We start from the raw sequence: 57671 nt of genomic DNA, 5'->3' as shown, positions 1-57671 counted from the left end.
GTGCTAGCATCGGCATTGACGGCGCTGACGCGGTACCGTCCAGACTTTGAGTACTCCATAAAGCTGACATCCCAGTCGGCGTCCAAAGCAAGTTCATGCTCTTGTGTGGCCAAGTTATAGCGCCACATTTGGCGAAACTCGCCTTTGGCATTCGTAGTGTAATACAGTGATTGCCCATCAACACTGAAACTCCAGGCGCTATACTTGGCTGGTTGCTCGTGAGCGCTGAGAAGCTTAGGGCCTTCATCAGATGCAGTATCCAGTAGATAAAAATCACTATCACGATTATCGTGGTGCTTAGTTAGCGCGATATATCGGCCATCTGGGCTAATGGCACTGACATCAAGCCCCGTTTCGTTGGTATACACACGCTGAGACTCGTAACTATCGCTATCGAATTTGTATAAGTCCATAAACTTGGCGTCACGCTGGTTGCTCAGCACATAAAAATGTTGCCCGTCTTGGCTAAAGCCTGCAAATGCCGCGCGGGTCTCTTCGCCGGGCGTTAAGTCGGTGATCTCGCCTTGCTGATCGCGAACAAACACGTGCGTGCGCTCATTACCACCGCTATCTCGGCTAAACAGAATTCGGTCGTCCTTGGGAAAAAATGCCAGTGCATAGGTGCTGTCTTTGGCATCGGTCAGCTGTGTGCGGGCGCCGGTTTTAATGTTAACTTCATAGAGGTTAAACACCCCATTCTCATCACTGCTCAGTAGCAGCTTATCACCACTATGGTTGATGCTATTGCCTCTTAAACTCACGGTATCGTAGAAGGTCTCGGCGCTGTAAGTTTGGAACTGGCTTTGCGTTTGTACACTTTGTAGCTCGTTAGAAGAGCTCTGCTGGCATCCGACTAGAGAGAGCGCGATGGCACTTGCTAGGGCACTGGCAATAAAATGCTTCGCTATCATAAATAGATATCCTGTTAGTTTTTTAGGTATTGTTATTAGCGCTTTTAGTGTTCGGGTTCCCGCTGGGAAAAGCAAGGCTAGGCAGGGTCTTTTTTAGGTGCAAATTGTTAGCAAATTTTGCAACAGCCATAAAAAAGCCAGCATATGCTGGCTTGGTGTCGTGGAAAAGTGCAATTGTGCACAAATTATTAAGCAGCAGACGCCTTTTTGTTTGGTCGTCTGCGCGCGGCTTTACCCGCGAGTAAGTCGGCGGGATCAAAGTCATCAACGTTGATCACATCCAAACGTTGCTGCTCGACATCGCGCAATTGATGGGCTTCTTGTTCACTGAGCACGCCTTCATCAAGGCCCATTTGTGCAACCTTATCAAGCTGAGTGAAGGGCAGCTTTTTACCCGTCGCGCGGCATACCTTATCGAACAACGGCTCCACAGCAAGAATGTTGCGTAGTGTTTGCTCTTGTTTACCGAGTAGGCTGTGTGGGCCATCGGTTAAGAAGATATGCTGTGACAAGCGCTCACGAGTCTCGTTAGGCGTTTGCAGTAGCTGGGCAATAACATGCTCTTGCTTATCGGTTGGCTTGCGCACTGGGCGGCCCCAAGGGAACAAAATAACCTTAAGCACACCGCGCAAAAACACTGAGGGCATGTTATTGATTAAATCAGCCAGCGCACGCTGACAGCGATACAAGTATTCCTGACAGGCCCATTTAACTAATGGCAAATCTTCTTTGCGGCGGCCTTCGTCGTTGTAGCGTTTCAAAGTCGCTGATACTAAGTACAGGTAACTTAGCATGTCACCAAGGCGTGCAGAGATGCGCTCTTTGCGTTTTAGTGAGCCACCAAACACCGCCATACAAATATCAGACATCAGCGCCAAAGAGGCACTGAAACGCGCCGCATCGCGATAAAACTCTGTGGTTTCATCTTTATAAGGCACGCTGGTAAAACGCGCTCCGGTTAATGCTAGCCACTTCGTACGTACCAAGTTAGAAATGGTGTAGCCGATATGGCCCATTAGGGCATTGTCGAATACATCCAAAGCTTCATTGCTGTCTTCGATACTGCAGGCATTCAGCTCGGTTAACACAAACGGGTGACAGCGAATCGCGCCTTGACCGTAAATAATCATGTTCCGAGTGAGGATATTGGCACCTTCTACGGTGATCGCAATAGGAGCACCTTGATAACCTCGGCCAAGGTAGTTATTTGGCCCTAGGCAAATGCCTTTACCGCCATGAACATCCATAGCATGCATGGTGGACTCACGCATTTGCTCGGTCAGGTGATATTTCAAAATGGCTGAAATGACAGATGGCTTTTCACCTAAATCAACCGCGCCGGTAGACATACTGACCGCTGCATCACTGGCATAGGCGTAACCACCCAGTTTCGCCATGGCTTCTTCAACACCTTCCATTTTGCCAATGGGTAGGCGGAATTGGCGGCGAATACGGCTGTAAGCGCCAGTAGCAACAGCAAGCGATTTAATGCCGCCCGTTGAATTTGACGGTAGGGTAATAGCACGACCAACCGACAAACACTCAACCAGCATACGCCAGCCTTGACCAGCCATTTTTGGACCACCAATGATGTAGTCTAATGGCACGAAAACGTCTTCGCCTTGGGTTGGGCCATTTTGGAACGGCACATTCAAAGGGAAGTGGCGACGGCCAATTTTTACGCCTTCCATATCGGTTGGAATAAGCGCACAGGTAATGCCGAGCTCTTTTTCATCGCCCAGCAAGCCGTCTGGATCACGTAGCTTAAAAGCAAGACCAAGCACTGTCGCGACCGGTGCAAGTGTGATGTAGCGCTTGTTCCAAGTTAAGCGAATACCAGTCACTTCTTCGCCGTTAAATTCACCCTTACAGACCACACCAAAATCAGGAATGGCACTGGCGTCAGAACCCGCTTCGGGAGAGGTCAGTGCGAAGCATGGGATCTCATCACCTTTAGCCAAACGAGGGAGGTAATGGTCTTTTTGCTCTTTGGTTCCATAGTGCTGAAGTAGCTCGCCCGGGCCTAATGAGTTAGGTACACCGACAATTGACGATAACAAGGTCGACTTACTGGTGAGCTTTTGCAGCACACATGATTGGGCGTAAGCTGAGAACTCTAAACCACCAAATTCTTTTTTGATGATCATGGCGAAGAACTTATTGTCCTTCAGATATTGCCAAACCTCTTCCGGTAAATCGGTAAGCTCGTGGGTTGCTTCCCAATCGCTAAACATACCGCACACTTCTTCCACGGGTCCATCAAGGAAAGCCTGCTCTTCAGCGCTCAGCTTTGGAATGGGGTACTGGTGTAGTTTATTCCAGTTAGGACGACCACAAAAAAGATCCGCTTCCCACCATGTAGTACCAGCATCAATGGCTGACTTTTCGGTATCTGACATCGTCGGGGTGACTTTTTTGAAAGCCGCAAAAAGAGGTTTTACGAGGTATTGCTGTCGAACTGTCGTTACAGACAGAGGCACGGCAATAACTAAAAAGATAAGCCAGCTAATGATACCAAAACCACCGGCAATGGTGCCGACAATCATTGTTGCAACGGCAAGACCGAGGCAGGTATTAAAACTGGCGCGATGGTAACTGGCGTAAGACAGCACCACAATAAGCGCAAGTATAAAAAAAAGAAGTGTCATAATCTGATTCCTTGTTAGAGGTCTGACCACTAGCAGCTAGATTAGCGTTACTCAATTAGGGTTGCAAGCCCTCTTGGACTAATTATAGGGTGCTTGCACCTTTTATCACTGACAAATTTTAGTCGATGATAACAAAGGTGATAGGCTCTACTCGTTTTATGCTCAATCTAGTACGTACAAACGGTAATAATGGCGTAAGTCTGATCATTTTAAAATGGGCTGTGCACCTTGCCTTCTCGTTATTTATTCAATAATCAAGTGGTAAGAGTGCAGCCAGATAAGCAGGGGAAAATTTGAATTTGGCTCTGGCTTTTAACCCCTTGGCGTTTTTGTGAAATAATAGCAGTATAGAAAGCTGGCGAATAACCCCTTACTACTAGTTGCGCAGCTTGAATACCAAAACATGCTTGTTCTTAAGCTAGTTTATCTTTGATTTTATTGGGAAGTGTTAAATGTGTGAGTTGCTTGGCATGTCTGCCAACGTACCAACAGATATTTGTTTTAGTTTTACCGGCTTGTTAGAGCGTGGTGGAAATACGGGCCCGCACAAAGATGGTTGGGGGATCACGTTTTATGAGGGTAAAGGGTGTCGCTCATTTAAAGACCCATTGCCGAGTAGCGAGTCAGAAATAGCCAAACTGGTGCGTGCGTATCCCATAAAAAGTAAGTCGGTGATCAGTCATATTCGTCAAGCGAATCGTGGACGAACTTGCTTGGAAAACACCCATCCGTTTACTCGCGAGTTGTGGGGTAAGGAGATAACCTACGCGCACAATGGTCAGCTCTCAGACTACAGTGATTTAAAGCCCTCTTACTATCGTCCTGTTGGTAATACCGACAGTGAGCTGGCGTTTTGCTGGTTGCTCGACAAAATTCGTGAAAAGTACCCCACAAAACCCAGCAATATGGCGAGTGTTTTTCGTTACGCAGCCAAACTGGCGCACCAACTAAGAGAAAAAGGCGTATTTAATATGCTGCTAACCGATGGTGTGTTTGTACTGGCGTATTGTACTAACAATTTGCACTGGATCACTCGCCGCGCACCTTTTGGTAAAGCCACGCTAATTGATGCTGATATGGTGGTTAACTTTCAACAGGAAACCACACCTGATGACATAGTGACGGTCATCGCAACGCGGCCATTAACCAATGATGAGCGTTGGCAAAAAATGCAACCTGGTGAGTTCGTCTTGTTTAAGTTGGGCGAGAAAATTTAACAACGTACTTGTTTAAATAATGTGAACAAATAAAAAGCCATCTATACTCGGTGCACGCGTTGCCCTAACTTTTGGGCCTAAAAGAACAAAACCAGCGAGTAGAGTAGGATGGCTTTACCTTATATTCATTACCCTTCAAACCCCATCGCCAAACCGCCGTGTGGCATGAAAGATGCGCGCATGTTCGGCTTTTTCTTAGCAGGCTGTGAGCAAAAAATGCAGCACTTTGTTGATACCACGTTGAATTCAATCGACTCCTCACCTTACTTTTTTAAAGTACTGGGCTCATCGCCGTTACTAAGCTTTACTGATATCACCCGCATTGCTTCGTTGCAGGCGCCCTTTAGTGAATATGGCTGGATGCAAGAGACTGATATCATCATCTGGTTGCCTGTCGTCAAACAAGCAAAGGGTGATGACCGCGCTTTGCATCTATATTGGTTTCCTGCCTTTATTTGTGTAAATAACATTAATGCTTTGATTAATGGCCGCGAGATTTGGGGTTATAACAAATATTTATGTCGCTACAGCATGCCCGAGAATAAGCAGGCAAACAGTGACTTTTCGCTGCAACTAGAAACCTTTCAACCTTACCACCCAAACACGCAAATGGCCTGGCATGAGCTATTACGGGTTCGTAGAGTGGATGATAATGACAATTGGCTAAGCGAAGCGTATGAGACGACTAAAGAAATAGCCGAGTTATTGTCGCAAGGAGCGCAAGGGGCGCACCTGAGCAAAGAGCTCATCAAACAGTTGTTAGGCGGGGTTACACACCCTTATTTAGACCAAATTTTGTTTAAACAATGCCCGGATGGAATGGCCCAAAACAGTCTTTACAGCGCCGTGCTGCACTCGCCCTCAACCATCAATGCGATTCATGAGGTGGGGTTATTAGAAGGGGAGTATGAGGTTGATATTCGCCATCTTGATGCGTTTCCAATGCAGCAACTCTTTGGTATCGCTACAGGTAAACAATGGGCGCGGCTGCCTTATTACGTCAGTATGGACTTTGAGCAGGCTGGGGCAAGGGTAATTGTGGAGCAAGGCTATGTCTGAGCAGCAAAAAATCGCGATTCTTGGTGGTGGAGTCAGTGCTATGACCGCCGCTGTGTATTTAACGGAGAAAGCCAATTGGCAACAACAGTTTGATATAACGGTGTACCAACAAGGCTGGCGTTTGGGTGGCAAAGGTGCCAGTGGTCGCAACGCGCGTATGGGCCAACGTATTGAAGAGCATGGCTTGCATGTTTGGTTTGGCGCCTATGTAAATTCGTTCCGCACTATAGAGCGAGTTTATCAAGCACTGGATAGACCTGCGACTCACCCTATGGCAACGTGGCAACAGGCATTTAAACCCCACGACGTTATCGCCTTACAAGAGTATATTAACGGCCAATGGCAGCCTTGGGCCATTGAATTTCCACGAATCGAGGGGAACCCTAGTACAGGCACTTTAGATTTACACTTTTGGCAAATTGCTCGGCTTTTGGTCGCCTGGCTGGAGAAGTTTGTCGACGATATAGAGCATGAGCTGGCACATAAACCTGTACTCACCACTCGGAAGCAGCGTGATCAGCACCTTTTAGCCAGCATTATGGAGCAAGTACAAAGTACCTTCAGCAGTATCACTTTGGAGGTAAGTCAGTTTTACACCGAGCTACGCCAAGATGCGCAGCAGGTTGTTTCTAACCCTAGGTTATTATTAGAGCAGCTTAGTGCATTACTCAATTTGCGTGTTAACGACGAAAGTTTTAGCCACAAGTCGGACCGTTTGGGAACTTGGTATATTGTTCGTAAGCTTAAGCGCTGGCTGCGTGAGGAAGTTCGTGAGTTACTCGATGACAATGCGAAGCTGCGTCAAGCTTATATTTGTGCCGATTTAGCGATTGCCATGCTAGTTGGTTTAATTCGCGACAAAATTCATGAACGTGGCTTTGCCAGCATTAATGACCGTGATTTACGCCAGTGGCTTAGCGATAATGGTGCAGACCCACACTTTAGCGTTGATAGTGCTCCAGTAAGAGGGTTTTACGACTTAGTGTTTGGTTACCAAGGTGGCGATTTTAGCAAACCGAATGTGGAGGCGGGGGTCGCAGCCTTGGCTATCCTAAGAATTCTATTGTGTTACCGTGGCGGCGTAATGTGGAAGATGCAAGCGGGAATGGGCGATGTTATTTTTGCGCCCATCTACGAGCTATTAAAGCAGCGCGGTGTGAAATTTGCCTTTTTTCATCAGGTGCAACAATTGTATCCCGACAGTAGCGGGCGCTTTGTGCAAAAAATTGAGTTGTGCAAGCAAGTTGATCTTAAGCACCCAGATTATCATCCCTTGGTGGATATCCACGGCTTACCTTGCTGGCCAAGCGAGCCGTTATATACCCAAATCAACGCAGAACAAGCGCAACTATTAAAGACCCACAACATAAACCTTGAGTCACATTGGAGTGACTGGGAGGCGGTGTATGAGCGTCATTTTTCTGTACCGCTTGAGCGTATTACCCTTGAGCGCGCAGTGGATTTTGATCAGGTGATATGTGGTGTATCAGTGGCAAGCATGGAGCATATAGCGCCAGCGCTTTTAGCAACAGACACTCGGTTAGCGACGAGTGTTAAGGAGCTTGGCACCGTGGCTACCCAAGCAATGCAGCTGTGGCTAAATAAAGACGACCGGCAGCTAGGTTGGCAAGCATCGACAAAACCGCCTATCCTCAGCGCATTTTCCAAGCCCTTCGACACCTGGGCCGCGATGGCACACCTATTACCTTGGGAACAGTGGCCAGAGGATAATCAACCAGCTAATGTCGCGTACTTTTGCAGCGCGTATACGTGCGCTGATTTCCCCCCCGCGAGCGACACGGGCTTTGTGCAGCAGCAATTGCAAAACGTGAAAAACAATTGCCTCGACAAACTCAAGCACAGCATGCATTGGTTGTGGCCAGAAGCTGGCGATAGTGAAAGCTTCCAATGGCATACTTTGTATGCTCCTGCGAGCGCACAGGGTGAGCAACGTTTTGATTATCAATATTGGCGTGTAAACCTCGACCCCAGCGAGCGCTATGTGTTGTCGTTAACAGGCACGAGTCAGTACCGTTTGCATACGCAAGAAACCGACTTTAGCAACCTCTACATTACCGGGGATTGGATTAGCACCGGCGTTAATGCCGGTTGTGTGGAGGCGGCGGTGATGGCTGGCATGCAAACAGCACGGGCGCTATCCGGTGTGCCAACCCATATTAGTGGTGAGCGCGGCTTTTTACCTTGGTAACACGCTACTGTTATGACGAGGTTTCTTCTATACTAAGATCAATAATTAAATTAATGCGTTATAAAAAAATGACTTGGCAACTTAAGCGGACTCTGCTGTGTATACCTTTTGCTTGTACGACGGTCGCACAGGCTCAACAAACTTCAGCTGATGAGCAGATGGAAGTGATCGAAGTGTACGCGCAAAAACGGGCTCAGCAAGCCAGTGAAGTCGGTGTATCGATTACCTATATCGGCGAGCAACAGCTCACGGATGCGGCTATCAAAGATACCACCGAGTTAGGACGGTTCTCGGCAAATGTGAAAATATCGCAAAATGCCGCTGAAGGCACACCGCCGGCCATTAATATTCGTGGTGTCGGGCTGATTGATTACAATACTGCTAATACTTCTCCGGTCGGTTTGTATGTTGATGGGGTAAACAGCGGCTCTGCCAGCCATCAAATTGCTAACCTATACGATATACAGCAAGTGGAGGTTCTGAAAGGGCCACAAGGTACGCTTTTCGGCCGTAACACCACCGGGGGGGCTATTTTAGTGCGCACTGCACGCCCGGAGTTCGATAACTACGGCTACGTCAAAGGCGCTATCGGCAGTGATGATTGGCGTCAAGCGCAGCTGGTGGGGAATATGCAGGTGTCCGAACAGCAAGCTTTGCGAGTTGCGTTAAATCATCAGAAATATGATTACACCAGTTACAACCTTGCCCAAGCTTACCCCGAAGCCGGCCTTGAGCAAAATGACGCCCGGGTTAGTTATTTAGGGCAGTGGCAACAGCTCAATTGGTTTACTAAAGTTGAGTACAGTCGCTGGCAGGGGCTAACACAGCCTGTCGGAAACATTGGAATTTTATCTCCCAGCGATGGCTCACCTTGTACATTGGCCCAAATTAACCAAGGTGGGTGTGTCGACGCATTTGGTTTTAATGATGGCAGCGATGACTTTTGGGCGGTGAAGGTAAACAACAACAATGCTCATGAAACCACCCGTTGGGGACTGACTAATGAGTTAGGTTGGCAAGTGAACACTCACTGGCAAGCGCTCTGGTTATTGGGAGTGAGCGACCTTGAGCGCGACCATGGTTTTAATTGCGATGGCTCGCTCGCGCGGTTATGCGAAGGAAACCTCGGGTTGCAGACACGCAGCTTGAGCAACGAATTAAGACTGCAAGGGCAATATCAGCAGCATCATATCACCTTGGGTGCATATCAGTTATCCGAGCAAATAGAGCAGTTAAATAACAATGATTTGCTGCGTGATCTTCGCGGCATCTTAGACCCGAGCCTGACGGCTAATTTTTTATACGATAACGAGATAGACACTCGCTCTTGGGCACTGTTTGCTCATGCCCAATGGCAGTTATCGCCGCGTTGGGCATTGATTACTGGGATACGCTACAGCGATGAAACTGTCGAGTATGATTCAGTTTCCACACTCAATGTGCCGATTGCCGCAGACCCTCAAGGCGGTATCACCATTGATTATTACCAAGTCAGTGGACAGCAAGATGATGACGGCGTTTCTACGGAGCTGGCGCTACACTATAATGATAGCCGTGATAACCTTTATTATTATCGTTATTCAGACGGCCACAAGAGCGGGGGCTACAATGGCGGTTTCTTATCTACGCCAGAGCAGGCGCAACAGGCTAACTATGGACCAGAGCAACTTAGTGCCCATGAGGTAGGGTTTAAAACGCCAGTAATGCGCTCAGGATTTGGTTTTGATGTGGCTATTTTTTACTATCAGTACGACGACCAACAAGTCTTCATGAATCAAGCTTCAGCTAACCCACAGCAGCCGCCTTTGCAACTGTTAGAAAATGTCGCTAGTTCGCGTATTAGCGGAGCAGAGCTGGCAATGTACTATCGCCCTAAAGGGCCCTGGCGTGCACACTTGGCACTTGGTTATATTCCTAATGCAGAGTTTGAGCAATATACAGATCCCCTAGGCAACACCTTGACGGACCATAGGTTGCCATTTACCTCTAAGTGGAATATCAATGGTGCACTCGCTTACTCGTGGGCATGGACCAACGTCGATATGAGGGCGGGGGTGTCATTTGATTACCAATCCGATTATTATTTTGATCAAAACGAAAACCCTATTGCGTCTCAAGGCGATTATACGCTCTGGGATGCGCATATTGTGGCCGATTACCAGCAATGGCAAGCAAGGTTATGGGCAAAAAATCTGTTTGATACACACTACAGCCATTTAAAGTTCGATCTCAGCGAGTTTCTAGGAATGTATGAAGACTTCAAGGGCGAGGGCCGGCGTGTAGGTTTGGATGTAACCTTCCATTTTTAAGATAGATCCTTGAGGTTGTTGTGACGAGGCACTTAATACAGGTATTGATGGGGTTACTGTTGCTGATAAGTGCCCAGACACATTCGGCGAGTTTGCAGCACGTGGTGGTAACACAGAGTTCCGTGGATTTTGACGCGCCACCCCATTATTATCGCATCAGCGAAACAGCTCAATTACCGACATCAAAAAAACAGTTACTTAGCTGGCTCGAACAGCAGCCTAAAGTAGAGCGTCCGCAGTTATTTGGTGGGCGTTACGTTAGCGTCTACAAGGTTACCAATCAGTCTTCGCAGCAGCAGTGGGTGTATGCCCCCTATAATAGCGTGGTATCTGTCATTAATACGCAGGTATTTACGCAATCAGGAAGCACGCTTTATCAAAGCGGTGAGCGCGGTCAGTATGAGTTTGCTTTTCACTATGGGAAAACACTCACCCTGCCGGTAGATGAGTCGGTAATTATCGTGACCGAGTTTCATAGCGCTGCATTTTATACCCCACCCAAGATAAAGCTATCTACGCCGGGTGACTATCAGCAGCAAGCGATTTGGGAAAACCTCATCATGATGCTGTGTTTCAGTGTGGGTATTGTGCTGGGGCTCTATAACTTATTGATTTATCTAGGTTCGAAAGACAAAACCCATCTTTACTATGCATTTTTTACTGCCGCCTGGGTGTTTGCATGGAGTCACTTCTTTCATATTCCGAGCCAGCTTTTTACCATCGACTTGACCGCTCTGCACTGGTTTGGCTTTATTCTAACACCTTTGGCTAATACCCTATTTTACATCCACCTGCTCAAGCTTAATGAGACCCATCCACGGTTTGCCCGAGGTGCGTTAATCTTCTCATGGGTTTCGTTAATTGGTTTGCCAATAAGTGTGCTCTCCCCTGGAGCTGGGTTTATTTGGGCCACATTTGCGACCGCGATAGCGCTGTGTTTAGGGCTTTACATTGGTATTAGACGAATAATGCAAGGCTACAAACCAGCCCGTTATTTTGTCTTGGCTTACATGTGTATGGCGCTACCAAATATGGTGGGCAACTTAACTAACCTTGGGCTATTGCCTTCGGTCAATATTAATTTGTATCACCTTGGTTTAATCGGTACCGCGTTGGATGCGTTGTTACTCGCTTTTGCCGTGGCCGACAAGTTTAGACTGATTAATGATGCCAATGTTGAATTAACGAAAAACCTTGAAGCAAAAGTGCAAGAGCGTACGGGTGAGTTGCAGGCGTTAACGGTTGAGCTACGGGATGCCAGCGAAGCAAAAACTCGCTTTTTGGCGAACATGAGCCATGAGATCCGTACTCCTATGACATCTATCATTGGTTACGCTGAAGGGCTGTTATTAGGGGATGTAAAAGCGAATGAGCAAAGCCAAGCGACTCATGTGATCGCACAAAACGCCCGCCATGTGCTTGGTTTACTCAATGATATTCTCGACATGTCGAAAATAGAAGCAAACCGTCTTGAGGTCGAAAGCGCGAAAACGCACTTATTTAGCGCCATAGGCCAAGTGGAGTCTATTCTTGGTAAGCAAATTCGCGATAAAGGTTTGGGATTTTCGTTGCATTACCACTTTCCATTGCCGGACTATATCTACACTGACGCCACTCGGTTGCGACAAATATTGTTAAATTTAACCGCCAACGCCTTAAAATTTACCAGTGTTGGCAGCATTAATATTGATGTTGCAGCAAAGGATGAGCGCCTTATTATCACCGTAAAAGACACCGGTATTGGCATGAGCGAGCAAGAACAGTTTCAGCTATTTGAAGCCTTCTATCAGGCGGACTCTTCCACTTCACGTAAATACGGTGGCACTGGGTTGGGCCTAAATATATCAAAGAGCTTGGCGCGCAAACTCGGTGGCGACATTGACGTGCAGAGTATTCAGGGGCAGGGCACCGCTTTTACTGTCGATTTGGCGCTTAAAACAACCGAGCAAACGCAATGGTTAGAGAGCTACAGCAAAGCGCTCAATGCGGATGAGCATAGTGAGGACTGTATCGCTCAAAGTGAGCTGCATGGCCATGTACTGTTGGCAGAGGATAACCGTGATAATGCCAAATTGCTGCAGCGTATATTGGAGCGCATGGGATTGCAGGTGACTTGGGTCGAAAACGGGCAGTTAGCTGTCACTCAGGCGTTGGAAAGAGACTTCGACCTAGTGTTGATGGATATCCAAATGCCCATTATGGATGGCGAGCAAGCACTGTCGTTTTTGCAAGCGACGGGATGTACTACGCCGGTGATTGCACTCACGGCGAATACCATGAGCCATGAAATTGAGCGATATTTAAAGCTTGGATTTGCGGATCACCTTGGTAAACCCATCGACAGAGTGCAGTTTGCTAAAAAGATTGCCCACTATCTCGCACTGCCGGAGCAATTTGTTGATATTGATTTGCCTGAATCGGATATGCAGGCTCTTCGCGATGACTATGTATCAGGGTTGGCTGAGCAGCGGGTGCAGCTAGAAAACCAATCCAGATATGGGGACTTGATCGGGCTTGGTAAGTCTGTTCATGCCCTCAAAGGAAGCGCTGCAATGTTTGGTTTCGAGCAGCTTCAAGCGTTAGCGGAGCAAGCGGATAAGATATTAAAAGGTGAACACCCGGAACAGGCTATGGGGTTAATTGATGGCCTCATCGCAGAGCTGGCTAAGCTTGAGCACGATGCGCTTAAGCGCGACCCGAACTTATGTTAATGGGTCGCTTTTTCAAGGTAAAGCAAGCGAGGACAGGTGACGCGGTTTAGATTAGACGACTCAGTCTGATTGTAATCGCCTTTGCATATCTTGGCGCACAATATCCAGTGCCGCGAGCGCGGTACTTGGTTCAATGTCGTTTTGTTCCAACAGCATGATTAGGTCTACGGCTAATTTTACTTCTTCTGGTGCGTTATCGAGATTGTTCTCGGGTTTGGGCATGACTTCCTCGCTTTGCGATTAGGCTTAAGGCTACTTTTACGGCGGCCTCAACCTTCTCCTGCATTTGCTCAGCCTCAGCTGTGGATAGGTAAAATGCCATGTCAACATCAAAGCGAATATAGCGGGGTGGAAGTTGATTGAGCACCGTACAACATAAGTCTGCTAGTGTATCGCTGTCATACATATGCTGCAATTGTTGGTGATCGATTTCCTCTAATACCAACTTTTCGTAATAATTGTGGACGTCGTCATGTAGTTTCATAACTCACTGTTTTCCCGTAACTATACCATCTTAATTAGCATAGCTCAGGTTACCTAACTGTCCAATATAAAGCACTGATGAAATTGCTCTACAAGTTGCCAATGCACTTTGACAAGCTGCTCTACATTGCGTTGATATCCGCCGCCAAGCATAGTGCAAATTGGGATTTGATGGTGTTTAGCATGAGTAAGCACTTGAGCATCACGAGCGCCGACACCGGCTAAGCTTAGGCTCAGGGTTCCTAACTCGTCATCGTTGTGTACATCGGCCCCAGCATTATAGAAAATAATATCCGGGCGATGCAGACGCTGCGTTAACTTTAGCGCTTGTGTGAGTGTCTCCAAGAAAACACGGTCGTCGCAATGCAAAGGCAGAGCAAAGTCGTAGTCTGAGCTTTGCTTGATGCGTGGAAAGTTACGCTCACCATGCAATGACAAGGTTGTAATGGCGTCGTCCCTCTCAGCGATAGCGGCGCTGCCATCACCTTGGTGAACATCTAAATCAATAATAAGGGCGTTATCAATGAGCCCCGCTTGATACAAATATCGGGCTGCGGTGATAGCATCATTAAAAATACAAAAGCCACTGCCATAGTTGCTAAAGGCATGGTGGTAACCGCCAGCTAAATTCATCGCGGCCCCGTCTTTAAGCGCCGCTTGGGCTGCGCCCAAAGTGTTGCCAACTGATTGTAGGGTGCGCTCTACCAATGCGTCGCTATGGCAAAAGCCGATGCGTTTTTGCGCTTTATCCGCCAATGTGCCCGTTATGAACTGATGAACATAGTCAGCATCATGAGCAAGCTCTAACGTGCTCACCGAGATAGGTTCGGCGCAACTAATAGTAAAACCTGATTTGAGTTCTGGGTGTGCGCACAGCATGTCGAAGAGTTGTTGATATTTACTGATTGGAAAACGATGGTGAGCAGGTAGGTCGAGCTGAGAGTAGATAGGGTGATAAAATAATTTCATCGTATCGCTTGTTTCTCTGCTAATTGTATTTTTTCTTCACAGGCGCTAATGGCCTTACGACAGCGTCCTAAGCGTGCATGCAGCGCTAAGATTTCCTGATTTAACTTAGCAACGGTGGCGGCATCAGCGCCTTGCATCTGTTGTTTGCGGTCGTCAATCATTTGCCCCAAGCGACGTTCAAATTCGTGATTTTTAGCCAGCTCTTGATAAAGCTCATTGGTTGGCTGAATAATTTTTTTCACCGCTTTTTGGTACTTTTTTGCTCTCGCCGTAGGTGTATTTTCTTTCGCCCATACAGACGTTGCCTTAAGCACTTTGACGATGGCTTCTATTTGCTCGGTAATGTGCGTGAGAGCGAAACCATATTGATGACGACCTTGATGCTCAAGGCTTCTCGTTAGTCTTTCAAGTTGCGTTTGCACTTCATCAACGTAATCAACGAGCAGCATACTTTTGCTATTAAACACACTGCGATCGAACAATGCATGTTTGGATTGCATAAAACGATTTTTAGCAAACCAATTGGCTTTATCAAACTGTTCAGCATCGCTGCGCAGACGCTTCAGTTGTTGCTGTAATCGCGCTAATGCATGGCCAGAGCTCATTACAGATAAGCCTCGTAGACGAGTTTCAGTGCTAACACAATAACAACGGTGTTAAATACCGGGCGGATCATTTTTGAACCGAAGCGAATAGCTGAATGAGCCCCCAGCCAGGCCCCTAACATCAAGAATAACCCCATGGTGACGCCGAGTAAGAAGTTAACATGACCGAGGGCTACAAAGGTGATCAGCGAAATAAAGTTACTGACAAAATTCATCGAGCGGGCTAAACCGCAATTGATCAACAGGCTCATTTTATAAAGGAGGCTATTTGACGCGGTCCAGAATGTGCCCGTGCCTGGGCCAGCCATGCCATCGAAAAAGCCTAAGGCCAAGCCTTGTAGCCACTGTTTTATACGCATAGCGCCAGAGAGCAGCGGTAAATCGTTACTTTGCTGTGGACTGAGCTTGCCAAATAACGAGTAGATAGCGACGGCGATGATCACCACAGGAATGAGTTTGTTGAGAAACTCGGTGCTCATACTATCGACCAATAGAGTGCCAAGGGTAGCGCCGATAGCGGTGGCTAGAATCGACGCAGCCCAGAACTTAGGGTCGAACAAACGTTTACGGTAATAGGTGACACTGGCTGTCAGTGAGCCAAAACTGGCCGCTAACTTGTTAGTCCCCAGCGTTAAATGCGGGGGTAATCCGGCCGTAAGTAGGGCAGGTACGGTTAACATGCCGCCGCCGCCGGCGATAGCATCTATAAAGCCTGCAGCAAGGGCTACGGCGCATAAAATGGCCCAAGTCGATGGGTCGAGAGCTAGTTCAAACATCTAATAATCTATTTTTCGTTTAAAGGGCGGCAAGGTATCGAGCATGGCTTTACCATAACGCTTGGTGATTAAGCGACGGTCGAAAATGGTAATCACACCACTGTCTCTTTCTTTGCGCAGCAGTCTACCACAGCTTTGTACTAATTTCTTGGCGGCGTCCGGTACGGTAATGGATAAAAACGGGTTGCCTCCTTTTTGCTCCACAAACTCTGCTTGCGCTTCTTCAATCGGTGAGGTAGGCACCGCAAACGGGATTTTTGTGATCACTAGATTAGTAAGGTAATCGCCTGGCAAATCCAGCCCTTCAGACAAACTTTGGGTGCCAAACAGCACACTGCCTTGGGCATCATCAATACGGCGCTTATGGCGTCGGATCAGTGTATCCCGAGAGAGCTCGCCTTGCATTAAAATGTCCCACCCCTGTTTACGCAAACGCTCGGCGACATGGTGCATTTGCCAATAGGAAGCAAACAACACCAGATTGGCTTTGGATTTATCTAGGGTATTGGGCAGTGCTTTGGCAAGGTAATCGCTAAACGCTTTGTCGGTTGGTTCACACTCGGTTTTGGGAATATGCAGCTGTGCTTGATTGGGGTAATCAAACGGTGAGGGCACCTTGATAAACTTAACTCCTTGCTCTGAGCGTAGCCCGCTTTCATGGGCAAAATGTTCAAAGGAGCCCAAGGCGCTGAGCGTGGCCGAGCACAATACTGCTCCTGCACACTCGCGCCATAATTTATCTTTGAGGTAAAACCCCACTTCAATAGGGCAGTCACTCAGGAGGTAGTCATGGTGGTTTTTATACTCCATGCGCTTTATCCACCTGGCATGAGGAACGCTTTCGCTTTCTTTAGCATAACTTTGCCACAGCTTTTGTAGCGTTTCTAAGCGGGCTATATATTGCCCACTTTCAGCTAAAATAGGGTCAGCAATAAACGGCTTCACATCGCCATCATTTACGTCGCTACTGAGCGCTTCGTGCATCTTGTTGAGGGTGCGTAGCGCCGTTTTACTGGCTTCACTGATATCTTTGGCTTGCATTGTGAGCTGTTGCGGCAGCACTCCGTGTGAGAAACGATAGGTGTCGTCTTCGGTGTATTGAAAGTCTGCACTATCAAGCATACTCAGCACGGCTTTCATGCCTCTGGCCACATCATCAAGGGCATCATTGAGTTTAAACTGGCTGCCTGATGCGCTGGCGCTAAAAATGGTTTGCGCCATTTTGCCGCTGAATTTGAGTAGTTTCTCGAGCCAATCCTGAGTCCCTTTTAAGGTGGCTGCTGCAGATGAAAAGTCGCGAGTGATATGCGGTAAGTGGTGCGCTTCATCAATCACATAAATACAGTTTTCTGGCTCCGGCAAAATCACGCCACCGCCGAGCTCCAAATCGGCTAACAATAGACTGTGGTTGGCCACTAACACATCCATTTGCGCTATTTTTTGTCGCGCAAGATGGAAAGGGCAGGTTTGGTGTGCTTTCATCTGCCGTTGGCAGGCATGCTTATCACAGGCAATAAGGTGCCATACGCGATCTGGGATCACGTCGGCCCATGAGTCTCGGTCACCTTGCCACTGTTTGTTTTGGTAAGCATCATGCAGTTGATGCAGGCATTTTTGCTCCATGTCACTCAAAGGAGAGCTTAAGGTGGGCATCAACGCCAGTTGCTCTTGCTCGCCATTGACGGCGTTATGGAGCTTATGGGCGCAGATATAGCGTCCCCGGCCTTTGACCAAATCATAACTAAAAGTAAGACCGCTGTGCTGGGCAAAAAAGGGTAACTCTTTATAGAGCAGCTGCTCTTGCAAGGCCACTGTAGCGGTTGCAATTACCAGCTTTTTATTACGTTTGAGTGCCAGTGGTAAGGCACCTAAGCAATATGCCAAAGATTTGCCGGTTCCGGTACCGGCTTCGACCACGCAAATGCGTTGCTTTTTGTCATATTCACCAGCGAGTGTTTTTGCTATCTCTGCGACCAAGTAGTTTTGGCTGGCACGAGGGCGATAATCATCCATGCTTGAAGCTATCCGCTGATGAGCGTTTCGGATTGTTTTTTTCAGCGGATCGGATAGCATGGTGTATCAACTTATGTATATATTTACAGTGCGACCATTTTAGAGTGTGGCTGCATATGACTCAAGTGACAATTCACTTATGTCGCGATGCTGGGGCAAGACATAGAAAACAACGCGCTGTATTTACTCACTTCTATAGGTATTCGGTTGGCTCCAATAGCAGGGTTTATCCTTTCCGCGCAAACACGGCAACTGAGCGATGGTATCAGTCATGTCTTTTGGCTGGCCACAGACAACGGCCCAGTTAAAGCACAATCTGTCGCTGAGTCTGCGGTATTTTTCGTTGCTCAATCGCAGCAGCAGCGAGTGATAAAATTACTCCAAGCCGCCAACTTGCCTTGTGATATCCGCGCAGTAACGCTGCACTCTTTTGCCGGTAAACCCATGGCAGGGTGTTATTTCACGCACTTGAATCAGTTTTATGCGGCGCGAGAACAGCTTAAAGAGCAGGGAATTACGTTATACGAAGATGATATCCGCGCCCACGAGCGCTTCTTAATGGAGCGATTTATTCGCGGCGGCGTTTGGGTAGAAGGTATCTCCAACAGTAATGGCACCTTAGCCAAAGCGCGGTTTAAAAGCCACCCTCACTACCGGCCTACTTTACGGGTTTTATCGCTGGATATTGAATGCAGTGGCGATGGGGTGCTTTACAGTGTTGGCTTGGTAAGTGAACGATTTCAAAAGGTGCTGATGGTCGGGCGTGGCACGGAAGAGCGCTCGTGGCTTGAGTATGTCGAGGACGAGGCCACTTTGCTTGTGCGGTTACAGGAGCTCATACACTATATTGACCCTGATGTGATCGTTGGTTGGAATGTAGTCGACTTCGACTTTCAGCTGCTGTGCTATCGCGCTCAACAATTGGGTATTCGTCTTAATTTAGGACGCAATAACGAGGCGGTTGTGTGGCGCGGAGGAAAAGTCGCTAAGCTTATAGTTCCCGGGCGCGCTGTACTTGATGGCATTGATATGCTTAAAAACGCCACATATTACTACCCCAGCTTTGCCCTTGATAATGTTGCCCAGGAAATCCTTGGCGAGCGAAAGCTTATCGACAATAAAGATAAACTTTCCGAGATTTCCCGGCTTTTCAACGAAGATAAACTGCAACTTGCTGAATATAACTTGAAAGACTGTGAGCTTGTATTAGCCATCTTTGCTCGTCTTGAATTGATCGACTTTGCTATTGTGCGGACCCAGCTTACAGGGTTGCCATTAGAACGGCTAGGAGGGTCGGTGGCGGCGTTCACCAACCTTTATTTGCCATTGTTACATCGCAGTGGTTATGTGGCTCCTAATTTAGGCGATCATGGATTGACCTTCGACAGTCCAGGCGGTTATGTGATGGACTCGGTGCCCGGTCTTTATCAAAATGTTGCAGTTCTTGACTTTAAAAGCCTTTATCCGAGTATTATTCGTACCTTTTGTATCGATCCCATGGGCTTAATAGAAGGGCTCAATGCTCCTGAAGACGCAATTGCTGGGTATCATGAGGCATTTTTTTCTCGCAGCAAGCATCATCTTCCTGATTTGGTTGCCAGCCTCGCACAGGCCCGTCAAGAGGCCAAAAAGCACCGTGACCCTCATCTTCAGCAGGCCATCAAGATTATCATGAACAGCCTATACGGTGTGCTTGGCTCAAAAGGTTGTCGCTTTTACGACCCTAGACTAGCCAGTTCGATTACCCTGCGCGGGCACGATATTATGCAAACAACGCGACAGTGGCTGATTGAATATGGCGTTGATGTGATCTACGGCGATACCGACTCTACCTTTATCGCACTACCCGAAGAGCTTAGTGACGAACAAAGTCATGCGTTAGCTAAAGAGTTAGTGACAAAAATTAACGACCGTTGGCGACAAACACTTGAACAAAGCTATGGAATACCTAGTTATTTGGAGCTTGAATACGAAAGCCTATATCGACCTTTTTTTATGCCCAAGGCAAGGCATAAAGACGTGGGAACGAAGAAACGTTACACCGGTTTATTGGTCCAGAAGCACCGCGAGCTCGTTTTTAAAGGTATGGAGTCGGTGCGTAGCGATTGGACGCCACTGGCGAGAAAGTTTCAAGGTGAACTGTTTCAAGGGTTATTCACTGGTGCAAATCTGCAACATATCATTGATAGTTATGTTAACACTTTACAGAAAGAGGATAACGCTCAGCTCTTAACTTATGCCAAACGCTTAGGCAAAAACCCTGATGAATACACCAAAGCAACTCCCCCTCATGTGAAAGCTGCACGAAACAGTACTCAAAGTTACGCTAAAGGTGATTGGGTTGAGTACGTTATAACAGTTGATGGTCCTCGCTGCACCCCTAGCAGTAGGCCACTGGACTTAGCACATTACCTTGAGAAACAGCTAAAACCCATCATCGATGATATTGCTGATGTGTGCGACGCATCGCTTCACTGCCCCCTAGATAGCCAGTTTACATTAATTTAATCCAAAAAACCCCTTTGTTTACAAATGCGTCCCCACTGTCCCGTTTTTTGATCTAAGTGTTGGGGTTTTATATTTATTAAGTGTAATTTGTTATAGATATAGTTGTTTTGTTAATTTGGTGTTGACCGATAATTCCATAATTGTTTATTATCACAATCAAAGTGCATTACTTAGTGCATTTAATTACAAGCGGTTAACAGCCGCGATAAAAACAATCACGTCTACAAGTGATCCAGGGAGAATCTAATGTTAAATAGCAAAATCGCAAAATCAGTGCGCTTAGCACTTGCTTTTGGTGCTGCTTCAACAGCAGGCATTTCGGCAAATGCCATCGCTGCTGAAGAGGGTGCTGATGATGTTGAGCGTATCGAAGTAACCGGTTCGCGTATCAAGCGTACTGATCTTGAAACAGCTACTCCAGTACAAGTAACCTCTGCGGAAGATATCGCTATGTCGGGCTTCACCCGCGTCGAAGATATCATGAACAACCTACCGCAAATCGAGGCATCACAAACTGCGTTCCAATCAAACGGTGCAACCGGTACAGCAACACTTGACCTTCGTGGTATGGGTGCTCAGCGTACGCTAGTACTTATCAACGGTCGTCGAGCACAGGCTGGTGGTATTTACACGCAATCGGCTGATATTAACCAAATTCCAGCTGCGCTAATTAAACGCGTTGAAGTAATGACCGGTGGTGGTTCAACAACTTATGGTGCCGATGCGGTAGCCGGTGTTGTTAACTTCGTAATGAATGATGATTTCGAAGGCTTCCAAGTTGATATTGGTGGCTCTGCGTACCAACATGACAATGACAATGAGTACATCCAAGGGTTGATGGATGAGAAGGGCTTCGAATACCCAAGCGGTAGCGACGGTTTTGATGGCGCGGCGTTTGATTTCAGTGCAACACTTGGCGGCACCTTTGATGGTGGTAAAGGTCATGCAGTTGGCTATGTAACCTACACTAAGCAAAATGAGTTGCGTCAAGGGGCGCGTGACTACTCTTCATGTGCATTAGACGCTGCAGGTACTTCGTGTGGTGGTTCTGGTAACGCGGTTATTCCTAACTTCTACGTATCACTTCCAACCGAAACCGGTGGTGTAGACTTCGGCGAAGATATGTACGAGTACTGGACACTGACGCCAGACAGTGGCTTCACCGACTCAGTAGGCAATGTGTATAACTATGCACCTATTAACCACTTTATGCGCCCAGATGAGCGCCATACATTTGGTTTATTTGCTAATTATGAAATTAATGAACACTTCAACCCCTATGTTGAAACTATGTTCATGCGTGACCGCACTACAGCGCAAATCGCAGAATCAGGCACCTTCTTCGATACCAGTTATGTAATGGATTTCGATAGCCCACTTATCTCTGATGCTCAACGTGAAGCCCTAGCAGATCGTTTCGGCATTGGCTCTGGTGATCAGTTCGCAACCTACATTGGTAAGCGTAACGTTGAAGGCGGTCCTCGTTCAGATAAGCTTGAGCACAACTCATTCCGTATGGTATTGGGTACGCGCGGTGAGCTGAGCGACCTTTGGACGTATGATGTGACTGCTCAATACGGCTCAACGTCATCATCGTCAGCATATATTAACGACTTCTTTGGTCCACGTATCACTACAGCGCTTTCAGCGAATGGTGAAAGCTGTGCAGACAGCGATGGTTGTATTCCATACGAAGTATTCACCTACGAGGGTGTAACTTCAGAAGCGGCAGGAGCCCTTACAGGTACGGCTATCTTGAACGGTGTTACAGAGCAAATCATCCTAGGTGGTTTCGTCTCAGGTGAATTCGATTACACGCTACCGAGCTCAGATTACCCAATTGCAGCGGTATTTGGTGCAGAGTATCGTGAAGAAAACTTTGAACGTACAGCCGATGAAGTATACGCGCAAGGCCTTCTTTTAGGTCAAGGTGGCACAACTAAGAGCTTGGAAGGTAGTTACGATGTAACTGAATTCTACACAGAGGTAAGCCTACCGATTGTAGAGGGTAAAACAGGCTTCGAAAACTTCACCCTTGATTTAGCCTACCGTTGGTCAGATTACAGCACCTCAGGTTCAGAGCCTACTTATAAAGCAGCCATTAACTGGGATGTAACGTCTGATTGGAAAATCCGTGCAAGCTATAACCGTGCAGTACGTGCTGCAAACAACGGTGAGCTCTTCGCACAGCAAAGCTCTGGTTTATGGCCAGGTGTAGATCCATGTGCCGGTGCAAACCCTGAACTTACTGCAGCGCAGTGTGCGAACACAGGCGTATCTGCTTCTCAATATGGTAGCGTAGGTAAGAGCCCTGCGGATCAGTATAATGGTTTCTTCGGTGGTAACCCTGACTTGACACCTGAAATCGCGGATACCATTACCCTAGGTCTAGTGGCTGAGCCAATTGAAGGGCTTAACTTCTCACTCGATTACTGGGATATTGAACTTGAAGACGCGATTGGCAATATCGACCCTGAAGTCATTGTTCGTCAGTGTGGTATTACTGGAGACCCAGCAGTATGTGATAACGTTCAACGTACACCAGGAAGCGGCAGCCTATGGGTAGGTAGCGGTCAAGTGGTAGCGACAGATATCAACTTGGGTCAATTGCATTGGGAAGGTATAGACCTTTCTGCAAACTATGACTTTGAGGTTGCAGGCGGTACGCTTTCAACTAACTTAATTGGTTCATATTTCATCACCAAAGAGTACGATAACCTCCCAGGTATTACTGAGGCGTATGACTGTGTAGGTACACTTGATAATGGGTGTTTTGCACAGCCTGAGTGGCGTCACGTGTTCACTATGAACTATGACACTGGCAGCTTCTGGCGTGCTACGTTGAAATGGCGTTACTACGGCGAAGTTAGTGACTACAGTGGTGATGATACGCTTGTTCAAGATGGCATCAGCTCACAAAGTTACTTAGACCTTAAAGGTAGCTTCACTATCAATGATTACACTAGCGTATTAGTGGGTGTTAACAACATCATGGATAAAGAGCCACCATTGGTAGGCGGTTCGCTTTCTACCAACGGTAACGCGATTGCTGGTTTCTACGACACATTAGGTCGTTATTTCCACGCAAACGTAACATTCAAGTTCTAAACTTGTTTAATCCCTGAAAAAGCGAGCCTCGGCTCGCTTTTTTTGTTGCTAAATTTTAATATTAATAATCCTATCTTATGGTTTTTGGAGGTCGCTTGACTAGCTTGCAACATGCCGCAGCGCTATTAAAAGAAGACAATAAAGAGCAAGCCATTACTCTGCTTCAAGAGTTAGCTAAAAAAACCGACACTAAAGAGCCTGCGCTTCGCCAATTACTGCGCTTAGCCTTAGCAGAGCAGCGCTGGGAGGAAGCCAAAAACTATGTTGTGTGTTTACAGCAACTAAACCCGAGTAGTCGCGAGTATCGTCAAGTTATTACTGATATCGGTGAGCATTTAGAAGACTTTACTTTTATTTGCGCTGGATATGAGCGTTATTTGCAGTGTCATGACACCGACGACACAGCACATTTCAATTGTGGGTATTACGCCCGCAAAGCAACACGCCCAGAAATAGCGATAACGCACTTTGAGCGCGCCTTAGAGCTCGGCATTGAAGACCCTCATGAGGTGCACCTCAATTTGGCATTGGTGTACTCCGAGCTGTTACTTGATCCAGAGACCGCGAAGCAGTGGCTAGGTAAAGCTCTGGAGCTAAAACCAGATTATGTTGATGCTCTCTTTAACCTCGCTGCGATTAAAGAATTTGCCGGAGACAAATGCGCTGCAAAGCAATTGTTTGAGCAGGTACTGACCATTGACGCGCAGCACCCATTGGCACTGTCGCGCCTTGCTGACCTTGATCAGTTCAATACTGAGTCGGCGCACAATTATGTGACTCGATGCCAAGATGTGATGACTAAAATGCCCGCGCAACTAAGGTGTGATTTACACTATAGTTGTGGCAAAGCGCTCGATGATGCGAAGCTATATAAACAGGCGTGGAGGCATTACTCTCACGCTAACTCTCTCAATAAGCAATCTCTTGCACCATTCAATGTTGCTTCACTTGAGCGCATTGAACAAAATATTTTCGCCCGCGCCGAACATATATCTCAGCTAGCCGCGCAAGACTCGCCATCAGTACAGCCAATCATCATTTGTGGTATGTTCCGCTCGGGTTCGACTTTATTAGAACAAATATTAGGCGCTAGCAGCTATATTCAGGCTGGTGGTGAGTTGGAGTTTGTACATCGCCAGCTTTTTGAGCTCACCAACAAACCAATTCAATTGCTAAATAAAGCAGGGACACCGGGTTTCGCTCATGCGTATGATGACTTGTTAGTGAGTGTGGCGAAAGGGCACGATTGGGTTACTGATAAGCGGCCTGAAAATTACCTCTATATAGATATATTAAAGCAGCTCTACCCCGGCTTAAAAGTGATATGGACGCAACGTGATATAAGAGATAACGCGCTTTCGGCTTATTTTCAGCGCTTGGGGCCGAGCCTTAACTATGCAACTGACCTTGATAACATTCGCCATATGTATGAACATCAACAGCGCCTCAAAGCGCACTGGCATCATCAGTACGGCAATGACATTATGACTGTCGAGTATGAACAACTAGTAGCGCAGCCGGAGCAAGTGCTCACGACATTGTTTTCTCAGCTGGGTATCCAGTATGACGGTGAGGCAGAGCGCTTTCATAATCAGCGCTCACATGTCAGAACTGCAAGCGTATGGCAAGTTAGAAAGCCTTTGTATAGCTCATCCGTCGGCCGTTTTGAGCATTATAAAGAGGCGATTTTAGCGCAGCGCGCATTCCCCTATTTCAGTGAACTGCTGTGAGCCGGTTCAAGCGGTTGGCATAATGTCTGTGGGCAAGGTGATACGCGGTTGTTCACTGGTGATAGGGTAGGTGCCATGCCACAGGTAGCTTGGGAAAATAATAATTTGCCCCGGCTGAGGGCAAATGAGTTTATCTATCTGCTCTCGCTCACCTAAATTCAAACAGGTTTCTCCAAGGCGCAGCCACCCACTTCGTGTGGGATCATCCTTATGCATTGACTGCGGTACTTGAATATAAGCCGGGGCTGAAATCCACCCTGAGGGATGGATATGGTTGCGATGATAACCGCCTTTTCCAAGCTGTACCGACCAACTGCCATTGACTTTAAACTGGCCATAGTTGCGTCTATAAAGGGGGTGTGAAAGATCGGTTGGTAGAGATGCTAAATATTCGGTAATGGCTAGGTGCAATGCCCATTTGTATTCTTTTATGAGCACATGATTAGAAAACAGCAAGTTACCTGAAGTTTGTGTGCCTAATTCAACGCTTTGATCTAATGGTTGCTTGGTCACTTTACGGTGCTTGGCTGTTAAAAGTGCTGAGAGTTCAGATAAGAAGTCCGATAATTGAGAAAAGCGAGCAGGCGTAGGTAATGATTTAACCTTAACCGTGTGCTCGTAGTCGCACAGCCACTGCCATCGCTCATCGCCCTTCAAGCGCCATATTGTGCTTAAATAAGCCCATAGCTCTTGATTGTCTGGGGCGTAATCTAGCGCTTGCTTTATGAGTGTTTCGGCAGCGTGATAATGACTCAGCTCAAGTTCGCAGTTCGCCAAATCAATTTGGTAACGTGTGACACTGGGGCACAAATTGGCCGCTTCTCGGAACAAGGAGTAAGCCTGCTCAGCATTACCTTGTTTATCTAAAATCAGCGCTTTTGCATGCACAAACCGAGGGTCGCCATTGAATTTTCCAAGGCCTTGGGCACATAGCTGCTGAGCTTCATCTATATGGCCTATGCGTATTAGTTGTTCGATGGCGGACAACACTAAATCTGGGTGCCAGTCATAATGATGCAGTGTCTGTTTATAACTGCTCATATAGTGTTGTTCTTGCTCAGTGTGCCAGTAAAGCTTATTTAAACTTTCGTGTGCGGGAATATAATTCGGAGCCAAGCTGAGGGTGTGAAGTAATGCTTGCTGCGCGCTACGATAATCACCGAGTTCGTAAGCGCAACATCCAACCACATAGCTCAACTCGGGCAGTTTTGGCTGCCGTTTTTGTAAGTCGATAAAAAGCGCTTTGGCCTTTTCAGTTTCACCTACATCACGGTATAGGCAAGCTAATTTATATTGTAAATGAAAGTTATTGTGGTGTTGGTTTCGTAGCTGATGAAGCAACTCACTGGCTTCCAAGTAATGCCCAGAGGCAAGCTCATAGTCCACATCCAGCAAGTGCCAATGTATCGCCTGCTCCGCAGAGCGTTTACTCTGTAGTAATAAGGTTTTGGCTTCGCGTAGCCGTAAAGTCCGTATCAGCGCGTCGATATAGAGTAAGTTCGCGGCTTCATTGCGTTTTGAATTAGCCAATGTGGCAATACATTCACAAAAGCTTTGTCGTTTAAATTGCAGCTTAGCGAGCTCAAATTGGGCCCCTAAATTTGCAGGTTCAATACGCAAAAGTTCTTGGAAGACGCGTTCAGCATCAGCACCTTGATTCAAGCAAATCAAATTAGCCGCTTTGAGCAATAAATCCTGTGAGCTAAGTTCAGCGGCCTTCTCTAAGGCATTGAGTGATTGAGAAAACTGACCTTTTTGATAAAGTGCGAACGCGATTTGATAATGTTTCATTACAGCATTGAAAAGTTAGATTTACTTTATAGTAACATTTCAATGCTGCATTTGAATGTTAGTTTTCCGACTTTTCCTTTTTCTCTTTATCAATGTCTTTTATTTCCACAGAGCCGGCTGCTATTTCCTGCTTTTCTCTTATCTTACGCAGAATTTCTGCCTGCTCAGGAGTAAAGCGACCAAAGTCTGCTGTGCGCGTTTGCATAGTTTGTGATACCACGCCTACGTTTTGCGCACCTAAACCACCATCCGCGCCCGCCATCCCCGCAGCTTGTCCACCAGAACCATTGACAACAGCATCGAGCATACCAGCTTGATTGCTCGCGACGCCGCCGCCAATTTGGCGGCCCGAACCGGTTAAGTCGGCGAGTGTGTAATCTTCAATTTCAATCTCAACTTTTTCAACGTTACGTAGGTCATATTCGAATTGGCCTTTAGCATAAATAGCAATATGGCGTTTCAAGTCATCTTGAAGCTGAGGGAAATAAAATGTGGCTTGTCGGTAATACTGTGACACTTCAAGTATTTCATCATCAACTTGAGCGCCGCGATTTGAATTAATGAACTCTTCTGCGCGTTTTTCTAGTTGCTTATATACAGTGGCCCCTTTAAACGCTGCGGGGTGAAGGCTGGGGCTGCCAATGTAACCTTGATAGAAGCCATAGATGACATTCGGCTTTTCTGAAAAATTGGGGTACACAATACGTTGTTGGATGTCATTGAGTGAAAGTGGGTGGCCCGCAACGGTAATGAGTTTAGCGTCAAGGAGCCCTTCATCTTCAATTTCATCATCTAATGAGTGCAGCGGATAACGCTTAACCAGCTGCTCTAACAGAGTCATGTTATAAAGATTAAGCCAATAGGCGAGCTGTTCTTTCTTGTTAAGCTCACTTAGGGGCATTTCTTGCGGCAAGTTTTCCAGGCTTTCTCTTATTTTAGTGAGTGCGAGCTTGAGATCAGACTTTTTGACTCCTTCAAAATAAAAGCGATTAGCTTCAAGCGCTGTTGCTTTATTACGACCCGATGTCATACGCGTGCCGATAGTTTGCTCGCTTTTCAAGCGCGAGCGATCCGACATTCCCGTGTTTACAACGGTCATCGCTAACAGTTGGTCAATATCATCGTATGCGACTTCAAATTGGGAATTCCATTTGAAACCACCGAAGGCCTGCGCCAATGTTTGCTCCTGATCTTGCTGTGCCAAGCTTGGGCCACTGCATACAAATATAAGCACGATGGTGAGCACAGTGGTGAATCTAAACATAAAAGGTCCTTGTTGTTTATTGTTATATAGTTGCCTTATGTTGATTGCGAGCAACACAGAGTAACTAACCTTTACCTACCGAGTAGGTGTGAGACTACTTATAAAAGGTACAAATGGCCGATATAGACTGACTTAGTAAGCAACTTACCGCTAATACCTCACTTACTGTAAAAAAAAAGAAATTTAACTTTTCATTTCCAAATTATGTCAATGCCCAGTATAGCGGCTTATAAGTAGAATTGATTTGTTAAAAATATGTTTAAACCAAAAAAGTAAGACGAAATCAAGGAAAATTGCGATAAACATCAAGTTGACAGCACTGGAACCTTTTAGCATTATTGGCAAGTTGGTATCAGTAGAAAGATACCTAGGTTGGTTTGTCACAAGGCAAGCTAATTAAAATTCAAAAAGTAACATTACTTAATTGGTTGGGAACTATGTCTGTTAAAATCAGAAAGAGTCTTGTAGCTTCTGCGTTGGTTGGCGCAGCTGCACTTGCAAGCAACAATGTGATGGCAGATCCGTTGAATGACATCCACAAAGCGGGTGCAACTATCCAAACGGCTGCTAAAAAGTCTCAAACTAAAATCGATAACATCTATGGTCAAACGCAAGAGCTAATCGCTGATTACCGCGCGACTGTTGATGAAACTGAAATCATGAAGGTCTATAACGACCACGTTCAGCGTCTAGTTGATGATCAAAATTCACAAATTGAATCACTAGAGCGTCAGATTGCAGGTATCGACAAAACTAAACAAAACGTTGTGCCTTTGATGTATCGCATGATCGATACGCTTGAGCAATTCATCAAAGCGGACGTTCCGTTTAATACCGAAGATCGCCTAGCTCGCGTTGAAAAACTACGTGAAATCATGAGCAGTGCTTCTGTAACGACTTCAGAGAAGTTCCGTCAGGTACTTGAAGCATACATGGTTGAGAAAGACTACAGCACGACAATGGTTGCTGACCAAGGTAGCCTAAATATCGACGGTCGTGACATCTCTGTAGACTTCGCACGTCTAGGTCGTATTGCCTATGTTGCGCAATCATTCGACCAGAAGAATGCTTGGGTGTGGAACAATAGCACTAAGCAGTGGGAAGCTTTGGGTGAAGAATTCCTAAAGCCTGTTAAAGAGACAATCCGTATGGCCCGTAAACAGGCTGCACCGGATCTTGTTAAACTTCCAATCTTCGGCGCGGAGTAATAGAGAATGAAGAAACTATTTAAAGGTTTTGCTGTTGCAGCAGTACTATCAGTTTCTGCCGGTGCTGCGCTTAACGCTCATGCAAACACAGAAGTACTTGACCAGATCCTTGATCAAGTAAAAAAAGAGCGTATCTCTGAAGGCAAACTAAACAAACAGCGTGAACAAGAGTTCTTGTCTGCACGCGCTGACAAGCAAGCGTTGCTTAACCAAGCAAAACGTGAACTTGCAGCAGAAAAAGCACGTGGCGAGCGTCTACAAAAAGAGTATGCTCAAAACGAAGTAACCCTAGCGGAAAAAGAGCAAGCGCTTGAAAACGCAAAAGGTACACTAGGTGAGATGTTCGGTGTTGTACGTCGTGCAGCGCAAGAAACCATTGGTTCAATCGAAGCGTCACTGGTTAGTGCTGAAAAGCCTGGCCGTGCTGAAATTCTTCGTTCACTAGCGGCAGCGAAAGAGCTACCAACTACACGTGAACTAGAAGAGCTTTGGATTGCCCTACAAACTGAAATGACTGAGTCTGCGAAAGTTTCTTCTTTCGAAGCTGAAGTTTCAGAGCTAGACGGTTCAACATCAACCAAGCAAGTAACTCGTATCGGTAACTTTAACCTTATTACTGATGACGGTTATTTAGTTTATTCTGCTGAAAACCAAGCGATTCAACCGCTAGGTCGTCAGCCAGACGGTTTCGTACTTGATTCAGCGAAAGACCTAATCGGTACTTCAGCAGACCAGTACACAGGCTTTTACATTGACCCAACTCGTGGCTCAATCCTGCGTCTGAACACGCAAAAAGCAACGCCTGAAGAGCGCTTCCACCAAGGTGAAGAAGTAGGTTACATCATCGCTGTACTACTAGTGATTGGTCTACTTATCGCTGTTGTGCGCCTAATCGACCTAACTATCGTTTCAGGTAAAATCAAGAGTCAGCTTAAGAACACCAGCTCACCTTCAGAAGGTAACCCGCTGGGCCGTATTCTTAAAGTTTACCACGACAACAAAAACCAAGACGTTGAAAACCTTGAGCTTAAACTAGACGAAGCGATTCTACGTGAAACGCCACGTATCGAAGCGGGTATCAACATCATCAAGATCTTAGCTGCTATCGCGCCGCTACTAGGTCTACTTGGTACCGTTGTTGGTATGATCAACACCTTCCAACAAATTACCTTGTTCGGTACAGGTGATCCGAAGATCATGGCTGGTTCAATCTCAATGGCTCTAGTAACCACAGCTCTAGGTCTAATTGCGGCACTACCGCTAATCCTAGTTCACGCTATTGTTGCTGGTCGCAGTAAATCAATCATCCACGTTCTTGATGAGCAAAGCGCCGGTATTATCGCTGCTCACGCGGAGAAGGAGAAAGCCTAATGCTAGTCCTGATGGAGATTTGGGAATCTATCAGGGATTTTGTTGGCACAGGCGGCCAGGTATTATACGTGGTCGCGATAGCACTCTTCCTCATGTGGGTTTTAATGATTGAGCGCTATTGGTTCCTACTCTCTGAGTTCCCGAAAATGAAAAAGGGGATTGTAGCGAAGTGGGACGCCCGCCAGGACACTACGTCTTGGTACGCACACAGAATCCGCGATGCATGGATTTCTGAAGCGTCTGAAAAATTAGATGAGCGCATGTTGTTGATTAAGACATTGGTAGCTGTATGTCCACTTATTGGTCTATTAGGTACTGTAACTGGGATGATCGCGGTTTTCGAAACCATGGCAACTCAGGGCACAGGTAACCCTCGACTAATGGCATCAGGTATTTCAATGGCAACAATCCCAACAATGGCTGGAATGGTTGCGGCACTATCGGGTGTATTCTTTAGTACACGTCTTGAAGCACGTGCAAAAATGGCTAAAGAGAAGCTCGTCGATAGCTTGCCTCATCACTAGAGAGAGATTTGAATATGGCACGTAAACAACGTTTTCGTGAAGAAGAAGAAGCAGCCGTCGATATGACGCCGATGCTGGACATCGTATTCATCATGCTTATCTTCTTTATCGTAACTACTTCGTTCGTTAAAGAAGCGGGTATTGATGTAAATAAACCGGAAGCAGCGCAAGCGACTAAGAAGAAGAATGCAAACATCTTCATCGCTATTCGCTCTAACGGTGAAATTTGGATGGATAAGCGTCAGGTCGATGTCGAGCGTGTTGCTGCAAACATTGAACGTCTATTGGCTGAGCAGCCTACCGAAATCGTAATTATCCAAGCGGATAAAGATGCGAAGCACGGTGTGGTTGTAAAGGTAATGGACCAGATTAAAGCTGCAGGTATCGATAAGATATCAATCGCTGGAGATAAGTAATGATTCGTTTTCTGTTTTCACTGATTGCAGGTGGGGCAGTTACTTTCGGCTTATTCTTTTTCATGGCTTACCTAATCTCCGGTGGAGATAACAGGGCAGCCAACGAGAAAGAGAAGATCGTTGTCGAAATTATGACGAATCCACCTGAATCCAAGGTGCAGGAGCGTAAGCGTGTACCGCCGCCGCCTCCACCACCGCCTAAGCAGCCGCCTAAACCGCAGCCGCCACAGCCTGAGAATAGTAACCCTAATCCAGGTTCACTCGGTTTCAATATGCCAAGTGTCAATGTAGGTAGCTCAGCGGGTGGTCTAAGTGGCCCAGGTGCATTTGGTCGAGATGGTGATGCAACACCTCTTGTTCGAATTGAACCTAAATACCCGGTGCAAGCCGCGCGTGATGGTAAAGAAGGTTGGGTACAGCTTTCATTCACCATTAACGAAGTGGGCGGTGTAGAAGATGTAGAGGTAATCGATGCAGAACCTCGTCGTATCTTCGACCGTGAAGCTAAGCGTGCCTTGCGTAAGTGGAAGTACAAGCCAAAAGTAGTTGATGGCAAGCCGGTTAAACAGCCTGGCATCACTGTTCAGCTTGACTTCAAACTTAACCAAGACCAGTAAGGAGAGTGTAGTATGAAAAATCTATCTAAAGTGACTGCACTCGCTCTGCTTATCTCGTTGTCTGGTAGTGTAGTGAGTACTTCGATATTCGCTGCGCCTAACTACGAAGAGATAGAAAAGCGCAAAAACGCTAAGACCAAGGTCATGAGTGAGCGCACTGGTAAGAAGGTCATGAAAGCGTTTGAGTTTGTTGATGCAGAAGACTTCAACGGCGCAATCGCAGTTCTTAAAGAACTTGACCCGTCTGATGAGTTTGACCGTGCGACTATTGATCGCTACTTAGGTCAGCTATATGCCCAAGTAGACAACTACCAGTTGGCTATTAAGTATACACAAGACGCAATCAAGCCAGATGAGCTTAACTTCAACGACCAAGAGCAGGCGATGAAGCTGCTTGGTGACTTGTTGGCTAACATCAAGAAGTACAAAGAAGCAAAGCAAGCGTATATTGACTGGATGGACTTCACTGGTGAAGAAGATCCCACTGTATACACGCGTATCGCTCAAGCGAGTTATGAGCTTGGTCAGTTTAAAGATGTGGTAGAGCCTGCTGAGCGTGCTATTGAGCTCAATGCTAATAAAGAGCCAAAGAAAGCACCGTTTCAGCTATTGATGGCAGCTCACTATGAAGCAAAAGAATTTGATAAAGCAGTTAAAATTCTTGAGCGCATGGTGAAAACCTGGCCAACAGACGGCAAAGCCTGGGTTAACCTTGGTAAGTTCTATATGCAAGTAGAAGACTATGAAAAAGGTCTCACTACGATGGATATTGCTTACGACAGTGGTTTCTTTGAATCAGAAACTGACTATAAAGTGTTAGCACAGCTCTACTCATTTGTAGGCGTTCCTTACAAAGCCGGTTTCCACATGGAGAAGGCCATCACTGATGGTAAGGTTAAGCGCATTAAGCAAAATGTCACGGCAATGGCTAGCTACTTTCATAATGCTAAAAACATTAAGACAGCAGCGAAGTATTACGAGGAAGCCGCAGAGTTTGATAACGATGCAGAGCTATTCCGTAAAGCCGGTGCCTTGCGCTTACAAGAGGAACAATTCGATAAAGCAGTGGTTTTATTGAAGCGTGCTCTTGATGAAGGCTCTGATAAGAAAGGGACTATTTACTCTGACTTAGCAGAAGCTTACCTACAGCAAGAAAAGTATAAGCAAGCCTACGCTGCGATTACTAAAGCAGCAGAAGATCCAAGCACGCGTAAATTCGCGCGTAGTTGGAAAACCTTCATTAAAGATAAAGCACAACGTAATGGTGTGAGTCTTTAAGCTCCTTATGCAATAATAAAAGGCCCCTCATTGGGGCCTTTTTTATTTCCACGCAATGCTTATTTAAGGAGCCATACGCGGTGCGCATACACAGCTTAATCTTGCTTGCTTTATTAACAACAGGGTGCTCTGAGCCTCAATCTATTTCAGCAACTACTTCGCAGCAGGCCTTAGTACAATTGAACGCCAAACTTACAGGCGATTTAACCAGCCCCTTAACGCCTTGGCCTTATTCTGATGCGTATCTCAAGCAGCGCCATGACCTATATCAGCAGTTTGATAGAGCGGCGCTCAGCGACGCACAGCGCGCAACCTTGGACTATTTAATTACCGAGCAAAGGTATGTACGTCGCTATCAACCTTGGCCGCTGAGCAGCGCTATTTTCCGCTCTGAGCAGGCATTGCGCGATAGCCAAACGCAAGAACAAGCAGCGCAGTGGCTTGAGTTAGTGAAAAGCCGCTTGCAACAAGGTGAACAAAGCCAAATTTTTGTTAATCGCTATGAATTAGCAATGATGCAAGGTGAAGTAGAGCGGTTAATTGAACTCAGTGATAACAGTAAACTCAAAAGTGCAGCGACCCAACTACAACAGTATTTAGCTAACTATCGCCCTCGCAACCAGCTGGGGCTAAGTCAGCTGCCAAATGGCACTCAGTGGTATCAAGCAAAACTAAATTACTACACTGACCAGGTGCAGGCGCCGATTAAATGGCTTATGCAAATTCAAAGTAAGCTGGCCACACTCTCTGAATATGGCATCGCGCCTTTGCGCCAACCAGACAATGACCAGCGCGATGTAGGGCTAGATTGGCGACAAGGCTATGTGAATAAGCGTCTGTGGGCTCAGCAACAGAGTTTGAGTGTGGAACAAACGCGGTTAGCGCTTTTGTATATGGAGCTTGATATAGGTATTCACAGCCAACTTTGGACTGAGCAAATGGCGCTAACGTCGCTAGCCAAACAGGGGATCAGCGAGCGACGAGCAAAGCAAATGGTGTATGAGGTGGTCGCTTATCCAGCGATGAGCTTTATTTATGGCCATTTAATTGCGCGCGACTGATACTGTCGCAGCGCGCGCAGCGCTGCGTCGTCACATCTTTTTCTAAACGGTGTGGCTCTATGGGCTCTTCACAGTCAGAGCAAAAGCCAAATAATCCTAAATCAAACTGGCACTGAGTCGCTTCTAAGCGCTCTAGCCGGATAATGAGGTCTTTGTATTCTGGGCCTAAATGTTCGCTCAGTAATGCCACCCAGTCGCTTTCCGGCTCGTTGGTAAGCTTAGCATGCAGTCTTCTTTCATGGACTTGTGAAGCTTGTTGTAGCTTTGCCAAGAGTTGTCTGCGCGCATCCGCAAGCGCCTGAGAAACCTGTTGCTCGAAGTCATGGGTGAGGATACTCATAAATCGCCCCGTGTTTGCCTTGAATTGACTTTTATTGTGGCCAATATTCAAACTTGGGAACATGACAAGGATCAACCTTGGCGAATTTAGCAGATATTTTTTATCATCGTTGAGCGTGGTGCTTTAATTGTGCGAGTACTTCGTCCTTATCATGTAGTCGGCGAATATCATCAAATAGCTGATCTGCTTGATGGTAAGTTCGTCGTAGATACCCTAACCACTGTTTAGTTCTGTTGGCAAAATAACGCTTCGCTTTGGTGTCGTCATCGTGCATAGATGAGTGAATAATATGGTAAAGCACATCGTGCCAAGTCATTTTCTCATGTGTTTTGTTTTGGTCTGCGGCTTTGATCCAAGCCGCTAAGTCTGGCATTGCAAGCGCGCCGCGACCGAGCATCAGATGTTGGCATAAGCTTTGATTTCTCGCACTATGAGCATCGTCGAGGCTCCAAATCTCTCCGTTTGCAACAATTTCAATATCAGCCTTACGCTGCACCAGCGGTGCCAGCAAGTGCCAATAAGCGGGAGGGCGATAGCCGTCGCGTTTAGTGCGGGCGTGGATAGCAATACTGTCTGCGCCTGCTTGCACAACAGCATCAAAAATTTCACTACTACGTGAGGTATCGTCAAAGCCCAAGCGTACCTTAGCGGTTACCTTGTGTTCATGTGCTACTGCTTCACGTACTGTTTTAACGATTTGATAAAGCTGTTCGGGCTCTTTGAGTAGTACGGCGCCGCCTTTACTTTTATTGACCGTTTTTGCTGGGCAGCCAAAGTTAAGGTCAATGCCATGAGAGCCGAGCTCTATAGCCTTAATCGCATTTTCTGCCAGGCACTGTGGATGCTGTCCAAGTAGTTGAATTCTCACGGGCGTTCCTGCACGCGTATAACCACCGTTGAGTAGCTCAGGGCAATAGCGCAAGAACACTCGGCGTGGTAATCGCTGATTGACTACCCGCACAAACTCGGTCACACAGAGGTCAAAGCCGCCAATATCGGTAAGTAGTTGGCGCATTTTAAAATCAACAACGCCTTCCATGGGGGCTAAAATTAGTTTCATATATGACCTTCACTGCTAGCTGGGCGCGTATTCTAACCCGTTCGTCACTATTGATAAAATACCTATATCGCGCCATAGTTATTCTGGTAATCGATATACCACATAAAAATTTAAAAATAATTTGAAAGGATCCAGGATGCATTCGGGTCTGATCTGTTGAATGCTACCAACCGAGAGAGAGCTAAAGCATGAATAATTTAAAAAAGAACTCCATCGCCTTAACCTTAGGTGCTGTTGTTGCATCGGGTGCGGCAGTGACTGCAACTGATGCGCAGGCCAACCCATTTGAAATGCAAGAGATGGTTGCAGGATACCAGCTTGACGCAGCAGAGGGTAAATGTGGTGAAGGTAAGTGCGGCGGCGAAGCCAAAGGCAAAGAAGGCAAGTGCGGCGAAGGTAAATGCGGCGGTGAAGCCAAAGGCAAAGAAGGCAAGTGCGGTGAAGGAAAATGTGGCGGTCACGGTCATGCCAAAGGCAAAGAAGGCAAGTGCGGCGAAGGTAAATGCGGCGGTGAAGCCAAAGGCAAAGAAGGCAAATGCGGCGAAGGTAAATGCGGCGGTGAAGCCAAGGGCAAAGAGGGCAAGTGCGGCGAAGGTAAATGTGGCGGTGAAGCCAAAGGTAAAGAAGGTAAGTGTGGTGAAGGCAAATGCGGTGGTCACAGCTAATCAGCCGTGAACTATCGTTAATTACCCGTAGTACCTAACAAGCCGCCGTAGAGCGGCTTGTACACTTTAAGGAGTGCAATATGTTGCAGCAGTCAGCGCCATTAGCTAATGTGGGCCTGGGTCTACGTCGTGAAATGCTGAGCGATATGCTTAATCATATTCCTAAGCAAATTGGCTTTATGGAGGTCGCCCCTGAGAACTGGTTGCGTCTAGGTGGTAAGCTTGGCAAGCAGTTTCGTGCGCTCACAGAGCGTCATCCGTTCATTTGCCATGGTTTATCTTTATCATTGGGCTCGCCCGATCCTTTGGATGTGGCGTTTTTAAAAGATCTGAAGCAGTTTTTTGATGTGCACGATATTCGCCTTTACAGCGAGCACCTCAGTTATTGCTCCGCTGATGGTCATATGTATGATTTGATGCCCATTCCTTTCACAGAGGAGTCGATAAGCTACGTCGCTGCGCGGATCCGCCAGGTGCAAGATGTATTAGAGCGTCCTTTAGTCATTGAAAATGTGTCTTACTATGGCGCGCCAGGGCAGCAGCTTACAGAACTTGAATTTACTCAGCGTATATTGGCAGAAGCTGATTGCCAGTTGCTGCTTGATGTTAATAATATTTATGTGAACTCAGTAAATCATGGCTATGATGCCGAGCAGTTTTTGGCCGGTCTCCCCAGCGAGCGGATCGCCTACATGCATGTGGCTGGGCACTATAACGAGGCTGAAGATTTAATTGTCGATACCCATGGCGCTGATGTGATCGACCCCGTCTGGCAGCTGCTCAGACGAGCTTATGAGTTGCACGGTGTACAGCCAACGTTATTAGAGCGGGATTTTAATATTCCGCCACTTAGCCAACTACTTAAAGAAATCGATACCATTGCTGATATCCAACAGCCTTTTTTAGCCCAACAGCAAAGAGCCTGATCATGCAGTTTCAACAACTACAGAAGCAATTTAGCGCCCATATTCGCGATCCCGAAGCTAATCCGCGCCCCGCAGATGTTGAAGACCGGCGAATGAAAATTTATCGTGAGTTGTTTTTCAATAACGTCAACGGCTTTTTAGAAAGTGGCTTTCCTGTGCTGCGAAGCTTGTACGATGATCAGCGGTGGCAGCAGTTAGTACGTCGATTTTTTGCTAGCCATCACGCCACATCTCCCTATTTTTTGGATATTTCTAAAGAATTTGTACTGTTTTTGGCACAGCAGTATGAGTTACAACACAGCGATCCGCCTTTTTTACAAGAGTTAGCCCATTACGAGTGGGTGGAGTTGGCAGTGTCTAGTGCACAAGACAGTGGCCAGTTAAAGCCGCTTTTTAATGTGCAAAAGCAACCTTTGTATATGAGTGAAACCGCGCAAGTAGTGTGTTATCACTTCCCTGTACAAACCATCTCGGTGGATAATCAGCCGCAGCAAGCGGATGAACAGCCCAGCTATATTTGTGTTTATCGCGACCAACAAGATGAGGTGCAGTTTCTCGCCTTAAACATGATGACCGCGTTATTGCTTGATACGCTTTCACAGCAACCAGGCATGACCTTAGCGCAAGTATGTGAAGCGTTACAGCGCCAGGCGCCGCAATTTAATTATCAGCAGCTTTATCAGGGAGCCCTACAAATTGCAGAGCAACTGGCGCAGCGTCAAGTACTGCAAACGCTGGATTGTTAACCTCGATTCGATTATTATATGCGCCGTTTTATCGTGCTTAAAGAGGTAATGAAGATGGCGCAAAAAGGTGATTTTAAAGACCCTTTCAACTTTAAATATTTCGTCGCGTTTATCGCTGTATTTGCTGGCATTGGTTGCTTAAATGCCATTCTAGGTTGGGCCACATCTTTGGCCGCCTAATCACAGTATATACAAAGAAATTGAAGCCCCGTGTTATTCGGGGCTTTTTAGTTTAACTAAACACCTCTTCTAAAACACGGAGACTGCCTTGGTCCGCGTCAAGCTTAACTTGGGCACCTACAGGTAAAATAAATTGTCTCTCAATATGGCCGATCATGGCTCCGTGATAGGCTGGAATGTTCAGCGGGGCAATGTAATCGGCCAAGATTTGTTCCAGCGTTAACGACCCATACCCACTGCCAGGCTGACATTGGTTGCAATCACCAAACACGAAGCCGTTAATCTTATCCAATGCGCCCATGAGCTTGAGTGTACTCATCATTCGGTCAATGCGATAAGGCGCTTCATCAATATCCTCTAAAAATAAAATCGCGCCCTCAAAATTGGGTAAATAGTCACTGCCGGCAAGTGCCGACAGTACGGATAAATTACCGCCGATAAGGTGTCCTTGCGATTGTCCTGAGGTAATGGTTTGGGTGAGGTAGTGACGATTAACAAGCTCATCATCAGCTTTGTCTAAATTTTGGTATAGCACTCGCTCGCGATGAACAAATAACTGTTTAAATTGGTGTACATTAAAGGGATTCCACTGGCTTGTGGCGTTGGGACCGTGGAAGCTGATCAACCCAGTTTTAGCAAGCAGGGCGTTATGCAGTGCGGTGATATCAGAGTAGCCCAGTAACGGCTTAGGGTTAGCCTTGATAATTTGGTAGTCGAGCAGTGGCAAAATGCGTGCAGCGCCAGAGCCGCCACGCAAGCATACGATGGCATCAACATTGGGGTCGGCAAACAAGCCGTTAAGGTCGTCAGCGCGCTGTTGATCCAGACCCGCTAAATGCCCACGTCGCGCCATGATATTGGGGCTGAGCTTTACGCGATAACCCAGTGCTTTGATTAACTGCTGCGCTAATATGATGTCTTTATGTTCAGCTGTGGCTGCTGAGGGGCTAGCTATACCTATGGTTGCATCAGTAGGCAAGGCTGTGGGTTTCAGTGTCGCTAAGGTGCTTTGCTGTGGCACACCAATCGCTTGGGCCGCAGGAGCGAGTAGCGCACCGGCACCGAGCAGAGTACAGCTTTTCAGGAAGTGACGTTTATTCATGGTATTGCCTCATCGTTTACCCTATAGGTAACGTAATGAAGTAATTATTTCAAATAAAAAAGTTGGTAGGAATAAAATAGTTTTAAGGCAGCCCTCAACGTGACCTGAAGGCTGCTTTACAGTTACTCTACACCACGAAGTAGGGCGTTGACGCCAACTTTCTCGCGTGTCTGTTGGTCCACCTTCTTGACAATAACGGCGGCATACAGGCTATGGCTGCCATCTTTGCTAGGAATGGACCCAGGCACTACAACGGCTCCGGCTGGAACGCGACCATAATGAATTTGCCCGGTTTCACGGTCAAAGATACGTGTGCTTTGCGAGATGTACACACCCATAGAAATGACCGCGCCTTGCTCGACAATAACGCCCTCAACAATTTCAGAGCGCGCACCGATAAAGCAGTCATCTTCAATGATAGTCGGGTTAGCCTGCAGTGGTTCCAGCACGCCGCCGATACCGACGCCCCCCGAAAGGTGCACGTTTTTACCAATTTGTGCGCATGAGCCCACTGTGGCCCATGTATCGACCATGGTACCGTCATCGACATAAGCACCAATATTAGTGTAAGAAGGCATCAGAACGACGTTCTTACCAATATAGCTGCCTTTGCGTGCAACGGCGTTGGGCACTACACGCATGCCTTCACGTTGAAATTGCTCGCTGCTGTAATCGCTAAATTTAAGCGGCACTTTATCGTAGAACTGATTAACGCCATCGCTAATAGGCTGGTTGTCACGGATCCGAAAAGACAACAGCACCGCTTTTTTAAGCCATTGGTGCACCACCCACTCACCCGAGAGCTTTTCAGCCACCCGAGCATCACCTTTATCCAAACGCTCCAATACCGTATCTATCGCGTTTTTTACATCAGCATCAACCGTACTTGGGCTAATCGCGTCACGGTTTTCCCACGCGTTTTCAATAAGGGTTTTTAAATCTGCCATGGTGTCCTCATTAGTGAGCCGATTAAGCGGTGGTCGCTTCATTATCGGCATTTAGTTTTTTCCGAAGTGCCTGATGGATTTTAACTTGTTCTTCATCCGTCAGAGCTTGGTAATCATTATTTGAGACGACAAAAAAGTCTTCTGCGCGCTCACCCACCGTGGTAATGCGGGCGGCGTGTATGTGTAAGCGATGGCGCTGAAAAACCTGCGCTATTTTTGTTAACAGGCCAGGAATATCCACCGCTTGTATCTCAATTAAACTGCGGTCTTTGCGCGCGTGCGGCCGCAAAACAATTTTTGGTTTAATATTAAAGTCTTTAAAACGCTGCGAACGATTTTTCTTGATCCGGATCTTCTTCTTCGGATCCTGCATTATTTGCTCAAGGGCACGGCGCATGCCGTTGCCGCGACTTTTACTCAACGGCTCGCCATTCACCTCAAGAACAACAAAACTGAAAATGACATAGCCATCTTTGGTGGTCATTACTTGAGCGTGCTGAATCTGTGCTTTTTTAGAGCCAATGACGCTAACTAAACGTGCAAATAAGCCGCCGGTATAAGGGCTATAGGCAAAAACCTGCGTGCCGCCATGCATTGCACAATCGGAAACGGTGACACTTGGTGCGGATAAGTCCTGTGCATTGAGTAAGTGTTCACAGTGCCAAGAGATTTGCTGTTCACTAAAGGCGGTGAAATAATTGGCTTTAAAGCGGCTCCAAAGCAAGTCGATGTGACTCTCATCATACCCTAGATTGATTAACCGCTGCTTAGCTTGCTGCTTCTTATCACGAATTTGGTCGCGCATATCCATGGGGTTTTCTAGCCCTAAGCGCAATGCCCGCTGAGTATGCAAATACAGCTCGCGCAGCAGGGTGTTTTTCCAATCATTCCACAGGTTATCGTTGGTGGCACGAATATCAGCCACGGTTAGGCAATAGAGGTAGTCCAGCTGGCGCTCATTTTTTACCTTAGAAGCGAACTCATTGATCACATCTGGGTCGTTAATATCCTTGCGCTGCGCCGTGACAGACATTAATAAGTGGTTTTCCACCAACCAAGCAATCAATTTACCGTCGGATGTAGGTAGGCGGTGCAGCTTGGCGAACGCAAGTGCATCGACTGCTCCGAGTTCGGAGTGATCGCCGCCGCGACCTTTGGCTATATCGTGAAAAATAGCCGCAAGATATAACAGTTCCGGCTTATCCATGCGGGTGACAATCTCACTGCACAGGGGGAAGTCGCTGACCTTGGATTTATCACTGTACTGATAGATGTTGTTAATCAGCTTATGAGTATGCTCATCGACGGTGTAAGCGTGAAATAAGTCGAACTGCATTTGTCCAAAAATATTACGCCACTGGGGGAGATACGCAGCAATGATGCCGTGTTTGTGCATTAAGGTGAACGCGCGGCCCATGCCGTTGGGGTGTTTTATTAGGCGTAAAAATGCATCGCGACAGGCGGCATAATCTTGCAAGTCACCAAGTAGACGCCGACGGACTTGGCGCATAGTGCGAATGGTGCTGGGGTAAATATGAGTGATTTGCGGGTTACTGGCGATGTGCTCGAACAGCACCAATAGTTGATCGCGGCGGAAAAACACGGAAGGGTTTTTAACGCGAATTTGATGACCAATGCGCTCAAAGCTGCGGTCCAATTCAACCACCGGTAAATCCCGATGATCCGGTAAAATGGATTGCTCAAAATACGACAGTAGCATTTGGTTGAGTTCACGGACCCGACTCATAATCCGAAATAAGCGCTTCATCATACGCTCGACCGAGGCTTTACCATCGCTACCAAAGCCAAGTATTTCTGCGGCATGGGGCTGGTAGTCGAACAACAAACGGTTCTCGCTGCGCTCGGCGGCCAAATGCAGAGCAAAACGAATATTCCACAAGTTTTCTAAGCACTCGAGCAGCTCTTGGTACTCCTCGTGGGTGAGGTAACCATGGTTGATGAGCTCTTCTAAGGTTTCGGCATGAAAGTGTTTTTTCGCCACCCAAATGATGGTTTGTAAATCACGCAGACCGCCCGGGTTCTCTTTGATGTTTGGCTCGAGATTGTAGGCGGTGCCATGGCACTTTCGGTGTCGCAGGTCCTGCTCTTGACGCTTTGCAATAAAAAACTCGTCAGAGCGCCACACCGGGGTTTGTAAAATATGCTGTTTGAGCTTTTCAAACTCGATGTGGTTGCCAAAAATAAGGCGGCTTTCCAGTAAGCTTGTGGAAAAGCTGACATCTTCACGCTTTTGCTCAATCACTTGCTCTATGGTGCGTACACTGTGGCCAATTTCCAAATTCAGATCCCACAGCAGGGTCACAAACTGGCCTATTTTTTCACGCAACTCGGCGTTGGGTTCTTCGCTAACCAGCAACAGAAAGTCGATATCGGAGTAGGGGTGTAGTTCTCCTCGGCCGTAGCCGCCTACGGCAACCAAAGCCAGCTCAGGCTCATGGGCAAGGTTGCAGCAGTGAAACAGCTTGATCAATAAGCGGTCGATATATTCCGCGCGCGCGCGGATGAGTGACCCTACCGGTTGTTTATCAAATTGGTTGCCCAGCCACTTATAAAAGTATTGGCTACAGGCCTTATATTCTTCCAACTCGTCAGCCTGCTCAAGCAGGTCTTTTAATTTATTCGGTAAGGCCACAGGTTTGCCCCTTTTTAATTAGCTGTGTTCAATCACGCGAGGAAGCTCTTCATCACTGCGTAGAGTTAATACTTCTACGCCATTGTCGGTCACCAATAAAGTGTGCTCCCATTGTGCTGATAGGCTACGGTCTTTAGTGATCACCGTCCACTCGTCTTTGAGCAGCTTACATTGGCGCTTGCCAGCATTGACCATGGGCTCAATGGTTAAACACATACCGGCTTTAAGTGTCTCGCCAGTGCCTGGGCGACCGTAGTGCATGACTTGCGGCTCTTCGTGAAACTCTTTACCTATACCGTGGCCACAGTATTCGCGCACAATCGAGTAGCTAAAGCCTTCTGCGTATTTTTGAATTGCGGCACCGATATCGCCTAAACGCACGCCAGGTTTCACCATTTTTATGGCCAGATACAAGCTCTGTTGGGTAATCTCACACAGGCGCTTACCTTGAATAGTTGGCTGGCCTACATGAAACATTTTTGAGGTATCGCCGTGGTAACCATCTTTAATCACGGTGACATCAATATTAATGATATCGCCTTCTTTTAATGGTTTGTCATTGGGGATGCCATGACAAATAACATGGTTAACCGAAGTACAAATTGATTTTGGGAAACCATGATAATTTAACGGCGCCGGAATAGCCCCTTGCTCGTCAACAATGTAGTTATGGCATAGGGTGTTGAGCTCATCAGTGGTCACCCCAGGCTTGACATGTGGGCCTATCATTTCCAATACGTCTGCGGCCAAACGGCCGGCTACGCGCATTTTTTCGATTTCTTCCGGGGTTTTGATCACTGCAGTCATTGATGCTCCAATTGTGTTCTTTAAATAAGTTAAGTGCGCACAAATAGTGCACAAAAGATTGAGTCTTCACGGCCAATATGGTATAAAGCGCGCCGTCTTTTTACAAATTAAAATCACTTGCTTGTTGTTGGTGTTCACCTATAACAGTGAAGTGCTTTATCTGTAACGAAGACACATAACCATTTAATATTAACACACACACATATCGACACATACACTTGGGTGCATCGCGGAATAACTTCCAAGGTGTTGGTGCTATGGGATATGTGGAGGCCTAACCCTAAACATTAGAGGAAAAAATACCATGGCAAACGTTTCAATGCGCGATATGCTTAAGGCGGGTGTACACTTCGGTCACCAAGCTCGTTACTGGAATCCAAAGATGAAGCCGTTCATCTTCGGTGCTCGCAACAAAGTTCATATCATCAACCTTGAGCAAACTGTACCTATGTTTAACGACGCGTTGACTTACCTGTCAAACGTAGCGTCTAACAAAGGCAAAATCCTTTTCGTTGGTACTAAGCGCGCTGCAAGCGAAGCAGTAAAAGAAGCGGCAGTTAAATGTGACCAGTTCTACGTAAATCACCGTTGGTTAGGTGGTATGTTGACTAACTGGAAAACTGTTCGCCAGTCAATCAAGCGTCTTAAAGATCTTGAGACTCAAAGCCAAGATGGCACGTTTGAGAAGCTAACTAAGAAAGAAGCGTTAATGCTTACTCGTGAAATGGCTAAGCTTGAAAAAGGCCTTGGCGGTATCAAAAATATGGGCGGTCTTCCTGACGCGCTTTTCATTATTGATGCAGACCACGAACACATCGCGATTAAAGAAGCAAACAACCTGGGCATCCCAGTAGTATCTATCGTTGATACTAACTCTAACCCAGACGGTGTTGACTACGTTGTTCCTGGTAACGACGACGCAATCCGTGCGATCCAGCTTTACACTAACGCAGTTGCTGATGCAGTTGTTGAAGGTCGTGAAAGCAACATCGCAGTGCAAGCTGAAAAAGACGATTTCGTTGCCGCTGAGTAATTGCAACTCGCTTGTCATCAAGTCTTCATCCTAGTGCGATGAAGACTTGATATTCTTATTTCAAAGTGACCTTGGTCACTTGCTCTAACACATTGATTTGAGGAAATTCCCATGGCTGTAACTGCTGCCCTAGTAAAAGAATTACGCGAGCGCACTGGCGCTGGCATGATGGATTGTAAAAAAGCATTGACTGAAACCAACGGTGACATCGATGCAGCAATCGAAAACATGCGTAAAAACGGTCAAGCGAAAGCTGCTAAAAAAGCAGGTAACATCGCTGCCGAAGGTACTATCATCATCAAAGAAGCTGATGGTGTTGCTGCGCTTGTTGAAGTTAACTGTCAAACAGACTTCGTTGCTAAAGACGACAGCTTCCTAGGTTTCGCTAACACAGTAGCGGACGCTGCAATTGCTGAAAAACTAAGCATTGAAGAGCTTCAAGCTAAGTTCGAAGAAGACCGCGTAGCGCTAGTTGCTAAAATCGGTGAAAACATGAACATCCGTCGTGTTGAGTACATCGAAGGTGCAAACCTGGCTTCTTACCGTCACGGCGAGCGCATCGGTGTTGTTGTTGCCGGTGATGCAGACGCAGAAACGCTTAAGCACGTTGCTATGCACGTTGCTGCTTCTAAGCCTGACTACGTTAACCCTGAAGACGTACCAGCAGACGTAGTTGAAAAAGAAAAAGCAGTACAAGTTGAGATCGCGATGAACGAAGGCAAGCCTGCTGAAATCGCTGAAAAAATGGTTACTGGCCGTATGAAGAAATTCACCGGTGAGATCTCACTAACTGGTCAAGCTTTCATCATGGAACCAAAGCAAACTGTTGGTGAAATGCTTAAAGAGCGTGGCGGTTCTGTTGCAACCTTCAAGCGCCTAGAAGTAGGTGAAGGTATCGAGAAGAAAGAAGAAGACTTCGCTGCAGAAGTTGCGGCTCAAGTAGCTGCTGCAAAAGGCGAGTAATCGCTTAGGTTGGAATTTAACCATGTTGTGTTGGCATTATAAGCAACTTGTTCAAGGCTTCGCGGGTAGCGGGTTTATCCCTCTATTTACGGGGTGAAGCGATGATTTGCTTTTGCGTCAGACAGCAAAATTAATTAGAATAACCGCGCTCTTATGTACTCACATAGGCGCGGTTATTTTTTATCTCAATTCGTTATTGGCCAGGAAAATATGAATATTAATCGCAAACCTATTTTTAGACGTGTTCTTCTCAAGCTCAGTGGTGAAGCACTGATGGGAGATGAAGGCTTTGGTATAGACCCGAAAGTCTTAGATCGTATGGCTCAAGAAATTAAAGAGCTGGTAGAACTCGACGTAGAAGTGGGTTTGGTGATCGGTGGTGGTAACTTTTTACGCGGTGGCTCGTTAGCAGAGGCGGGTATGAACCGTGTTGTTGGTGACCACATGGGGATGCTGGCCACAGTGATGAATGGCTTAGCGATGCGTGATGCACTTCACCGTGCATTTGTAAATGCTCGCCTCATGTCGGCGATCCCTTTAAACGGTGTATGTGACGCGTATAACTGGGCAGAAGCTATTAGCTTGTTGAAGTCTGGCCGTGTCGTTATCTTCTCGGCGGGCACTGGTAATCCTTTCTTTACCACAGACTCAGCAGCCTGTTTACGTGGCATTGAAATTGAAGCAGATACCGTGATTAAAGCCACTAAAGTGGACGGGGTATTCAGTGATGACCCAGTGAAAAACCCAGATGCCACGCTTTATCGCCATCTTGCCTATAATGAAATTATTGAGAAAGAGTTGAAGGTGATGGACTTAGCGGCATTTACTTTGGCCCGCGACCACAAAATGCCTATCAGCGTCTTTAATATGAATAAACCTGGCGCGCTTAAGCGCGTGATCATGGGTGAAGAAGAGGGAACTTTAATTTCCTCAGAAGCCTCAAGCGAGACAAAATAAGTAGGATACTAGCGTGATAAACGATATTAAAAAAAGTGCGCAAGAGCGCATGCAAAAAAGTGTCGCTGCTCTAGGCAGCCAACTATCTAAAATCCGTACCGGTCGTGCTCACCCAGCATTACTTGACGGCATTACTGTCTCTTATTATGGCGCCGATACTCCGCTTAACCAAGTGGCTAACGTAACAGTTGAAGATTCACGTACACTGGCAATCAGCGTATTTGACAAATCGTTAGCGCAGGCAGTAGAAAAAGCGATCATGACCTCTGATTTGGGTCTTAACCCAGCTGCAGCTGGCACGGTTATTCGGGTACCTCTTCCTCCTCTTACGGAAGAGCGTCGTAAAGACCTTATCAAGGTCGTGCGTGGTGAAGTAGAGAGCGGCCGCGTAGCTGTGCGTAACATCCGTCGTGACGCGAACAGTGAAATTAAAGCCTTGCTAAAAGACAAAGATATTTCTGAAGATGAAGCGCACCAAAGCGAAGATGAAATTCAGAAGCTAACAGATAAGTACATCAAAGAAATGGACGCGCAACTAAGCGCTAAAGAAGAAGAATTGATGGAAATCTAATGCCCAATTTATGGGCATATTGCTCATAAATTGCCATTAGGCTTGTAACGCCGTCTAGGGTATACTAGGCGGCGTTTTTTTGTGGATAATGTGAGTTTTATGGCTTTAGACGCACAGCAAATAGCACAACAATCGCTACCTAAACATGTCGCGATTATCATGGATGGCAATGGTCGCTGGGCACAGGCGCAAGGGCGTCCTCGTGTGTACGGACATAAGAAGGGTGTTGATGCGGTTAAAGATGCAGTGAAATTTTGCTCTAAGCTAGGTATCGAGTCATTGACTCTGTTTGCCTTTAGCAGCGAGAACTGGCGTCGTCCTGAGGAAGAGGTCAGCACGCTCATGGAGCTATTCATGATGGTACTGGGCCGCGAAGTTAAAAAACTCCATAAAAATAACGTTAAATTATCCATAATTGGCGACATGAGTCGCTTTTCTAACAAGTTACAAGAAAAAATAGCTGCAGCTGAGTCACTAACTGCTGAAAACACCGGGTTACGCTTAAATATCGCCGCCAATTATGGGGGCCGATGGGATATAGGGTATGCCGCACAACAGTTAGCGAAGCAAGTACAAGCAGGCGAATTATCAGCGGATGACATTGACGAGCATTCGTTGGCAAAGCATATTAGTCTTAATGAACAAAGTGAGCTGGATTTATTGATCCGCACTGGTGGTGATTTACGCATCAGCAATTTTTTACTTTGGCAGGCGGCCTATGCTGAGCTTTATTTTACGCCGACGTTGTGGCCAGACTTTAACGAGTCGGCTTTTGCTGACGCGATCGCTTGCTACGTATCGCGAGAGCGCCGGTTTGGATGTACTGGTGAACAAATAAAACAACTACTCTGTACAGCTCAGCCCTAAGTTGAAGGTATAACATTTGCTAAAACAACGAATTTTAACGTCTTTGGTGTTAGCGCCACTGGCCTTGGTGCTGGTATTTTTAACACCGTTAGACTGGTTTAGTTATTGTGCAGGCGCAATCGTCTTATTAGGCGCCTATGAATGGTCTGCACTAATGGGTATTTGTAAGCGTGTACAGCGCCTAGGCTATGTTGCCTTGGTCGGCGTAGTAGTCGCATTGATGCAGTGGCATTGGCCCGTCGATAGTTTATGGCAGCAAGGCCAATTGCTGGCAGATGCTAATTATGTGTTCACCTTATCCTTCGCCTGGTGGTTAGTGGCCACCATTTTGGTCATTCGTTATCCTAGGTTCAGCGATGCTTGGTCACAAGGTCTGATAATGCGCGGTGTGGCCGGGCTGTTGACTTTGGCTCCATTGTGGCTGGCATTAAACGTATTGCGCAGTGCTAATTACACCGACTCCAGCCAATTTGGCTCATTTCTTATTCTTGCCGTACTCGGTATCGTATGGAGTGCGGACATTGGCGCCTATTTTTGTGGTAAAAACTTTGGTAAACACAAGCTGATGCCTAAAGTGAGCCCAAACAAAACCATCGAAGGCTTCGTCGGTGGTCTCGCAAGTGCTGCTCTTTTTGTCGTGGGGTTTTGCTATTTCAATGGTATCGACCCCAGCTTATGGCTTATCTACGGCGCTATGGCGGTGATTGTGGCGGCGTTTTCAGCCATTGGCGACTTACTTGAGAGTATGTTTAAACGCGAAGCAGGTATGAAAGACAGCGGTAAATGTCTCCCTGGCCATGGCGGCATTCTTGACCGTATAGACAGCCTAACGGCAGCCGCGCCTATTTTTGTGGTGTTCTACGCATGGACCATGACACTATGAGCAAAAAGTGGGTCACTGTATTAGGCTCCACCGGCTCAATTGGGCAAAGTACACTGGATGTTGTTAGCCGTAACAGCGAGCTTTATGGCGTCTTCGCCCTTGTCGCTGGCAGCAATGTGACGCAAATGGTTGCGGATTGCCAGCGCGTTAATCCAAAGTTTGCTTGCCTCAGTGACGATGTCGCCAATCAGGCGCTCACAGCAGAGCTCAATCGCTTGAAACTGCCCACCAAGGTGATTGATTACCGAACAGACCTCGCTATGGCCTGCCAAGACAGCGAGGTCGATATGGTGATGTCCGCTATTGTCGGAGCCGCTGGGCTATTACCAACACTGTATGCTGTCGAAGCTGGCAAAATTGTGTTGTTAGCGAATAAAGAGTCCTTGGTGATGTCGGGGCAGCTGTTTATCGACAAAGTAAAAGCGCATGGGGCGACGCTATTGCCGATTGATAGCGAGCACAATGCTATCTTTCAAAGCATGCCCTCTGGTATTCAAGGGCACAGCGATCAATGCTTGCACCACCATGGGGTGAGCAAAATTTTATTAACCGGCTCGGGTGGCCCTTTTCGTGAGCGGCCATTATCGACCTTTGATGATATTACTGTTGCCGAAGCCGTTGCCCACCCAAATTGGTCTATGGGGCAAAAGATTTCTGTAGATTCCGCCACCATGATGAATAAAGGCCTTGAATTTATTGAAGCAAAATGGCTCTTCAACGCAGAGGTCGACGATATTGAGGTGGTTATCCACCCGCAAAGTATGATTCACTCCATGGTACAGTACGTCGATGGCTCAGTGCTTGCGCAAATGGGACAACCCGATATGCGTACACCAATCGCTCATGCCATGGCTTATCCCGAGCGCATTGATGCCGGCGTAGCACCGCTAAACTTTAGCCAAATGAAAGACTTTAGCTTTCACGCTCCTGACTTTACCCGCTACCCCAACTTAAAACTGGCGATGGATGCATGTCGTGTGGGGCAAAATGCCACCACCACCATTAATGCTGCCAACGAAGAGGCTGTGGCGGCGTTTTTACGTGGTCAGATCCGTTTTCCTGATATCTACAGTATTAATGCTGATACTTTATCAGCGCTGGCGCTTACGTATGATGCCAGCCTCGAGGGCGTGTTAGCTTGTGACGCGGATGCACGAGAAACGGCGCAGCAATTAATTACAAAGAGGGCGGTTGATGTTTGAATTTGTGTGGCACCTAGGCTCGTTTATTCTCGCTCTGGGCATTTTGGTTACCGTTCATGAATATGGCCACTTTTGGGTGGCGCGCAAAGCGGGCGTTAAAGTGCTCCGTTTTTCTATTGGCTTTGGCAAGCCATTGGTACGCTGGCATGATAAATATGGCACCGAATATGTGCTGGCAATGATCCCCCTGGGCGGTTACGTGAAAATGCTCGATGAACGAGTGGATGACGTACCGCAAGAACAAAAGCATTTATCCTTCAACAGCAAATCAGTGTATTGGCGTATTGCTATTGTCAGTGCCGGCCCTTTAGCCAACTTCCTATTTGCAATCTTTGCGTTGTCGTTGATGTATGTCATCGGCGTGCAGTCAGTCAAGCCCATCGTCGGTGATGTGACAGAGCAAAGCCGTGCTGAAGCGGCGGGTCTGCAGGCGGGCGAACAATTGCTGACTATTGATGGTAAACAAACTCAAGATTGGCAAGAAGTCACACTAGCATTGATGCAGCACCTAGGGGATGACGAGGTGAATGTCAAAGTGCAAGCTGAGTCTGGTTCTCAGGCAGTGCGCACCTTAAATTTACAAGGCTGGACACTGCAGCAGCGCGATGAGTCGCCACTGACGTCGATAGGCATTAAGCCTTACCGACCCGATGCAACGTTGACGCTTGCGATGGTTGCTCCAGACTCGCCAGCACACAGTGCGGGGCTCAAAAAGGGCGATGTGTTGGTCAGTGTTGAGGGGGAACTTATCAAAAGTTGGCAGGCCCTGGTCAATCGTATTGAGCGCTCAGCAGGGCAAGCATTGAACTTTTATGTTATGCGCGGTGCCCAAGGCCTTGATGTGACCATTACCCCAGCTAACAAGCCTACTGAAGATGGCTTCTCTCGAGGTTACTTGGGAGTGGTGCCGGTCGTTGAGCCTTGGCCAGAAGAGGCCATTTCAACACGCAGCTACAACGTGATTGATGCAGCTGGCCTGGGCGTGGCAAAAACATGGCAAATGATTAGCCTGAGCTTTGAGATGATAGCTAATTTAGTCACCGGGCAGGTGTCAATCAAAAATATCAGTGGCCCGGTGGGCATTGCAGTCGGGGCTGGAACTAGCGTAAGCTACGGCTTCGTTGCCTTTTTGAGCTTTTTAGCGTTAATCAGCGTCAGCCTAGGGGTGTTTAATTTGCTCCCCTTGCCGGTGTTAGATGGCGGGCATTTAATGTATTACGTAATTGAACTAATTCGTAAAAAGCCAGTCTCTGAAAAGACACAAGAAATTGGCTTTCGCATCGGTGCCATGTTGTTGTTAGCGCTTACCGCGTTTGCATTACTGAACGACATAGCAAGATTGTAAACAGGTACACCATCCGCTTAACGCGTTAACTGCGTGTTTTTTGAGCGTGATGTATAAAGAAACAGCTGTGTAAGCCAAACAGCAATGATAAGATGGCAGCCAATGATGCAGCCAACGGCCTACTCACCCAGCCAGCCGTGCGCAAAACGGGAATGAGGGTGAGCTGGGTGAAGACACTGTAGTAAAGGACAAAGATAATAAAATGGCTATAAAAAAACATTTGGCAGTTACGAGTTTATTAGGGGCAAGCTTTGCAGCCCTAGGCCAAGAATCCTTTATCGTAGAAGATTTAAAAGTAGAAGGGTTGCAGCGTGTTGCACTCGGTGCAGCGCTGACACATATTCCAATTAACGTTGGCGATCAGGTAGACACCTACACTGTGTCAAAAACCATCAAGTCGCTTTACAAGTCTGGTCACTTCGATGATATCGAAGCGTATCGTGATGGTGAACGCATCGTGTTCAAAGTGACCGAGCGACCCACGATCAGCTCTATCGAATTCGATGGCAACAAAGATATTAAAGACGAGCAGCTCAGTGAGAGCTTGAATCAACAAAATATCCGCCAAGGCGAGCCACTCGACAGAACTGTGCTTGATAGTGTTGAGAAGGGGCTAATCGACTTCTTCCACAGTATTGGTAAGTACAACGCCAAAATCGACCTTGAAATCACTCGCCTACCACGTAACCGGGTTCGCTTAAAGTTAAACTTCGATGAAGGTGATGCCGCTTCAATTCGCCAGATTAACATCGTCGGTAACGAGTTATTCCCTGATGAAGAACTACTGAACCTCGCAGAGTCTAAGCAAGATTTGCCTTGGTACATGTTCATGTCGTCGGATCGCTACCAAAAGCAAACCATTGAAGGGGACTTGGAGAAAATCCGCAGTTATTACCTCGACCGTGGTTACCTGCGCTTTAATATTGACTCAACCCAAGTATCAGTGAGCCCCGAGCGAGAATCAGTCTATGTCACTGCGAACGTCACTGAGGGTGAGCAGTACATGGTCAAAGGCTTTGATTTCATCGGTGACTTATTAGGCCGTGAAGAGTTAATTAAAAGCGTTATCCCGCTCAAAACAGGTGAGTTGTATAATGGCTCGGTGGTGACGTCTTCAGAAGAATTCATTAAGAGCTTTTTAGCCCGTTTTGGATATGCCAATGCTGAAGTGCGTACCATCCCTGAAATCGACGATGAAAATAAAGAGGTGCAATTAACCTTGTCAGTTGACCCTGGCAAACGTGTTTATGTGCGCCGTATCGATATTTCTGGTAACCAAAACACCGCTGACGAAGTATTGCGCCGGGAAATGACGCAGCTTGAAGGTGCGTGGTTATCAAACCAAAACCTAGAGCGCTCAAAGCTGCAAATTCAGCGTCTTCCTTACATGGAAAGTGTTGAATTTGATGTTACCCCGGTGCCCGGTATTGATGATGAAGTCGATGTTGATTTCACCGTAAAAGAGCAGTCAGCAGGTAGCTTCACCGCCGGTCTGGCTTATGGTTCTTATTACGGCCTGCAATTTAACATTGGTGTCAGTGAGTCAAACTTCCTAGGCTCAGGTAACCAGGTGTCGTTTAATATCAACACCTCGCGCGGCTCTGAAAGTGTGAGCTTGTCCTACACCGACCCATATTTCACTCCAGATGGGGTATCTCAGGGTTCAAGCATTTTCTATCGTAACTACGATGCCAGTGAGTTCAGCTTGATTGACTATAAGTCAAAGAGTTATGGCCTTGGTACTAACATTGGCTTCCCAATTAATGCCAATAACCGAGTTAATTTCGGTATTCGTTGGATTGAAGAAGAGCTCTCAGACTTAGCCGAATACGAGCAAACTCGAGTGTTGCGTGAGACCTTCTTAGATCCTGAAAATCCGGATGCGGGTTTTGAGTTCACTAAATTTGAGCTCTCAACCGGTTGGTCTCGGGTGACCGTGAACCGAGGGTTATTCCCAACGGCGGGTTCACGTCAGTCGCTTAACTTAACGGCAACCACGCCGAACTCTGACCTTAACTACTACAAAGTGAACTATAACTCGCGTTTTTACTGGCCTATCAGTAATGACCATCGCTGGGTATTCTCAACCCGTGCAGCGTTAGGCTATGGTAATGGTTATGGCTCTACCAACGGCTTTGACCAAGTATTACCAGTGCAAGAATTCTTCCGAATCACGGAACAAGAGCTTCGTGGATTCGATAGAAACACCATCTTACCGCGCGCAGTGGTAAGAGCACCTCAGAACATTCCTGGCACCACCTTGCCAGATGGCACGCCAGCTGGCAGTATCGGTGGGGCAGAAGAGTTTGACACCTTGCGCCTTGCTGGGCGTATTGGTGGTAACGCCAAGGCTGTGGCTGGTATGGAAATGATTGTACCAACGCCATTCTTGGACGAAGAAAATACCAGTTCCGTACGTACCAGCTTCTTTGTTGACGCAGCTAACGTATGGGATACTGAGTTTAACGTAGATCGTTATCAAAATTTACAACCTGATGAACGTGCTCGCTTAGATGACTATTCAGATCCGTCACGCTTTAGGGTGTCGACAGGTCTATCCATTCAGTGGATTTCACCTATGGGGCCGATGTTAATTAGTTTTGCGTATCCGTTGAAAGAACAAGAAGATGATGATACCAAGACCATTAGCTTTAACATCAGTAATACTTTCTAATTCTTAAGGAGTTTTTTGTGAAAAAATTATTTAAAAGTACGGCTATGGCGGTACTCGCTGCACTAACAATGGGTACTTCAATGAGCGCTTTGGCGCACAAAGTGGGCATTGTTGATATGCAAACAATCTATGCTCAAGTGCCGCAAACCGCAGCCATTGAGAAGACCCTGCAAAGCGAATTTGCCGAGCGTCGTCAGGAGCTAGAAAAACTACAAGGCGACATCCGCTTTGAAACTGAGAAGTTCCAGCGTGAAGGCACGGTGATGAGCGATGAGCAGAAGCAAGAGCTGCGCGCGAAGATCCAAGGCATGCAAAAGCAACTAATGGAGAAAGGTCGCCCGCTTGAGCAAGAGATCAAGCGTCGCCAAAACCAAGAGCTAGGCAAATTGCAGCAAACTATCGTTGCAGCGATTCAAGAAGTAGCCAAAGAAGGCGACTTTGACGAAGTTAAAGTGAAAGATGGCACTATCTACTTCAACCCAAGTGAAGTGACCGACCTATCTGAAGACGTTATCGACGCTGTTAGTAAGAAGTAATAATGACCACAACACTAGCGAACATTGCTCAGCACTTAGGTGCTGAGCTAGTTGGTGACCAGGGCCTGCAGATTGACGGTATTCAAACACTGGAAAAAGCAGGCCCTAAACATATCAGTTTCCTCGCCAATAAAAAGTACCGTAGTGCGCTGAACACCACCCAAGCTGGTGCGGTGATTCTCAGTGCTAATGATGCCGAGCATTATGATGGCAACAAGGTTATCTGTGCCGACCCTTATGTCGCCTATGCCAAGTTAGCACAGCTATTAGACACTACGCCGGCAGCAGCACAGGGGGTGCACCCCAGTGCGGTGATAAGCAGTGAAGCAACCGTCAGTGAGAGCGCCAACATTGGCCCTTTCGTGGTTGTTGAAGCCGGTGCTCACATTGGCGAACATGCTCAAATAGGCAGTCATTGCTTTATAGGTGCTAATGCGCGTATTGGCGCAGGTACTAAGTTATGGAATAACGTCACTGTTTACCACGAGGTGAATATAGGCGCGCAGTGCTTGATTCAAGCAAATACCGTGGTGGGTGCCGATGGTTTTGGTTATGCCAATGAACAAGGGCAATGGGTTAAGATCCCGCAGCTTGGATCTGTTATAATCGGCGACCGTGTTGAGATTGGTGCCAGTACCACCATCGACCGAGGTGCCATTGACGACACCCTTATCCACGATAATGTGATTATCGACAACCAATGCCAGATAGCACATAACGTTGAGATTTGTGAGGGGACCGCTATCGCTGGTTGTACCGTGGTTGCAGGCAGTACTAAAATTGGCCGTTATTGCCAAATTGGTGGCCTAAGCGCCATTACCGGTCACGTGGAAATTTGCGACAAAGTGGTACTAACCGGCATGAATATGGTGACCAGTGGCATCAATGAGCCTGGTATTTATTCATCTGGTGTTCCGCACAGCAAAAACAAAGAGTGGCGCCGCACCATCGCGCACTTACGAAATATTGGTGACATGCACAAGCGTATCAAGTCCATTGAAGCGCAGCTGAAGTCGCAAGAGTAAATTAGTTTTAAGGAAAATAAGTTGGCTAATCAGTTAAATAGCTTTGATATTCAAGAAATATTAAGCCTGCTACCCCATCGTTACCCTATGCTGCTCGTTGATCGTGTTATTGATTACACGCCCGGTGAGCGTTTGCATGCGATTAAGAATGTGACCGTGAATGAACCGATTTTTACCGGCCACTTTCCCGATCAGCCCATATTCCCCGGGGTGATGATTCTCGAGGCCCTAGCCCAAGCAACTGGTTTACTCGGCTTTAAAACCACGGAAAATCGCGGTGACAATGAGCTATACTTGTTTGCAGCTATTGATAACGCACGCTTTAAACACCCAGTAGGGCCAGGCGATACCATGCATTTGCATGTTGAGTTTTTAAAAGAGCGTCGCAATTTATGGAAGTTTTATGGCGAAGCACGCGTCGACGATAAAGTTGTGTGCAGCGCCGAATTGATGTGTGCTAGAAGAGAGTTTTAATCGTGATTCATCCGACCGCAATTATCGAACCGGGCGCAAAGCTTGCCGACGATGTGCAAGTAGGTCCATACAGCTACATCGGCAATGATGTAGAAATCGGTGCAGGGACAATTATTGAGTCGCATGTGGTAGTTAAAGGGCCATCTACTTTAGGTCAAAATAACCACATCTATCAATTCGCATCGGTTGGCGAAGCCTGCCAAGATAAAAAGTACAAGGATGAACCAACGCAGCTGATTATCGGTGATAACAATGTGATCCGCGAATGTGCCACAATCCACCGGGGTACTATTCAGGACCAGGGGATTACCAAAATCGGTAGCAACAACTTATTTATGGCTTATACCCATGTTGCTCACGATGCCGTGATTGGTGATAACGTTATTTTTGCCAACAATGCCAGTGTGGCGGGGCATGTACACATCGGCAATTGGGTTATTTTGGCTGGCAACTCAGGTGTACATCAGTTTTGTAAAGTAGGCGATCATGCCTTTATTGGTATGTACTCTGGGGTGAACCAAGATGTACCACCGTATGTTACCACCATTGGCACGCCGGCACGCCCTGTGGCAATTAATACTGAAGGACTCAAGCGTCGAGGTTTTGAGTCTGATGAGATTATGGCCCTTCGCCGTGCGTACAAAACCTTGTTCCGTAAAGGCCTAAAAGCTGATGAAGCCGTGGCCCAATTAACTGAAGATGCGCAGCAGTTTCCTGCCATTCAGCCAATGATTGACCTCGTTCAACAATCTGAACGCGGTATCATTCGCTAGACTCGATATTTTGAGTGAATAATAAAAAGCGCCATCAAGGCGCTTTTTTTGTGGCCTATGACCCGTCCTAAATAGCGTTGACACTTTTCAAACTTAATTTGGAGAGTGTAATGAAATCAAATAGCAAACGAACTCAACGAGATTATTCCCTCGCTT

At 46.9% G+C, this 57671-nt stretch carries 48 protein-coding genes (1 of these 48 running past the window's edge); 32 read left to right on the top strand and 16 right to left on the bottom strand.

Annotated elements, in window-relative coordinates:
- Together MHM93_RS13260 and fadE are read right to left on the bottom strand one after the other, a co-directional pair.
- Positions 1–911: the beginning of a S9 family peptidase gene (locus tag MHM93_RS13260; RefSeq protein ID WP_239449408.1), read on the bottom strand. The gene continues 1015 nt to the left of window position 1, outside the view; the window shows 911 of its 1926 coding nt (coding positions 1–911); it begins with the start codon at positions 909–911; its stop codon lies beyond the left edge, outside the window.
- Positions 912–1099: 188 nt separating this feature from the next.
- Positions 1100–3559, bottom strand: coding sequence for an acyl-CoA dehydrogenase FadE (gene fadE / locus MHM93_RS13255; protein ID WP_022946719.1), 2460 nt, complete (start codon positions 3557–3559; stop codon positions 1100–1102).
- Between the two features lie 452 nt (positions 3560–4011).
- On the opposite strand from fadE, the gene MHM93_RS13250 reads away from it, so the two are divergent.
- From MHM93_RS13250 to MHM93_RS13230, 5 genes are all read left to right on the top strand, one after another.
- A complete protein-coding gene (locus tag MHM93_RS13250) occupies positions 4012–4776 on the top strand; it encodes a class II glutamine amidotransferase (protein WP_022946720.1) in 765 nt (254 codons plus the stop codon).
- A gap of 108 nt (positions 4777–4884) precedes the next feature.
- Entirely contained in the window at positions 4885–5835 is a 951-nt protein-coding gene (locus MHM93_RS13245) for an acetoacetate decarboxylase family protein (RefSeq protein WP_239449407.1), read from the top strand.
- On the top strand, positions 5828–8044 hold the full coding sequence (locus tag MHM93_RS13240) for an NAD(P)-binding protein (protein WP_239449406.1): 2217 nt from the start codon (positions 5828–5830) through the stop codon (positions 8042–8044). Before MHM93_RS13245 ends, MHM93_RS13240 begins: the two co-directional genes overlap by 8 nt.
- Positions 8045–8097: 53 nt before the next feature.
- Complete coding sequence (locus tag MHM93_RS13235; RefSeq protein WP_239449405.1) at positions 8098–10353, top strand: TonB-dependent receptor; 2256 nt, start codon at positions 8098–8100, stop codon at positions 10351–10353.
- Positions 10354–10373: 20 nt separating this feature from the next.
- A complete protein-coding gene (locus MHM93_RS13230) occupies positions 10374–13064 on the top strand; it encodes a 7TM diverse intracellular signaling domain-containing protein (RefSeq protein ID WP_239449404.1) in 2691 nt (896 codons plus the stop codon).
- 60 nt (positions 13065–13124) lie between these two features.
- Here MHM93_RS13230 and rsmS read toward each other — a convergent pair whose 3' ends face one another.
- From rsmS to dinG, 6 genes are read right to left on the bottom strand one after another with little or no spacing between them, the layout of a single operon-like run.
- Positions 13125–13286, bottom strand: a complete 162-nt coding sequence (gene rsmS / locus MHM93_RS13225; RefSeq protein ID WP_022946725.1) for a pleiotropic regulatory protein RsmS — start codon at positions 13284–13286, stop codon at positions 13125–13127.
- Complete coding sequence (locus MHM93_RS13220; RefSeq protein ID WP_239449403.1) at positions 13258–13548, bottom strand: late competence development ComFB family protein; 291 nt, start codon at positions 13546–13548, stop codon at positions 13258–13260. Before MHM93_RS13220 ends, rsmS begins: the two co-directional genes overlap by 29 nt.
- A 53-nt stretch (positions 13549–13601) precedes the next feature.
- Positions 13602–14516, bottom strand: coding sequence for a histone deacetylase (locus tag MHM93_RS13215; protein ID WP_239449402.1), 915 nt, complete (start codon positions 14514–14516; stop codon positions 13602–13604).
- Positions 14513–15121 carry a primosomal replication protein gene (locus MHM93_RS13210; RefSeq protein ID WP_239449401.1) on the bottom strand — a complete coding sequence of 203 codons (609 nt, stop codon included), beginning with the start codon at positions 15119–15121 and terminating at the stop codon, positions 14513–14515. The genes MHM93_RS13215 and MHM93_RS13210 overlap by 4 nt, the downstream gene beginning before the upstream one ends.
- Positions 15121–15897: a TSUP family transporter gene (locus tag MHM93_RS13205; protein WP_239449400.1), complete on the bottom strand. Its 777-nt coding sequence runs from the start codon at positions 15895–15897 to the stop codon at positions 15121–15123. Before MHM93_RS13205 ends, MHM93_RS13210 begins: the two co-directional genes overlap by 1 nt.
- Positions 15898–17970, bottom strand: coding sequence for an ATP-dependent DNA helicase DinG (gene dinG, locus MHM93_RS13200; RefSeq protein WP_239449399.1), 2073 nt, complete (start codon positions 17968–17970; stop codon positions 15898–15900). It abuts the gene before it with no gap.
- 147 nt (positions 17971–18117) lie between these two features.
- Here dinG and MHM93_RS13195 point away from each other — a divergent pair, with 147 nt between their 5' ends.
- From MHM93_RS13195 to MHM93_RS13185, 3 genes are all read left to right on the top strand, one after another.
- On the top strand, positions 18118–20418 hold the full coding sequence (locus MHM93_RS13195; RefSeq protein WP_239449398.1) for a DNA polymerase II: 2301 nt from the start codon (positions 18118–18120) through the stop codon (positions 20416–20418).
- A 246-nt stretch (positions 20419–20664) separates the two neighbouring features.
- Positions 20665–23526 carry a TonB-dependent receptor gene (locus MHM93_RS13190; protein WP_239449397.1) on the top strand — a complete coding sequence of 954 codons (2862 nt, stop codon included), beginning with the start codon at positions 20665–20667 and terminating at the stop codon, positions 23524–23526.
- Positions 23527–23621: 95 nt separating this feature from the next.
- Positions 23622–25256, top strand: coding sequence for a sulfotransferase (locus MHM93_RS13185; protein ID WP_239449396.1), 1635 nt, complete (start codon positions 23622–23624; stop codon positions 25254–25256).
- 6 nt (positions 25257–25262) lie between these two features.
- Here the strand turns inward: MHM93_RS13185 and MHM93_RS13180 are convergent, their stop codons facing one another.
- Positions 25263–27047, bottom strand: a complete 1785-nt coding sequence (locus tag MHM93_RS13180) for a putative 2OG-Fe(II) oxygenase (protein WP_239449395.1) — start codon at positions 27045–27047, stop codon at positions 25263–25265.
- 58 nt (positions 27048–27105) lie between these two features.
- The gene (locus MHM93_RS13175; protein WP_239449394.1) at positions 27106–28311 is read right to left on the bottom strand and encodes a DUF547 domain-containing protein; all 1206 of its coding nucleotides are present in this window, start codon (positions 28309–28311) and stop codon (positions 27106–27108) included.
- Positions 28312–28748: 437 nt separating this feature from the next.
- Here MHM93_RS13175 and MHM93_RS13170 point away from each other — a divergent pair, with 437 nt between their 5' ends.
- The 7 genes from MHM93_RS13170 to MHM93_RS13140 all read left to right on the top strand — a co-directional run bounded on the left by MHM93_RS13170 (position 28749) and on the right by MHM93_RS13140 (position 34786).
- The gene (locus MHM93_RS13170; RefSeq protein WP_026111376.1) at positions 28749–29519 is read left to right on the top strand and encodes a DUF3450 domain-containing protein; all 771 of its coding nucleotides are present in this window, start codon (positions 28749–28751) and stop codon (positions 29517–29519) included.
- 6 nt (positions 29520–29525) lie between these two features.
- Complete coding sequence (locus tag MHM93_RS13165; protein ID WP_022946737.1) at positions 29526–30890, top strand: MotA/TolQ/ExbB proton channel family protein; 1365 nt, start codon at positions 29526–29528, stop codon at positions 30888–30890.
- Complete coding sequence (locus tag MHM93_RS13160; protein ID WP_045979764.1) at positions 30890–31414, top strand: MotA/TolQ/ExbB proton channel family protein; 525 nt, start codon at positions 30890–30892, stop codon at positions 31412–31414. The genes MHM93_RS13165 and MHM93_RS13160 overlap by 1 nt, the downstream gene beginning before the upstream one ends.
- A 14-nt stretch (positions 31415–31428) precedes the next feature.
- Complete coding sequence (locus MHM93_RS13155; RefSeq protein WP_053910968.1) at positions 31429–31830, top strand: biopolymer transporter ExbD; 402 nt, start codon at positions 31429–31431, stop codon at positions 31828–31830.
- A complete protein-coding gene (locus MHM93_RS13150; protein ID WP_022946740.1) occupies positions 31830–32447 on the top strand; it encodes an energy transducer TonB in 618 nt (205 codons plus the stop codon). Before MHM93_RS13155 ends, MHM93_RS13150 begins: the two co-directional genes overlap by 1 nt.
- A 12-nt stretch (positions 32448–32459) precedes the next feature.
- Positions 32460–33725 (top strand): tetratricopeptide repeat protein, encoded by a 1266-nt coding sequence (locus MHM93_RS13145; protein WP_239449393.1) that lies wholly within the window; start codon positions 32460–32462, stop codon positions 33723–33725.
- 80 nt (positions 33726–33805) lie between these two features.
- Positions 33806–34786, top strand: coding sequence for a hypothetical protein (locus MHM93_RS13140; protein WP_239449392.1), 981 nt, complete (start codon positions 33806–33808; stop codon positions 34784–34786).
- Here MHM93_RS13140 and MHM93_RS13135 read toward each other — a convergent pair.
- Both MHM93_RS13135 and MHM93_RS13130 read right to left on the bottom strand, forming a co-directional pair.
- Entirely contained in the window at positions 34755–35126 is a 372-nt protein-coding gene (locus MHM93_RS13135) for a TraR/DksA C4-type zinc finger protein (protein ID WP_138509042.1), read from the bottom strand. The genes MHM93_RS13140 and MHM93_RS13135 overlap by 32 nt on opposite strands.
- A gap of 103 nt (positions 35127–35229) precedes the next feature.
- Positions 35230–36186: a tRNA-dihydrouridine synthase gene (locus MHM93_RS13130; protein WP_239449391.1), complete on the bottom strand. Its 957-nt coding sequence runs from the start codon at positions 36184–36186 to the stop codon at positions 35230–35232.
- A gap of 188 nt (positions 36187–36374) precedes the next feature.
- Here MHM93_RS13130 and MHM93_RS13125 point away from each other — a divergent pair, with 188 nt between their 5' ends.
- From MHM93_RS13125 to MHM93_RS13110, 4 genes are all read left to right on the top strand, one after another.
- Positions 36375–36851, top strand: coding sequence for a hypothetical protein (locus MHM93_RS13125; protein ID WP_239449390.1), 477 nt, complete (start codon positions 36375–36377; stop codon positions 36849–36851).
- An 80-nt stretch (positions 36852–36931) separates the two neighbouring features.
- The gene (locus tag MHM93_RS13120; RefSeq protein WP_022946746.1) at positions 36932–37777 is read left to right on the top strand and encodes a DUF692 domain-containing protein; all 846 of its coding nucleotides are present in this window, start codon (positions 36932–36934) and stop codon (positions 37775–37777) included.
- 2 nt (positions 37778–37779) lie between these two features.
- A complete protein-coding gene (locus MHM93_RS13115; RefSeq protein WP_138509038.1) occupies positions 37780–38523 on the top strand; it encodes a putative DNA-binding domain-containing protein in 744 nt (247 codons plus the stop codon).
- An 18-nt stretch (positions 38524–38541) separates the two neighbouring features.
- Entirely contained in the window at positions 38542–38703 is a 162-nt protein-coding gene (locus tag MHM93_RS13110; protein ID WP_022946748.1) for a hypothetical protein, read from the top strand.
- A gap of 52 nt (positions 38704–38755) precedes the next feature.
- Here MHM93_RS13110 and MHM93_RS13105 read toward each other — a convergent pair whose 3' ends face one another.
- The 4 genes from MHM93_RS13105 to map form a co-directional block, all read right to left on the bottom strand.
- Positions 38756–39805 carry an LD-carboxypeptidase gene (locus MHM93_RS13105; protein WP_239449389.1) on the bottom strand — a complete coding sequence of 350 codons (1050 nt, stop codon included), beginning with the start codon at positions 39803–39805 and terminating at the stop codon, positions 38756–38758.
- Between the two features lie 122 nt (positions 39806–39927).
- Complete coding sequence (gene dapD / locus MHM93_RS13100) at positions 39928–40752, bottom strand: 2,3,4,5-tetrahydropyridine-2,6-dicarboxylate N-succinyltransferase (RefSeq protein ID WP_026111377.1); 825 nt, start codon at positions 40750–40752, stop codon at positions 39928–39930.
- Positions 40753–40774: 22 nt separating this feature from the next.
- The gene (gene glnD / locus MHM93_RS13095; RefSeq protein WP_022946751.1) at positions 40775–43405 is read right to left on the bottom strand and encodes a [protein-PII] uridylyltransferase; all 2631 of its coding nucleotides are present in this window, start codon (positions 43403–43405) and stop codon (positions 40775–40777) included.
- 18 nt (positions 43406–43423) lie between these two features.
- Positions 43424–44212, bottom strand: a complete 789-nt coding sequence (gene map, locus MHM93_RS13090) for a type I methionyl aminopeptidase (RefSeq protein WP_022946752.1) — start codon at positions 44210–44212, stop codon at positions 43424–43426.
- Between the two features lie 304 nt (positions 44213–44516).
- On the opposite strand from map, the gene rpsB reads away from it, so the two are divergent.
- From rpsB to lpxA, 13 genes are all read left to right on the top strand, one after another.
- Positions 44517–45245, top strand: a complete 729-nt coding sequence (gene rpsB / locus MHM93_RS13085; protein WP_022946753.1) for a 30S ribosomal protein S2 — start codon at positions 44517–44519, stop codon at positions 45243–45245.
- Positions 45246–45356: 111 nt separating this feature from the next.
- Positions 45357–46208 (top strand): translation elongation factor Ts, encoded by an 852-nt coding sequence (gene tsf, locus MHM93_RS13080; protein WP_022946754.1) that lies wholly within the window; start codon positions 45357–45359, stop codon positions 46206–46208.
- A gap of 210 nt (positions 46209–46418) precedes the next feature.
- Positions 46419–47165: a UMP kinase gene (gene pyrH / locus MHM93_RS13075; protein WP_026111378.1), complete on the top strand. Its 747-nt coding sequence runs from the start codon at positions 46419–46421 to the stop codon at positions 47163–47165.
- A gap of 13 nt (positions 47166–47178) precedes the next feature.
- Positions 47179–47736, top strand: coding sequence for a ribosome recycling factor (gene frr, locus MHM93_RS13070; RefSeq protein ID WP_022946756.1), 558 nt, complete (start codon positions 47179–47181; stop codon positions 47734–47736).
- An 81-nt stretch (positions 47737–47817) separates the two neighbouring features.
- Complete coding sequence (uppS, locus tag MHM93_RS13065; RefSeq protein ID WP_022946757.1) at positions 47818–48603, top strand: polyprenyl diphosphate synthase; 786 nt, start codon at positions 47818–47820, stop codon at positions 48601–48603.
- A 16-nt stretch (positions 48604–48619) separates the two neighbouring features.
- Positions 48620–49486: a phosphatidate cytidylyltransferase gene (locus MHM93_RS13060; RefSeq protein ID WP_239449388.1), complete on the top strand. Its 867-nt coding sequence runs from the start codon at positions 48620–48622 to the stop codon at positions 49484–49486.
- Positions 49483–50688: a 1-deoxy-D-xylulose-5-phosphate reductoisomerase gene (gene ispC / locus MHM93_RS13055; protein WP_239449387.1), complete on the top strand. Its 1206-nt coding sequence runs from the start codon at positions 49483–49485 to the stop codon at positions 50686–50688. The genes MHM93_RS13060 and ispC overlap by 4 nt, the downstream gene beginning before the upstream one ends.
- Complete coding sequence (gene rseP / locus MHM93_RS13050) at positions 50681–52033, top strand: sigma E protease regulator RseP (RefSeq protein WP_239449386.1); 1353 nt, start codon at positions 50681–50683, stop codon at positions 52031–52033. The genes ispC and rseP overlap by 8 nt, the downstream gene beginning before the upstream one ends.
- Before the next feature lie 202 nt (positions 52034–52235).
- Positions 52236–54707 (top strand): outer membrane protein assembly factor BamA, encoded by a 2472-nt coding sequence (gene bamA, locus MHM93_RS13045; RefSeq protein WP_022946762.1) that lies wholly within the window; start codon positions 52236–52238, stop codon positions 54705–54707.
- Between the two features lie 17 nt (positions 54708–54724).
- Positions 54725–55243 (top strand): OmpH family outer membrane protein, encoded by a 519-nt coding sequence (locus MHM93_RS13040; RefSeq protein WP_022946763.1) that lies wholly within the window; start codon positions 54725–54727, stop codon positions 55241–55243.
- Positions 55243–56268 (top strand): UDP-3-O-(3-hydroxymyristoyl)glucosamine N-acyltransferase, encoded by a 1026-nt coding sequence (gene lpxD, locus MHM93_RS13035; RefSeq protein ID WP_239449427.1) that lies wholly within the window; start codon positions 55243–55245, stop codon positions 56266–56268. The genes MHM93_RS13040 and lpxD overlap by 1 nt, the downstream gene beginning before the upstream one ends.
- Before the next feature lie 21 nt (positions 56269–56289).
- Positions 56290–56742 carry a 3-hydroxyacyl-ACP dehydratase FabZ gene (gene fabZ, locus MHM93_RS13030; RefSeq protein WP_022946765.1) on the top strand — a complete coding sequence of 151 codons (453 nt, stop codon included), beginning with the start codon at positions 56290–56292 and terminating at the stop codon, positions 56740–56742.
- Between the two features lie 2 nt (positions 56743–56744).
- Entirely contained in the window at positions 56745–57515 is a 771-nt protein-coding gene (lpxA, locus tag MHM93_RS13025) for an acyl-ACP--UDP-N-acetylglucosamine O-acyltransferase (protein WP_022946766.1), read from the top strand.
- The last annotated feature ends 156 nt before the right edge of the window (positions 57516–57671 follow it).

This window comes from Pseudoalteromonas sp. MM17-2, assembly GCF_022347945.1.
GTDB lineage: Bacteria > Pseudomonadota > Gammaproteobacteria > Enterobacterales > Alteromonadaceae > Pseudoalteromonas > Pseudoalteromonas ruthenica.
This window is presented reverse-complemented; position numbering and strand designations above follow the sequence as displayed.

Excerpts from the sequence above, each read along its gene's own strand:
- fadE (WP_022946719.1), bottom strand. The coding sequence starts at position 3,559 with ATGACACTTCTTTTTTTTATACTTGCGCTTATTGTGGTGCTGTCTTAC.
- MHM93_RS13250 (WP_022946720.1), top strand. The coding sequence starts at position 4,012 with ATGTGTGAGTTGCTTGGCATGTCTGCCAACGTACCAACAGATATTTGT.
- MHM93_RS13245 (WP_239449407.1), top strand. The coding sequence starts at position 4,885 with ATGGCTTTACCTTATATTCATTACCCTTCAAACCCCATCGCCAAACCG.
- MHM93_RS13240 (WP_239449406.1), top strand. The coding sequence starts at position 5,828 with ATGTCTGAGCAGCAAAAAATCGCGATTCTTGGTGGTGGAGTCAGTGCT.
- MHM93_RS13235 (WP_239449405.1), top strand. The coding sequence starts at position 8,098 with ATGCGTTATAAAAAAATGACTTGGCAACTTAAGCGGACTCTGCTGTGT.
- rsmS (WP_022946725.1), bottom strand. The coding sequence starts at position 13,286 with ATGCCCAAACCCGAGAACAATCTCGATAACGCACCAGAAGAAGTAAAA.
- MHM93_RS13220 (WP_239449403.1), bottom strand. The coding sequence starts at position 13,548 with ATGAAACTACATGACGACGTCCACAATTATTACGAAAAGTTGGTATTA.
- MHM93_RS13215 (WP_239449402.1), bottom strand. The coding sequence starts at position 14,516 with ATGAAATTATTTTATCACCCTATCTACTCTCAGCTCGACCTACCTGCT.
- MHM93_RS13210 (WP_239449401.1), bottom strand. The coding sequence starts at position 15,121 with ATGAGCTCTGGCCATGCATTAGCGCGATTACAGCAACAACTGAAGCGT.
- MHM93_RS13205 (WP_239449400.1), bottom strand. The coding sequence starts at position 15,897 with ATGTTTGAACTAGCTCTCGACCCATCGACTTGGGCCATTTTATGCGCC.
- dinG (WP_239449399.1), bottom strand. The coding sequence starts at position 17,970 with ATGCTATCCGATCCGCTGAAAAAAACAATCCGAAACGCTCATCAGCGG.
- MHM93_RS13190 (WP_239449397.1), top strand. The coding sequence starts at position 20,665 with ATGTTAAATAGCAAAATCGCAAAATCAGTGCGCTTAGCACTTGCTTTT.
- MHM93_RS13180 (WP_239449395.1), bottom strand. The coding sequence starts at position 27,047 with ATGAAACATTATCAAATCGCGTTCGCACTTTATCAAAAAGGTCAGTTT.
- MHM93_RS13175 (WP_239449394.1), bottom strand. The coding sequence starts at position 28,311 with ATGTTTAGATTCACCACTGTGCTCACCATCGTGCTTATATTTGTATGC.
- MHM93_RS13170 (WP_026111376.1), top strand. The coding sequence starts at position 28,749 with ATGTCTGTTAAAATCAGAAAGAGTCTTGTAGCTTCTGCGTTGGTTGGC.
- MHM93_RS13165 (WP_022946737.1), top strand. The coding sequence starts at position 29,526 with ATGAAGAAACTATTTAAAGGTTTTGCTGTTGCAGCAGTACTATCAGTT.
- MHM93_RS13160 (WP_045979764.1), top strand. The coding sequence starts at position 30,890 with ATGCTAGTCCTGATGGAGATTTGGGAATCTATCAGGGATTTTGTTGGC.
- MHM93_RS13155 (WP_053910968.1), top strand. The coding sequence starts at position 31,429 with ATGGCACGTAAACAACGTTTTCGTGAAGAAGAAGAAGCAGCCGTCGAT.
- MHM93_RS13150 (WP_022946740.1), top strand. The coding sequence starts at position 31,830 with ATGATTCGTTTTCTGTTTTCACTGATTGCAGGTGGGGCAGTTACTTTC.
- MHM93_RS13145 (WP_239449393.1), top strand. The coding sequence starts at position 32,460 with ATGAAAAATCTATCTAAAGTGACTGCACTCGCTCTGCTTATCTCGTTG.
- MHM93_RS13135 (WP_138509042.1), bottom strand. The coding sequence starts at position 35,126 with ATGAGTATCCTCACCCATGACTTCGAGCAACAGGTTTCTCAGGCGCTT.
- MHM93_RS13130 (WP_239449391.1), bottom strand. The coding sequence starts at position 36,186 with ATGAAACTAATTTTAGCCCCCATGGAAGGCGTTGTTGATTTTAAAATG.
- MHM93_RS13125 (WP_239449390.1), top strand. The coding sequence starts at position 36,375 with ATGAATAATTTAAAAAAGAACTCCATCGCCTTAACCTTAGGTGCTGTT.
- MHM93_RS13120 (WP_022946746.1), top strand. The coding sequence starts at position 36,932 with ATGTTGCAGCAGTCAGCGCCATTAGCTAATGTGGGCCTGGGTCTACGT.
- MHM93_RS13115 (WP_138509038.1), top strand. The coding sequence starts at position 37,780 with ATGCAGTTTCAACAACTACAGAAGCAATTTAGCGCCCATATTCGCGAT.
- MHM93_RS13110 (WP_022946748.1), top strand. The coding sequence starts at position 38,542 with ATGCGCCGTTTTATCGTGCTTAAAGAGGTAATGAAGATGGCGCAAAAA.
- MHM93_RS13105 (WP_239449389.1), bottom strand. The coding sequence starts at position 39,805 with ATGAATAAACGTCACTTCCTGAAAAGCTGTACTCTGCTCGGTGCCGGT.
- dapD (WP_026111377.1), bottom strand. The coding sequence starts at position 40,752 with ATGGCAGATTTAAAAACCCTTATTGAAAACGCGTGGGAAAACCGTGAC.
- map (WP_022946752.1), bottom strand. The coding sequence starts at position 44,212 with ATGACTGCAGTGATCAAAACCCCGGAAGAAATCGAAAAAATGCGCGTA.
- rpsB (WP_022946753.1), top strand. The coding sequence starts at position 44,517 with ATGGCAAACGTTTCAATGCGCGATATGCTTAAGGCGGGTGTACACTTC.
- tsf (WP_022946754.1), top strand. The coding sequence starts at position 45,357 with ATGGCTGTAACTGCTGCCCTAGTAAAAGAATTACGCGAGCGCACTGGC.
- pyrH (WP_026111378.1), top strand. The coding sequence starts at position 46,419 with ATGAATATTAATCGCAAACCTATTTTTAGACGTGTTCTTCTCAAGCTC.
- ispC (WP_239449387.1), top strand. The coding sequence starts at position 49,483 with ATGAGCAAAAAGTGGGTCACTGTATTAGGCTCCACCGGCTCAATTGGG.
- rseP (WP_239449386.1), top strand. The coding sequence starts at position 50,681 with ATGTTTGAATTTGTGTGGCACCTAGGCTCGTTTATTCTCGCTCTGGGC.
- bamA (WP_022946762.1), top strand. The coding sequence starts at position 52,236 with ATGGCTATAAAAAAACATTTGGCAGTTACGAGTTTATTAGGGGCAAGC.